Raw genomic sequence first — 55,274 nt, 5'->3', positions numbered from 1 at the left:
GCCGGCGACGTACAGCACCTGGCCGGAGACGAATCCGGCCGCGTCGGCGGTGAAGAAGGCGATGGCGTTGGCGATGTCCTCGGGCTCGCCGACGCGCTGGACGGGGATCTGGGTGGCGGCGGCGGCCTTGAAGTCGTCGAAGCCCATGCCGACGCGGTCGGCGGTCGCCTTGGTCATCTCGGTGGCGATGAAGCCGGGGGCGACGGCGTTGGCGGTGATGCCGAACTTGCCGAGCTCGATGGCGAGGGTCTTGGTGAAGCCCTGCAGACCGGCCTTGGCGGCGGAGTAGTTGGCCTGGCCGCGGTTGCCGAGCGCGGAGGACGAGGACAGGTTGACGACGCGGCCGAAGCCCGCGTCCACCATGTGCTTCTGGACTGCCTTGGTCATCAGGAACGAGCCACGCAGGTGCACGTTCAGGACGGTGTCCCAGTCCGAGGCGCTCATCTTGAACAGCAGGTTGTCGCGCAGGACGCCCGCGTTGTTGACGAGGATCGTCGGCGCGCCGAGCTCCTCGACGACGCGCGCGATCGCCGCCTCGACCTGGGCCTCGTCCGAGACGTCGGCGCCGACCGCGATGGCCCTGCCGCCCGCCGCGGTGATCTTCTCCACGGTGTCCTTGCAGGCGGCCTCGTCGAGGTCGATCACGGCGACCGCGCGGCCCTCGGCGGCCAGTCGTACGGCGGTGGCCGCGCCGATACCGCGCGCCGCGCCGGTGACCACGGCGACCCGCTGCTCAGTGGTGGACATTCGCTGTTCTCCTCGCCCTAGAGAGAGTGCGCCCTTGGTGAGCGACCGCTTAGTACCTTCAGCAGACGTGACGCTAGAAGCCCTGGCACCCGGTGTCAACGGCACACCCGGTGCGTGTGATCCATTACCTCACCAGGAGGTCCAGCAAGCGGTCCGTCTCGGCGGCCGGATCGGTGGTGAGTCCGGTGTGCACGGGCCCGGGCTGCACGACCGTCGAGCGGGGCGCGATCAGCCAGCGGAAGCGCCGCCCCGGGTCGTCCCCGGCCGCCTGCCCGGCCGCCGCACCGCCGGCGCACACGCCCTCCACCGCACCGAGCGCGGCCCGCACGCCGGCCACGTCAGCGTCGGGGTCGAGCGCGAGCAGCCGGGCCTCGTCGAGGTGGGTGCGGGCGCCGACGTAGGCCTGCGCACGACAGTAGACGACCACGCCGGCGTTGATGCACTCCCCGCGTTCGACGCGCGGTACGACGCGGAGGAGGGCGTACTCGAAGACGTCCCGGCCACCGCCCTGGCCGGCCCTGGTGATGTGGCGGTCGGTCACTTGGTCCCCTCGATGCCGTGGATGCGCTCGTGGATGATCGCGGCCCGCGCGAGCAGCGGGCGGGCGTAGGCACGCCTCAGGTCGTCGGGCGTGTCGAAGCCGGGCTCGTCCGTCAGCCAGGCGTCGGGGATCCCCGCGGTGACCTCGGCGAGGAGTTCTTCGGTGATGAGGGGCGCCAACTGCGCCGCGGCGGTCGCGACATCCGGCCGGAAGGGCGCGAGCGCGTGGTCGGAGGCGTCGTAGGGGCGGGCGGCGGAGGTCTCGGCGCCGGGCCAGTTGTGGTGCCAGATCATGGTGGCGCCGTGGTCGATGAGCCACGGTTCGCCCCGCCACACCAGCAGGTTGGGGTTGCGCCAGGAACGGTCCACGTTGTTGACCAGCGCGTCGAACCAGACGATCCGTCCGGCCTCCTCGGGGCCGACGGGGAAGGCGAGCGGGTCGAAGCCGAGGGCGCCGGAGAGGAAGTCCATGCCGAGGTTGGCGCCGCCGCTGGACCTGAGCAGCTCCTGCACCTGCTGGTCGGGCTCCCCGAGCCCGAGCACGGGGTCGAGGCCTACGATGACCAGGCGGGGCATCCTGAAGCCGAGCCGGCGGGCGAGTTCACCGCAGACGACCTCGGCGACGAGGGTCTTGCGGCCCTGCCCCGCACCGGTGAACTTGATGACGTAGGTCCCGAGATCGTCGGCCTCGACGAGTCCCGGCAGCGAACCCCCCTCACGCAGGGGCGTGATGTAGCGGGTCGCGATGACTTCCTTGAGCATCGCCCCAGGTTACTGGGCTGTCGGGCGTGGGCCGTGAGGCGCCGGGGCCGGGCGACAGCACACCGACAGCTCTGATTTACCCCCAGCACACGTCGAACAGGTTTAGATCTCGACACAGTCTGAACAGCCCGGGCCCTCGGCCCGTACCTGTGCACAGATCATGAACCTCCCCCCGAAGGGAACGTCTGCAAATGACCAGCGCCTCGTTCAAGCCCGCGTCCGGACCTGCCCGTCGAGCCGTCGTGGCCGCGGCCGGAGCCGCGGGACTCACCGCCGCGCTGACCGCGTGCGGAGGCTCTGACGACAGTTCCTCCAGCTCGACCGACACGTCCTCGTCCGCGGGTTCCGCCGGTTCGACCGGTAGCACCGACGCGGGCAGCAGCCCGAGCGGTGCGGCGTCGAGCGGCTCGAACGGCGGTGCCGCGCTCACGACGACCGCCGAGATCCCGGAGGGCGGCGGCAAGGTCTTCGAGGCCCAGAAGGTGGTCGTCGTCCAGCCCAAGGCGGGCGAGTTCAAGGCCTTCTCGGCCGTCTGCACCCACCAGGGCTGCGCGGTGAAGAGCATCGCCGACGGCGTGATCAACTGCCCCTGCCACAACAGCAACTTCTCCGTCACCGACGGCAGTGTGAAGAGCGGCCCGGCGAAGCAGCCGCTGCCCGCCGTCAAGATCACCGTGAGCGGGGACCAGATCACCCTCGCCTGACGCCTGCACGCTGCCGCTCGAAGCAGGCCAGCACCTCGTCCGTGGTCGCGACCGTGGCGACCAACGCGAGGGTGTGGCGGATCATGGCGGGGGTGTACTCGGCGGGCACCCCCGCGACGGCGTCCGTGGGCACGACCGCGGTGTATCCGCGGTTCACCGCGTCGAAGACGGCGTTGGGGATCGCCACGTTGGCGGAGACGCCGGTGACGACCAGTGTGCGGCAGCCCAGGTTGCGCAGCAGCGCGTCGACGTCGGTGCCCGCGAGGGGCGACAGTCCGTGCAGCCGTCGTACGACGATGTCCTCGTCGGCGACTTCGATCGGGGCCGCCACGCGTACCGCCGATGTCCCGGAGAGCTGCTGGACCGGCAGCCGTGCCGCGGCGCGGAAGAGCCGCGCGTTGCGGCTGGCGCCGCGGCCGTCGGGACGGCGTTCCGCGATGGCGTGGATCACCTGGATCCCGCTGTCGTGCGCCCCTGCCACCAGCCGGGCGACATTGGCGAGGGCCCCCGAGTCACGTGCCTCGCGGGCGAGTTCGGGCAGGGCGCTGTCGGGCCCGACGACGCCCTGTTGGCACTCGACGGTGAGCAGGGCCGTGGTCGCCGGGTCGAGGAGTTCACCGAGCTGTTCGTACGAGGGCATGGTTCCCCCTGGTCGCCTTCGGTGTGAGGCGGGTGAGCGTAGTCACCATTGCTTGTTGGGGGAAGACGACCCATCCTTTTCTGACGTGATGTCAGAGGATCTCCTCTGGCACGACGTGGGAGAAGGAAGAGGGGGCCGCATGACCGCTACTCAGCGCCGGGGCCGGAAGATCATGATGACGCCGGGCGAGCTGGACGATTTCCTGACCGCCCAGCGCACCTGCCGGGTGGCCACCGTCTCGGCGGACGGCGCACCGCACGTGAGCACCCTGTGGTTCGCGTGGGACGGTGTCTCGATATGGCTGTACTCGGTGGTACGCAGCAAGCGCTGGACCGACCTGCGCCGCGACCCCAGAGTCGCGATCGTGGTGGACACGGGCGAGGAGTACGACGAGCTGCAGGGCGTCGAGCTGTCGGGAACCGTGGACTTCGTCGGTGAACACCCGCGCATCGGGGAGTTGTGCGCCGAACTCGACGTTCCGGAGACGCTGTTCGCCCGCAAGAACTTCCGCTTGGAGGAAATGCCGCACGACGGCCGGCACGCGTGGATCCGGCTGACACCGGAGAAGGTCGTCTCGTGGGACTTCCGCAAGCTGGGCGGGGCGTAGCAGTCCCTGAGGCGTGTTGCGAAAGTCCCGCCCGCCCTGCGACGCCCGGCACGGGCGGACGACGGGACTTTTCGAGACGGGCTCTAGCCCACGCGCTCTGCCGCAGCCCGCAGGGACTGGACCGCCGCGCGGATCGAGGGGCGGCGGTCGGCGTCGGCGCGCCAGATGACGTAGACATGGCGGCGCACGCGCTGCCGGAGCGGGACGGTGACCACACCGGGGGGCGTCGGATGGCGGCCGAGCAGTGGGGCGATACACACGCCGAGTCCCGCCGCCACCAGCTGCAACTGGGTGTGCGTCTCGCCGGCGCGGTGGCCGATGATCGGCTCGATGCCCCGGGAGCGCAGGGTGAACATCAGCCACTCGTGGCAGAACTCGCCCTCGCCCCAGGTGATCCACTCGTCGTCGGCGAACTCCCCGAGGTCCACCTCGTCGCGGTCGGCGAGCGGATGCCCGGCCGGCATCGCCACCTCGGCGGGGTCGTCCAGGAGGGACGCCTTGACCAGACCGTCGGGCAGTGCCATCGGCTTGTTGTACCAGTCGAGGACGACGGCCAGGTCGAGGTCCCCGCGGATGACGGCGGCGATGCCGGCCTCCGGCTCCAGCTCGCAGGAACGCACCCGCAGCGCCGGATGCTCGGCGCGCAACGCGGCCAGCGCGGTCGGGAACAGCCCGCGCGCGGCGGTCGGGAACGCCGAGAGCCTGAGCTCTCCGACGACCTGGCCGCGTTGTGCCTCCAGGTCGGACTGGGCGAGCTGCACCTGCGACAGGATGCGTCCCGCGTGCTCGGCGAGCAGCCGGCCCGCGTCCGTCAGACGCACACCCCGCCCGTTCTTGGCGAGCAGTTGCTGCCCGACCTCCCGCTCCAGCTTGGCCAACTGCTGCGAGACGGCCGAGGTCGTGACGTGCAGTCCCGCAGCTGCGCCGCTGACGGAGCCGTGCCGGGCGAGGGCGTCGAGGGTGCGCAGACGCTCGAGATTCAGCATGTGCCCGATGCTACGAGATACATAAACGTTGCTACGAGGTACAGCGGGCGATTTCTCGATTGTGCTACGAGATTGTCTCCAGCATCGTTGGCGGCATGACCACCGCCACGACTCCTCGCAGCCAGGCCCGTACAGACCCCGCCCGCCCCCGTCGCGCCCTCGACTGGCGTCTGCGCTTCGGCGTGCTGTCGCTGATCTGGGGCTTCAGCTTCCTCCTGATCAAGGTGGGCACCGAGGGGTACGCGCCCTTCCAGGTCACCCTCGGCCGTCTGGTGTTCGGCACGGCGGTGGTGGCGGCCGCGTTGGTGGTGAAGCGGCAGCGGCTGCCGCGCGGCGCGCGGACCTGGGCTCATCTGACGGTCGCCGCCTTCCTGCTCAACGCGCTGCCGTTCTCCCTGTTCGCCTATGCGGAGCTGACGATCCCGTCCACGCTGGCGGGCATCTGCAACGCGACCTCACCGCTGTGGGGCATGGCCCTGTCCCTGGTCGCCCTCTCCGAGGACCGGCCCACACGCCTCAGGGTCGCCGGGCTGGGCCTCGGGTTCCTCGGCGTGCTGACGGTGCTCGGCGCGTGGCAGGGTTTCGACGGCCTGGATGTCGCGGGCACCGCGATGGCCCTGCTGGCCTCGCTCAGCTATCCGATCGGCTGGATCTACGTCCGCCGCACGCTCGCCGGGTCCTCCGAGTCGCACCTGTCTCTGACGGGCGCGCAGCTGATGCTGGCCACGCTCCAACTGGCGGTGGTCACCCCGCTGTTCACCACCCTGCCCACGAGTTTCCCCGTCGTCCCCTTGCTGGCGGTCGCCGCGCTGGGCGCGCTCGGCACCGGGCTCGCCGTCCTCCTCCAGTACGGCCTGGTCGCCGAGGTCGGTCCGACCACGGCCCAGATGGTCACGTACTTCATCCCGGTCATCGCCACGGCCGCGGGCGTCGCGATCCTAGGCGAGTCGCTGAGCTGGTCGACACCGGTCGGAGCGGTGATCGTGCTGGCGGGGGCGGCGCTGACGCAGGGGCGGGCGCGTCGCTGACACAGGTGCGCGCCCGAGCTGATCGCCTGGGGCACCCTTGGGCCTGTCGTTCGGATCAGGACGCAGGGAATCGAGGCCGGCTGGTCAGCACCGGTGAACGGGGTCATGAGGTCCCCCCGCGCGAGCGAGGCCGAGCGTGGGGGGAGCGTGCGGCTGCGAGGCCGAGGAGGGCGTCGATGCGGAGCATCGGCAACCGACGGCGACGCGGGTGGGGGTACCTCCCGCTCGAGCGAATCGGCAGGGGGGAGGGCGTGCCAGACCCCGTGCCTGTGGCGGCATCCAGGCGACAGGCCCTAGGGCGCGTATCGAGTCGTGATCCTGTGGGGGCATCTCGCGTCGAGGCCTGTATCCGGTAGACCTCCTTGCGTGACGCGAGTGCAACTGACGGACAAGGAATGGGAGTTCATCGGGCCGTACCTGCCGATCGGCGAGTACGGCCCGTACCCCGTGCGCCTGCGGCAGCAGTTCGAGGGCGTGATCTGGCGGTTCAAGACGGGCGGGCAGTGGCGGGAGATGCCGCAGGATTCGGCGCCTGGTCGACCGTCCACAACCGCTTCCGGCAATGGTGTGACGTCGGCGTCTTCGAGGCCCTGCTGGAGGGCCTGATCGCGGAAGCTGCGAAGCGGGGTGAGGTGGACCTGTCTTTGGTCAGTGTCGACTCCACCATCGCGCGCGCTCACCACGACGCGGCCTGACTGGGCCGATCGCGCCAGCTCGGAAGGGGGCGTCGAACCCGACCGCAGCAGTTCGCCCTTCCAAAGACTCCGCCCCTGGCGTCGCTGACGCCGGGGCGGAACCTCCATAGCCGTTGTTGCGCAGCCGTGTCGCAAGAAGCTGCAAGGTGGGTACGTTCCGGCTCAGCCTCCGAACACCTCCGGCGGCACTCCCAGTTCCTTGGGTCCGACAAGCCCGAACGAGGGACCTCGGGTGAGCCAGAGCAGCATGGGCAGAGCACGGTCGGGGTGTCGGCGGCTCATCTCGCGGGCGATGTCGGCGACGGGTACCCGTGGCTTGGCCACCTCCTGGTAGTCCTCCAGCCAGGCGCGGGTGTCGTCGATCACCTCTTCCCCGCCAACCGGGCCATGGCCCGGGACCACGATCCGGTGTTCTCCCAGTGCCTGGACCTGATCCAGGGCGGTAAGCCATGAAGCGGGATTGTTGGTGTCCGCCATGTAGCAGTGCGAGTGGTGGTTGAGCAGGTCCCCGGCGACCACGGCTTGCGCGTCGGGCACGTGAAAGGCGGTCGCGTGCACCGTCTCGGCCACCGGGAGGTCCACGAAGACCACTGCATGCCCCTCCAGCGAATATCTGTCCCCGGTCAGCGGCTCGGGCACCGGCATCTCGTCCGGGATCTGGTCGCCGTAGGCTTCCTGCCAGTGCAGGCGTTTGGCCGGCCACTCCAGGATCCCGTCGATGACGCCCTGCCGGGCCAGGATCGGGGCGTTGGGGAAGGCGGAGGCGATCTCCCCCATGCCGCCGTAGTGGTCCGGGTGCGCGTGCGTGATGAAGGCCGCCTTGAGCTGCTTACCGCTGTCACGAACGCGGTCGGCGAGTTCGCGTGCCTCGTCGATGACGAACTGCACGTCGATCAGGATCGCGTCGTGCTCGCCGCTGATGAGGACGCAGTTCGGCGACAGAGCCGCTTCGGAACCCGCGAACACATCGAAACGAAGCCCGTTTCGCTGCTCCGAGAAGATAGTGGTGAGCATGGGTCATTCCTCTCTGACCGGCCCTTTTCGTTCCACTCAGTGCGTGGCATCCTCTGAGCCGTGCGGTTACGCTAAGGAAACCTGGGAATCCGTGACATGACTGGGAACGCGCCGTTTCCGGCACCACAGCGCAGCGACGACGCCGGTGCGGACGCCGAGCGGCGTTTCACCACGCTCGGCCTGGACCATGACCAGTGGGACTACTGGAGCGAGGTGACCCGTACGGCATTCGTCGCCATGCGCGCGGCCGCGCTGCCCGGCGCGGTCCCCGTCTCCGCGAAGCACGGCTTCGCCGCTTCCGCTGTCGCCCGGGTGACTGGCGGGCTGCTGGTCAGCACCATGCGGGCGGATCCGCATGAGGCCGCTCGTACGCCTGACCTGGTCAGGAGAGCGGCAGGAGAGGACTTCTTCCTCACGCTGCTCACCGAGGGGTCGGCCAGGCTCCGGCAAGGCGACCGCGCCGCTGAGGTGGGTCCCGGCGACTTCGCCCTCGTGGACAGCGCCCACCCCTACGTGTTCCGCTTCGACCGCCCGTTCCGCTCGGTGGTCCTGCAGATACCCCGCGCGATGCTCACCTCCCGCTGCGCCGTCGCCGAGCACGTCACCGCCGTACCGTTCCGGACCGCGCGCGGCATGGGTGCCTTCGTCAGTCCCCTCCTGTGCGCCCTGGCCGAACAAGGTCATGACCTTGGCGAGGCGACCGCCGCATCGTTCATGAGGAACCTTCTCGATCTCCTGGCCACCGCGTGCGACGCGCTCGGCTCGGACATCTCCGGGAAAGCGAGTGCGGCCGCTCATCGACGTGATCTTCGGCGAGCCAAGGCCTACCTCGCCGACCGGCTCCACGACCCCGGCCTGACGCTGCTCGCCGCCAGCCACCACCTGGGCTTTTCACTGCGTTATCTGCACGAGCTGTTCCGCGAGGCCGACACCACACCTCGCGCATGGCTCTACACCCAGAGGCTCGACCGCGCCCGCACGATGCTGTCGGGGGCCGGATCCGACGCTCAGAACGTCAGCAGCATCGCGCTGCGCGTCGGGTTCAAGGACGCTTCCCACTTCTCCCGGGCGTTCAAGTCCCGCTTCGGGACCAGCCCCGCCACCTACCGCAGGACGGCCGTAAGGGCACCGTCGGGGAACGTTTGATCCGGATCGCTGCCGCGGCGTGCGCCCAGGACGGCCACAGAGAGTGCACGTGCGTCCTGCAGGACGATCTGCCACCCAGGCCCCACCGTGAGGGCGAATCCCGCAGATTGATCACGACTCGATACGCGCCCTAGACGTAACGGCGTACCGGCGCCGGTCCCACCGCCGCGGCGATCGCGTCGGCCAGGGGTTCGATCTCGTCGGCGGTCAGGGTCGAGACGGTGATCCGGATGCCGGGTGGTGCGCTCATTCGGAAGCGGGCACCGGGGGCGACGGCCCAGCCCGCGTGCAGCAGGCGGGCGACGGCTCCGGTCTCGTCCCGGACGGGCACCCACACGTTCATGCCGCTGCGCCCGTACGCGGCGATCCCCCGCCGGGCGAGCGCGTCGATCAGCGCGTCACGGCGCTGCCCGTACGACCGGGCGACGGCCTGGGTGTCCACCGCGCCGTCAGCCCACAGCCGCAGCACCGCGCGCTGCGTGATCCAGCTCAGCCAGCCCGGCCCGAGCCTTTGGCGTCCGCCGACCCGGTCGAGCGTGACGGCGTCTCCGGTGAGGACGGCGAGCCGCAGGTCGGGGCCGTACGCCTTGGCGACCGAACGTACGAAGGCCCAGTGGTGTGTGACCCCCGCGAGGGGATGCAGGGGCAGGTCGACGATGCCGTGGCCGTGGTCGTCCTCGACCAGCAGGGTCGCGGGGTACTGCGCGAGGACGGAACGCAGGGCACGCGCGCGTGCGGCGCTCAGCGCGGCACCCGTGGGGTTCTGCGCCCGGTCGGTGACGACGAGGGCGCGCGCTCCGCCGGCGAGGGCACGGCGGACGTCCTCGGGCAGCGGTCCGTCGTCGTCGAGGCCGACGGGGACCGTGCGCAGCCCGAGCGCCGGGACGAGGTCCACCACGCTGCCCCACCCGGGGTCCTCGACGGCGACGGTGTCCCCGGGCCTGAGGTGGGCGGCGAGGACCCGCTCTATGGCGTCCAGCGCCCCGGAGGTGACGGCCACCGGCCCCTCGGGCACCCCGTCGGCGTCGAGGCGGGCCCGGGCGGCGCGGGCCAGCTCGGGCTCCACGGGTGCGTCGCCGTAGAGGACCGGTTGCCGGTCGCTCTGTGCGGCGGCCTCGGCGAACGCCGGGGCCAGCGGCGGCAGCAGCGTCGCATCCGGGTTGCCGCTGGCCAGGTCACGTACGCCTTCCGGCACGTCCAGCCGGATGAACTCACGGCTCGTCGTGGCCGGCGCGGACCGTACGCGGCTGCCGCGCCGCCCTGCCGTCTCGATGACCCCGCGCTCGCGCAGCATGCGATACGCGGCCGCGACGGTGTTGGGGTTCACCCCGAGCCTGTCGGCCAACTCCCGCATGGGCGGCAGGAGTTGCCCGGGCTTTAGCTCACCCGCGCCCACCGCGCTCTCGATGCTCGCCGAAATCTCTACTGCGCGCCGGCCCTTGATCGGATAGTCTCCTAGCACAAAGCTAATTATGCACTAGTGCAATGGAGAGCGCCATGCAGGGGACCCCTCAGACGACGACGCCCGCCTACACGCCGTCCCAGCGCACCGTCCCCACGCGCGCCCCCGAGCGTGCGTCGTACGACAAGGAGTTGGTGCACGCGATCCTCGACGAGGGCTACGTCTGTCACCTCGGCTTCGTCCGCGACGGCGTGCCGGTCGTGCTGCCGACGCTGTACGGCCGGGTCGGCGAGCGGCTCTACGTGCACGGCTCGACGGGTTCGCGCCCGCTGCGGATGACCGGCCGGAGCGACCCCGGCCTTCCGGTGTGCCTCACCGTCACTCACGTCGACGCGCTGATCCTGGCCCGCTCGGCCTTCCACCACTCGATCAACTACCGCTCGGTCGTGGTGCACGGCATCGCCCACGACGTGACGGACCCCGAGGAGAAGCGGGCCGCGCTGGACGCCTTGGTCGATCACGTCGTGCCGGGGCGTGCCGCGGACTCCCGGCCCGCCAACAAGAAGGAGCTGGCCGCGACCGCGGTGATCCGCCTCGACCTGAACGAGGTCTCCGCCAAGCTGCGCACGGGCGGGGTGAACGACGAGCCCGAGGACCTCGCCCTCCCCCACTGGGCCGGTGTGGTCCCGCTGAACAAGGGCTACGGCGCCCCGGTGGCGGACCCCGACCTGGCACCGGGCACGGAGGTGCCCGACTACCTGGCGGCTCCGTGACGCCGTATGGAGCAGTTTCTTCCAGGAAGCCATGCCCCTGGCTATGAAGCCGTCTCCCGGGCGGACGCCTCCCGGCCCGGGACGCCCTTGGCCACCGGGTCCGGGGACGCCTTCGCGGGGGTCGTCGTCTGGGCGATGAAGGCACCGGCCAGGACCAGCGCACCGCCCACGACCTGGGGTGCCGAGAGGTGTTCACCGAGGAGGGTCCAGGCCAGGACGGTCGCGACCAACGCCTCCAGGCAGGCGACGACCCCCGCGACCTGCGGGGAGAGTCGGCGTACGGCGACCACGCCGGTGACGTAGGCCACGACCGTCGCGACGAGCACGACCCAGGCGAGGAGCAGCCAGGCGGGGACCGGCGTGCCGTCCATGTCGGCGGAGTGCGCGAGCACGGACCCGTCCATGGTCCAGGGGCGGACGGTGGCGGTCAGCAGTACGGCGGCGACGAGCAGTCCGTAGGCGACGACCCCGAGCGGGTCGGGGGCGTCGTCGCCCGAGTCGCCGCCCTGGTCGGACAGGACGAAGTAGCCGACCTGGCAGCAGGCTGCGCCGAGCGCGAGGAGCAGTCCGAGGGCGTCGAAGCGCAGCCCCGCCCAGACCTCCACGACACACGCGAGTCCACCGACGGCGAGGACCACACCGAGTGCCGCGGCCCGCGTCACCGGCCTGCGCTGCACGAACCGTACCCAGAGGAGGACGAGGGCGGGCCCGAGGTACTCGACGAGCAACGCGACGCCGACGGGAATGCGGGAGATCGCGGCGAAGTAGCAGGCCTGGACGCCGGCCGCGGCGATACCGAACGCGAGGAGCAGCGCGGGCCTGCGGCGCACGAGTCCGCGGTGCCGCACGGCGACCGGCAGCATCATCAGGGCGGCGCCCGCCACCCGCAGCCACACCACGTGCAGCGGGTCGAGCCCCGCGTCGATCAGCGGTTTGGCCGCGACGCCGGATCCGCCGAAGGCGATCGCCGACGCGACCGCGAGACCGAGCCCGACGCCCTTGCCGTGGCCGGCCTGACTGCTCCCAGACGTATGCACGGTACGCATGATGACAGGCGACGACATGAGCGTCACCCCCGATGACACCTGTCTCACCAGATGGGCGGCCCCCGGCGGGACGACACGCCTCAGCGTCCGCCGCGGCCGACACCTCAGCGCCCCGGCTCGCCGTCCCCCGCGTACTCCTGGGGCCCGCGCTCGATGCGGGCCGACAGCCGGCCCGCGTCGACGCCGGCCCGCGCCAACACCTCGACGGCCCGCGCCTGTGGATCCCTGACGATCGCCGCGAGCAGGTCGAGTCCATGGGCGGGGACGTCGCCACGGCGGGCGGCGCGGGTGCGGGCGTCCGCCATCGCGGCGGCGGCCAGCGGCGAGAGGCCCGCGACGTCGGTCACGACGGGTACGCCGCCGGAGTCCTCGACGCTGACCTGCCAGCGCAGGCCGTAGCCGATGCTGCGTTGGACGAGGTAACCGAGGAGCCGGGCGATCTGCGTACCGTCGCCGTCGATGACGGCGCGTACCTCGGGGTCGTACTCCAGGAGCGAGTGGAGCAGATGGGCGGTGTCGATCTGCCGGTCCCCGTCCCGGACGGCACGTCGGCGAGCCGCGTCCAGCACGGCCGCCAGCTCGGCACCGAGCCCGCCACCGGGGGCCGCGTCGTGGGGGCTCAGGTCACCGGGGCCCAGGTCACCGGGGCCCTGGGCGCGGTGGCGGTGCGCGGGGAGGCCGTGGGCACCGGCCGACTGCCGGGGAATACGGGGTTGCACATCCCCACCTCATCAGTCCCGGCAGGTGCGGGGCATCCCCGGCGGGGAGCATTTCCGCATCCCACGCGGAGTGGACAACGCCCGGCACGCTCTCCTCCCTACGGAGGAGAGCAGCCTTTTCTGACGGTTCATCAGTATTGAATGTTGCGGGCTCTGCGGCTACGTTCCGCGACACCGTAGCCCGTCACGAAGAGGTGGTCGCATGGCCGAAGTCAGCGCGGAGGCACGCATCGGGGCACCGGCCGAGAAGGTCTGGACGCAGCTCACGAACTGGCCGGCGTACGGAGAGTGGAACGCGACGCACACGAGCTTCCCCAAGGGCGGCCCCGAGACCCTCGAACTGGGCGCGACCTTCCAGGAGAACATGAAGCTGATGGGCTTCCCGGCCGAGGTCGACTGGACCGTCGAGGAGTTGGAGCCGTCGAGGGTGCTCGCCATCCGGGGCAAGGGCCCGATGGCGGTGACCGTCGCCACGCGCTACACACTGACGCCCGAGGGCGACGCCACGACGGTGCGCATCGACGGCGAGTTCACGGGCGCGGCCGTGTCGCTCATGGCGGGCAAGCTGAAGGACTCGGCGACGGCGGCGCTCAACGAGTCGCTGCGCAAGCTGGACGGACTGGTGGCCTGACGGCCTGTCGGCCGGGCATGCGAAGGCGCCCCACGGAGGGTCTCCGCGGGGCGCCTGCCACGACCATCGGGTGGTCAGCCCTCGTCGGCGAGGATCAGATACAGCTTCTTGCGGGCTTCGTTGATCACGGCCAGCGCCTTGTCGCGCTGCTCCTTGCTGCCGGTCTTCCAGACCTGGCCGAAGGCCTCCATCAGTCCGAACCCGGCCTGCCGGATCTCCCCGAGGGCCTCCCAGTCGACCCCGCGCCCGGCTTCCTCCCAGGGCGCCTCGGGCCCCTCGTCGGCCGCCGCGCGGCCCGCCTCGGTGAGGGAGAACAGCTTCTTGCCGCCCTCGCTCGCGCTGGCGATCAGCCCCTCGTCCTCCAGCAGTTGGAGGGTGGGGTACACCGAGCCGGGGCTGGGCTTCCACGCCCCGCCACTGCGCTCGGCGATCTCCTGGATCATCTCGTAACCGTGCATCGGCCGATCCCTCAACAGGGCCAGGATCGACGCCCGCACGTCTCCGCGCCGCGCCCTCCCCCTGGGCCCGCCACGCCCCCGTCCGCCCCACGGGCCACCGGGCCCGAACCCGGGCCCTCCGGAACCGAAGGGCCCACCGCCGCCCGGCCCGAAGGGCCCGAAAGCGGCACGCCGACCCTCGAAGCCACCCCGACCGCGCCCGGAGGGGCCGTCCTGTCGATGTCCACGCTCGAATCCGTGGCTGCGCATCACCATCACTCCATTCCATCGTTGATCTGTCGCGATGCTTCAACGATATATCGGAACAGTTGGCAAGGCAAGGCCCTGGCATGCTCGCGCGGATGTCCCCTCTCACTCGATCGTTTCCTCAGCCAAGCGAGTCGTTCGGGCTTCTGTCTGAGCGAACCTAGTCGCGCAGCTGAGTGCGTTGGGGTGCTGGATGGCTGTACCGGCTGGGGTGGATCAGGCAGGACCGTGCGTCGAGTTGCCGTACGTCGACGCGGTACACGAGCGTCGTCGGCGTCCGATGCAGGACTGCGTGACGAGCCGGTTCGAGGATGTCGATCCGGTACGTACGTTCCGCTGGTCGCGCGGTGAGCGTCACTCCCCGGGCTGGTACTGGTCGGCGACGACCGGGCGGCATATCGGCTTCGGACTTCGACCCCAAGGTGGTGGGGATCTGCTCGCAGCCGTTCTGGCTGCACTGGCATGACGGTGAGCGGGAGCGTCGGCACGCCCCGGACTACTTCGTGCGCCGCATTGACGGCTCAGCGTTGGTCGTCGATGTGCGTGCGGACGAGCGGATCGAGCCGAAGGACGCCGAAGCGTTTGAGATGACGCGCTTGGTCTGCGCCCAGTCCGGGTGGAGGTTCGAGCGGTTGGGGACACCGAATGCGGTGCTCCTCGCGAATGTCCGGTGTCAGCCCACCCACATCGCTGAGGACGTCGCCTCCGCGATCAACCACGCCATCAGAACGTCGGGATAGGCGCCCGTCCCGTCTCAAGTGATCCGGTCCGAAGCCGCCACTGTGACCTGGGGCGACCAGAACGGTTGAGACACCTGGGTGGGCGAAAATCTCAGTTGATCTGGACCCTGGCGTATGAATACTGGCTGTCGTCTCGGTTGATCTGGTCGGCTTCCGGCGTTTCGAATTGGACTAGTGGGAGGGCCTGCGAGAATGACTATGCACGATGACCAGGTGGAGCTGACCACCGACATCGTTGCGACCTTGATCCAAGAACAGTTCCCTCAGTGGAGCGGCAAGCCGATCCGACCCCTGTCGTCGACCGGGACGGTCCACGCCATCTTCCGCATCGGGAACGACCTCTCCGCGCGTTTCCCACTGCGTCTGGTCGATGCCGCCGAGGCGCTGGCTGTTCTGGAGCAGGAAGCCCAGGCGAGCGCGGAGCTGGCACAGGTGTCCCGGTTCCCCGCCCCGGAACCCGTCGCCTTGGGAAAGCCCGGAGCGGGTTACCCCATGCCGTGGTCGGTGCAGACATGGCTGCCGGGAACGGTCGCCTTTGATGCCGACCCGAGTGGGTCGGACGCTTTTGCCGAGGACCTTGCGGCCTTCATCGCAGGCCTGCGGGACGCCGAGACGCGGGGGCGGCTTTTCAGCGGCGATAATCGGGGCGGCGTTCTCACCGACCACGACGATTGGATGACGAAGTGCTTCGCGGAGAGTGAGGGGCTGCTCGACGTGCCCCGGCTGCGCCAGATGTGGAGCCACTTTCGGGAGTTGCCACGCACGGGTGCCGACGTGATGAGCCATGGTGACTTGATTCCCGGCAATGTACTGGTCGCGGGAGACCGGCTCAGCGGCGTACTCGACACCGGCGGCTTCGGCCCGGCCGACCCCGCGCTGGATCTGGTCAGTGCCTGGCACCTGTTGCAGCCAGGCCCGCGGGAAGTGCTCCGACGGACACTGGCCTGTGACGATCTGGAGTGGGAGCGCGGCAAGGCATGGGCGTTCGAACAGTCGATGGGTGTTGTCTGGTACTACGCCGAGAGCAATCCGACGATGAGCAGCATGGGGCGTCGGACACTCGACCGCATGCTGGAGTCGATGGAGTGATGTCGCCCCGATCGTACGCACCTGGCGGGCGGGAAGTTCCTGCGGCACAGCGCGTGGGCTCTGCTACGGCTGCCGTATGGCTCGTCGAGACGCTGGTGGAGGCAGATCCGCGTACCACCCGTCCCGTTCCTGACGGCATGGCAATCGTCAGGGACACTCTGCTCCGTCGTCCCAGCGGGGCAGGAGTCGAGGCTTCGGATCTGTCCTGACCATGCCGTTTCCTACACTGACCGGATGAACAACTACACGTGCACCCATTGCGGCACCGTCGGTCTGATGGAGGGTTTCATCGAAGACGCCGGCGAGCACTCGCGCGGGTACGCGCGCTGGATCGAGGGCGCGTTGGAGCGGGGGATTCTCGGGGGTGCCAAGCGGATGGGCCGGCCCCGGCGGCAAATAGAGGCGTTCCGCTGCCCCAAGTGCGGACACCTCGAGCTGTTCGCCACCGGTGAGGTGTAGGGGCCGTCGCCGACGCCCTGGCCATCCGTCAGGAGTTGCTGCCGCTCATCCTCGACCTCGTCGATGGAGGACGTCACCGACCAGTTCTTCCTCGGTGCCGACCTGATCGTCGCTCCGGTCCGGCGCAGAGGAGCGACGGACAGGCAGGTCGTCCGGCCCACCGGAACCTGGCGGGCCGGACGACCTTGCGGGGTGGGCCGCACTACACCGGCTGCGGAGCGAAGGGCAGCAGCTCGTCCGCACCGCTCTGGACGACCCCGTAGCTGCTCTCGGGCACCTCGTTCCAGACTCCGGGGAGGTCGCCGAGGGGTTCGGAGACGATGAGGCGGGTCTCGTCGGACACCTCGCGCAGGTAGGCCAGTTCGGGGTGGAGGGCGCGCAGGGACTCCACCTCGGTGCTGTAGTAGAGGGAGCGCGAGGCGCCCTGGGTGGAGTAGCGGAAGGCCCACATGCTTTCCCCGTCGGTCACGGCGATCGTCATCTGGAGCGGGAACTCCACACCGTGCCGGCGGCCGGTCGCCTCAACGAAGCCGGCCATCCGCGCGACGGCGCCCGGCGGATCCTGCTCCAGACCGAAGGTGAGCGCCAGATAGAACATCGTCTCGGAGTCCGTCGAGCCCTCGATGCCGGGAAAGAGTTCCGGGTCGACGGCCAGGGCGAGGTCGCGCCGGATCCGGTGGAACTCGGCGATCGACCCGTTGTGCATCCACATCCAGCGGCCGTGGCGGAACGGATGGCAGTTGGTCTGCTGCACGGCGGTACCGGTGGAGGCCCTGATGTGCGCGAAGAAGTGCGGGGAGCGGACATGGTCGGCGAGCTCCCGCAGGTTGCGGTTGTTCCACGCCGGCCCGATGTCCCGGTAGACCGCGGGGGTGTCGACATCGGGCGCGTACCAGCCGACGCCGAACCCGTCACCGTTGGTCGTCTCCACGCCCAAACGGGAGTGCAGACTCTGGTCGATCAGCGAGTGCTGCGGCTTGTACAGGATGGTGTCGAGCAGGACAGGGGTTCCCGAGTACGCCAGCCACCGGCACATGGCTACCGCCTTTCCGGGTCGGAGGCCTCGTCCTGCCGCACCACGCACAGCGCCCAGATGATGAACCCCGAGAACGCGATCATCACGATCGACCAGACCGGGTAGTACGGCAGGGACAGGAAGTTGGCGATGATGACGAACCCGGCGATGGCCACTCCGGCCACGCGCGCCCACATCGACGCCTGGAAGAGCCCGAAACTGACGACCACGGCGAGCGCGCCCAGGATCAGGTGGACCCAGCCCCAGCCGGTGAGGTCGAACTCGAAGACGTACTGACGTGTCGTGACGAAGACGTCGTCCTCGGCGATGGCCATGATGCCCCGGCAGACGTCGAGCAGGCCGACGATCATGAGCATGACTGCTGCGAAAACGGTCATCCCCTGCGCCCAGTCCTGTCTGGCGGTGTGCGGGGGCGCGGTGTGTGTCGTGGTCATCCTGCTGCCTCGATTCAGTGACGGGTGAGGACCAGTTCCTTGGCCCGCTGGAACTCCTCGTCCGAGATGTCGCCGCGAGCGCGGATCTCGGAGAGCCTCGCGAGCTCGTCGACACTGGACCCGCCGCCCTTGGCCACCTCACGGACGTAGGAGTCGAAGGCCTCCTGCTGTGCCCGGGCCTGCGCCCTCTCGCGACGTCCCATGTTCTTGCCCCGGGCGACCACGTAGACGAAGACACCCAGGAAGGGCAGGACGATGGCAAACACCAGCCATCCGGTCTTGGCCCAGCCGCTCAGGTCGTCGTCACGGATGATGTCGACGACGACCCGGAAGAGGAGGATGAACCACATGATCCACAGGAAGAACCACAGCATGGACCAGAAGACGCTCAGCAGCGGAAAGTCATAGGCAAGGTACATCCCACTCATCTCTCTCCTCCGTCGCGGGCCGTGGCCCGGCAGCCGTTCCGTGCCACTCTCAGCGTGCGCACGGCAAGCAGGGGCCGTCCTCACCCGGGGCGGGTGAGTCAGGGCACCGCTCGTCCCGGTTCATGGGCGCCGTCGCCCTGGGTGGGGTTCGCGGCGGCGAGCACCGCCATGACGGCCAGGGCGATCAGGACCAGGCCCACGACGAGCACCACCGCACCGACCGTGGGACGGTTCCAGATCACGAGCGCCAGGGCGCCGGCCCCGATGGCGACGCCGGTGGTCCAGGAGCGGTGGGTGGCCAGCCAGCGTCCTGTCGACCCGGTGCGCAGGCCGGCGCCGCTCAGTGCCTCCCCGGCCGCCGTGGCCCCCCGCTGGGACAGCCCCCGCACACCGCGAGCGACCCGCCCCGGGCCGTACAGGTAGGCGGCCAGGGCCGTGATCACGGAGACGACGAGCAGCGTGCGCGTACTGTCACGCAGGAAGCGGACGAAGGTGTCGTAGATCGACGCGGCCGCGTCCCCGGGCAGCGTCGAGGGGGGCACCGCGTCCAGGTAGACCCGTCGTACGACGGCCAGCCCGACCAGCAGCACCACCATCATCACGCCGAGGCCCACCGCCGTGATCAACAGCATCACTCGATGCCCCGGAGCGGTCCATACGGCGAGGGCGGCGAGGGCGACGGTCAGCACGGGAAGCCAGGTGCCCATGATGTCCAGCAGCCGCAGCGCGTCCTGTGCCTCGCTCAGCTTGTCCGTCTCGAACAGCGTGACCTTCTTGTCGGGGTCGGGGATGGCCGAGGCCTTGTCGAAGCCCGCGTCGACGAGGCGCTGTTTCACCTCGTCGACCACGGTGCCGAGGTCGAGCTGGATGGTGTCGCCCGTGGCGCGGACGGCGCCCTCCTGCGATCCGGTCAGCATGCTCACCACGGCCGCGTGGGCCTGCCGGTTGGCGGTCACCCAGGCCTGCTGGAAGAAGTCACTGGTGATCACACGGGTGATGTTGCGCTGTACGACGGTCTGGACCGCGGAGCGCAGCGGAGCGGCGAGGGCGTCGGCGCCGTCCACCACGCGTGGCGGCGCCCCGGCGTCCTGGAGCACCTTCTTGAGCGAGTCCGTCACCGCGTTGACGTCCACGTTCGCCACCACGCGGGCGGTGAGCTTGTCGATCACGACCTTCTGCACGTCGGGGTCGGAGGCCAGCGGCTCGACCGTCTGTACGTACCGGTCGGTGTCGGCGACCTCGTCGTCGACCCAGGCCGCGACGACGGCCAGCGGCGCGAGCAGGAGGGTCACCACCAGCAGAAGCGCGGCGCCCACCTTGCGCAGTCGCCGGTGGCGTACTCCGGCGGCGCGGCGCAACCGCTCGTACTCGGCGCGTTCCGCCGGGGTCAGCTCATGACCGCTCTCCGGGGTCCCGCCGGGGTGGGGCGAGCCTGGGGTTTTGCCCGGGACCATGGCCTCTCCTTGCTCGTGCGTGCCGTCCGGTCTCGGCGTGGCGCGTCGCCGGCGGTGGGTGTTCCGTCCGGTGCGGCTCGCCGACGCCAGCGTCCCGCGGGCCGTCGGCCACCGGGTCACCCGAGGGGGGTGATCCCCGTGCGCCGCGGCGGGCGGTGAACTGGTGCCCGGAGCCGCGCGCAGACGCGTGGCGGAACGGACGTAGAGACACGAGATGAACGATCCAGCGGCTTCCCGGAACGAGCCCGACCGACCGGAGCGGACGACGCCTCCGGAGCGGGTGGGGGCGCGGGCGTCGGCCGTGTCGATCGCAAGGGCCGTGGGCGTCGCGGCTCTTGTCCTCACCGCGTACTACCTGCTCCCCATGGACAGAGCCGACAGCGGCGGTGACACGGCGCTGCTCTCGTGCGGCCTGCTGGCGGTCGTCCTGGTCTTCCTGTGGGAACTGCGGGCCACCGTGCGCTCGGCCCATCCCCGCCTGCGGGCCGTCGAGGCCCTGACCGCCACGCTGGCGCTGTACCTCGTGCTCTTCGCCGGCACGTACTACCTCGTGGAGCGCTCCTCCCCCGGCTCCTTCAGTGAGCCGCTGACCAGGACGGACGCCCTGTACTTCACGCTCACCACGTTCAGTACCGTCGGCTACGGCGACATCACCGCGCGGTCCCAGACGGGGCGGGTGCTGACGATGCTCCAGATGACCGGGGGGTTGCTGATCGTGGGGGTCGCCGCACGCGTACTCGCCGGCGCGGTCCGAGCGGGCCTGCGGAGGCAGGGCCGGGACACGCCGCCGGACTGAGGCCCCCTCAGTCAGGTCACTCCAGTCGCCCCAGTCACTCCGGCCCAGTCACTCCGGCAGCTGACGCATCTCCAGCACCCGCAATCCCAGTGACTGGCAGCGGGCCAGCAGCCCGTACAGGTGCGCCTCGTCGATGATGGAGCCGTACAGGACCGTCTGACCGGACATCACCACGTGGTCCAGCTCCGGGAAGGCTCTGGTCAGCGTCTCCGACAGGTGTCCGTCGACGCGGATCTCATAGCGCATGGAGTGCTCTCCGCCGGGTGTCCTGGGAGGGGTGGGTCGCGGCCTTTCCCTGCGATCCTCCGCTCCGGTACACCGCCCGGCCTCACCCTGTGGAGGTGATACGGCCGTCCGGCGGACCACCTGCGTCAGCGCATGGGGACAGGCTGGGGGCAGTGCAGGGTCAGATCCATCAGGGGGTCGGCGCCCCGGGCGTCCCGGCGTCGCTCCCAGCCAGCGTGATGACGGCCTGAATGGCGGTGACCTCGGTGTCGAAGTCCTCGACGAGTCGGCTGATGGAGACGTTCATGACGGACGTGTCCAGGACCATCGGGAACGGGGCCGTGCCCAGGACGATCAGAGGCCGCCAATCTCTCGTCAGAGCAATCGCAACTCGCGCGCGCGACGCACGGCGTCGTTGCGCCGGTTCACCGCGAGCTTCCGGTAGACGCTTTTGAGGTGGGTCTTGACCGTGTTCACCGACACGTACAGGTCGGCGGCGATCTCCTCCGTCGACATCATCCGGGACAGCCGGACCAGCACATCGCGCTCGCGTCCGCTGAGCGCCTCCACGACCGGCGGCGGCTGGCCGTCGGGCGGCCGCGGATCACGAGCGGGCGAGGCGGGGGTGAGCGGAGCCGGGGTCAGCGACGCGGGCGGCAGCGGCGCGGGGGTGAGCCAGCCCGCTGCCAGCCCTCGCAGGGGCGCGGTGCCCAGCAGGGGTCGGATCCAAGGTCCGGCCTCGATGAAGGGGCGGCGCAGCTGTTCGCGCCGTGCCTCGTGGAGAGCCCGGGCGACGAGCCTGCGCGAGGTGGCCTGGTCCCCGCCCGCGTCCGCGGCCTGCGCCCGCACCAGCAGGGCCCGTACAGTCACCGCGGGGCCGGTGCGGCCCTCCGGGTGCGCTCGGTCGAGCAGGTCGATCGCCGCGCTGGGCCGGCCCGCGGCGAGCTGCGCCCGTGCGGCGCCCACCACGCAGGCCGGCTGGTCGTCGGGGAGCGCCCGCAACAGCCGGGCGGCCGTCTCCGGCCGGCCCGCGGCGAGGTGGGCGGCGGAGGCGACCAGCGCCGTGTGGCCCCGGGCCCAGGGTGAGACCACGTCGGCGGTGAGGGTCGGCTCCGCCGCGTCGAGCGCGGCGCGCGTGTTGCCGCGGGCCAGCAGCAGGCGTGCGGTGGCGATGGCCCGGCCCGCCGCCAGAACCGGGTCCCGCGTCACGGGGTCCGATTTCGCGACCGTGTCGAGGAGGGCCTGCGCCCGGGCCAGTTCGTCGCGGTCGACGGCCACCGCGGCCAGGACCAGTCGCCCGATGCCGGAGCCGGACGACTGCGGCAGGCTGAACCGTCCCGTCTCGGTCATCGCCGCCCGTGCCTTGCGCTCCGCCCTGCCGAGCCAGCCGTTCAGGTAGTCGATCAGGGCCAGGCAGCCCAGGGAGTCCTCGCGCGGGAGCGCCGTCGACGCTCCGCCTGCCCCCTCGGCCACCGCGGACAACGCGGCCCGGGCCTCCCGGAAGTGTCCGGCCCACAGTCTCGCCGACCCCAGATGCGTCAACAGCAGGGCCGTGAGTTCGGGATGCTTGTCCAGCAGGTGGGCGGGGACCGCACCCTGGAGTTCCTCGGCCGCCTCGGCAGCCCGCTCCGCCCGTCCCGGCGCACCGGCCAGCCGGGCCGCCAGGGCTTGCAGCAGGGCGCAGCTCAGCCGGGCCGCCGCGAGGCCGGGCGCGTCCCCCGCCGGGCCGCGCTTCCCGCCCAGGCTCTGCTCCGCGTGGCGCAGGTGGGTCAGGCCGCGGTCGAGGTCGCACCGGGCCAGTTCGCGGGCCGCGCGGACGAGGTCCGTGGCGGGGCTCGTCGCCTCGGGCGCCATGTGCGAGAACAACTCCGCCAGGTCGTCGGAACGCAGGCCGGTGAAGAGCTGGCCGATGGCGAGGTCGTCGACGAGGACCCCGGCGGTGAAGTCCCAGTCGCCCGCGGCGGCACCGTGCCCGAGGGCCTCCGCGAGGGATCCGGAGCGCCGCAGCCACTCCGCGGACGTGCGGTGCAGTAAGGGCTCCAGGCCAGGATGACGTACTCGCAGGTGGGCGCGGAGGATCTCCCCGAACAGTGGGTGGAGGCGGTACCAGGTGTGCCCGAGGTGCTCGACGAACGCGTTCTCGCGGTGCAGACCGGCCAGAATGGGCTCGGCGTCGGTGCGCTCGGTCAGGGCGTTGGCCAGTTCGGGGCAGAAGCGCTCGAGGACGCTGACCCGGAGCAGCAGGTCCTGCGTCTCGGGGGTCTGGCGCTTGAGCACCTCGGCGAGCAGGAAGTCGGCCACCGCGGTGCGGTCGGCCTCGAACTCCTTCAGGTACGTCTCCGGGTCCGGGCTCTCCTGCGCGGCCAGGGCGCACAGCCTGAGGCCCGCGGCCCATCCCCGGGTGCGTTCCACGAGCGCCCGCGCGGCGGGCACCGTGAGGCGCAGCCCGTGCAGCCCCAGCAGAGTGACGGCCTCGTCGGGGGTGAAGGCCAGCTCCGCGTCCCTGACCTCCGTCATGTCGCCGGCCGCCCGGTACCGGTGCAGCGGCAGCAGCGGTTCGGTGCGGGTGACGAGAACCAGGCGCATGCCGGGTCCCGCGTGGTGCAGGACGAACTCCAGTTGTTCCGCGATCTCCGGGGCACTCACCCGGTCGTACTCGTCGAGCACCACGAGCACGGGCTGGTCCCGGTCCCTCAGCGCGGCGGCGAGCCGCGTCAGCAGCGCGCGGTCCACGCGGCCCGCGTCCGCGGGACAGCCGACCTCGCCGGGCAGCGGTACGCCGGATGCGCGCAGGGCCTGGAGGAGATACGCCCAGAACACGCCGGGCGCCTGGTCGGTCGTCTCGACGGTGAGCCACGTGACGGGCCGGTCCCGGCCGGCCGCCCAGTCGGCGACCAGCAGCGTCTTGCCGGCGCCCGCAGCTCCGTTGACCATGGTCAGCGGCGTCAGGAGAGCCTGGTCGAGGTGCTCGACCAGCCGCTCGCGCCGCAGGAACGTGGTGGGCCGGGCCGGTACGGCGAACCGCGTGGTCAGGAACGGATCGCCCAGGGGATCAGCGCGCGGGCCGCTCCGCACCCCCGCATCGTTCACCTCGGACACGGCCATCGAGCTCACCACCACCGCTCATCAGGTCATGGGCAGCGCTCTCAGCTCAGCATCCCAGTGTTCGGCCGGAGCCGCGCGCCGTGCCGGGCGTCGTGCCGACACGGGCGCACCACCCGCCGGGGGTGAACCCGGCCCGCCGCCCGACCCGGAGAAAAAGCGGTCCAGGACTCATGAATTGGCCTTGGCCTGCGGCTTCCCGCAGCCCCTAGCGTCAGCGCCATGCGGATTCGAATCGTCGACGCCTTCACCGACCGCCCCTTCGCCGGAAATCCGGCCGGGGTCCTGCTTCTCGACTCCTTCCCCGACGACGACTGGCTGCAGAAGGTGGCCCTGGAGGTCAATCACGCGGAGACCGCCTTCGCCCACCGGCTCCCGGAGGGCGGCGAGGCCGACTGGGCGCTGCGCTGGTTCACGCCCGCCACGGAGGTCGCGCTGTGCGGCCACGCCACGCTCGCCACGGCCCACGTCCTGCACAGCACGGGCGCCCACGAGGGCCCGGTGCGGTTCGCCACCCGCAGCGGCGTCCTCATCGCCACGCCCGCGCAGGACGGCTCGATCACCCTGGACTTCCCGACGGCCCCGCTCACCCCCGTCGACGTTCCGGACGGGGTGGCCGAAGCCCTGGGCGCCGAACCGCGCGCGGCCTTCGACACCGGCCCGAACGTCGGTGACCTGCTCCTGGAACTCGCCGACGAGAAGACGGTCCACGGCCTGAGCCCCGACCACAAGGCGCTCGCCGCCTACTCCTCGCGCGGCATCATCGCCACCGCCCGCGCCGAGGACCCCGCCCGGGGCTACGACTACGTCTCCCGGTGCTTCTTCCCGAACGTGGGGATCGACGAGGACCCGGTCACCGGCAGCGCCCACACCGCCCTAGCCCCGCACTGGTCCGAGCGCCTCGGCCGCCCCGTCCTCACCGGACTCCAGGCCTCGCCCCGCTCCGGCCGCGTCCGCACGGAACTGCGCGGCGACCGCACCCTGCTGAGCGGACGCGCGGTCACGGTCATCGAGGGCGAGCTGCTGGCGTAACCGCGGGAAGGCGTGTGCGTGCGGAGGGGCGTACGACAGGCCCGTACGCCCCTCTGTCAGCAGCTCACGCCGTCGGCAGCCAGCCCACTTTGCCCGCGAGCAGGGCGTACCCCACGAACGCCCCGATGTCGAGCAGCGAGTGCGCCACGACGAGGGGGCCGACGCGTCCCCAGCGCCGGTACAGATAGACGAAGACGACGCCCATCACCATGTTGCCGATGAAGCCGCCGATGCCCTGGTAGAGGTGGTACGAACCACGCAGTACGGAGCTGGCCACCAGTGCGGCGCCGGGCGTCCAGCCCAACTGGCCGAGCCTGCGGAGCAGATAGCCGACGACGATCACTTCCTCGACGATCGCGTTCTGCAGCGCCGAGAGGATCAGCACCGGGTACTTCCACCACACGTCGGGCAGGGCCTCCGGCACCACGGTGAGGTTGAAGCCGAGGCCGCGGGCGGCGAGGTAGAAGGCGATCCCGGTGCTGCCGATCACGGCCGCGATCCCGGCACCGCGGCCGAGGTCGAACCGGGGGCGGGTGCGGTCGAAGCCGAGGGTGCGCAGGCCGGCCCCCTCGCGAAGGAGGAAGTGGGCCACGAGGGCCACGGGCACCAGCGCCGAGGCGATCCCGAAGAGCTGCCAGGCCAGGTCGAGCCAGGGCCGGCCCGGCGCGGCAGAGGCGTTGAGGGTGGCCGCCTGATCCTTGAGGCCACCCGGTTTGGTGACCGACCCGACAAAGCTGATCAGCGCCGACACCCCGCTGGCGCCGAGCGACAGGCCCAGCACGAGCAGCGTCTCGTCACGGAACACGCGCCGCGAGGGCCGCTCCTGCGGATATGACTCGTCCGCCGCACCAGCCTCCGCCTGCACTCCAGCCTCCAGTCACCCGCCACACCGTGACGTCACAGCATGCCCGACCAGTATGGTCCGCGACTCAGCACCCCCACGCACGCGGCCGGCAGCCGGGCCTCCACACACCTCCCACCCCACACGCACAGCCCCGGCCACCCACGTGCACGTGTCTCCGCCGCCGCGGCGATCCCCCGCAACGGCGCAGCCCGGCAGTGCCGGACACCCCCCGGCCTCGCCCCCGTCTCACACGCCGCTCAGCCCAGAGGCACCGGCTCCGGCAACCCCACCGGCCATGTGTGCACCGGCTCCCCGGTCTCCGTCAGCTCGCGGTATCGGCGAGTCGTGGCGGCCAGGGCCACCTCCCGGCTCAGCCCCATCTCCAGCCCCCGGTGGAACGTCGCGGCCTGCCACTCCGCGCCGTTGAACCGCCGACGGCACCTCTCCTCAATGACCCCGAGATACAGGTCCCGGTCCACGGCCTCGACGCCCCAGGCCTCCAGGCCGGCCTCCGCGAGCGGCAACAGCTCGTCGCGTACCAGGCTCACGGCGTCGACCTGCACCGTGCCCCCGAGCCGCCCGCGCCGCGGCCACTCCAGCCGCGCGTCGATGCCGTACCGGCACGCCGCGTCGAAGTTCGCGGCGGCCGTTTCGAACGGCATCCGGGTCCACACCGGCCGGGACTCCTCGGCGAGGGCGCGGACGAGGCCGTAGTAGAACGCGGCGTTGGCGATGACGTCGGTGACGGTGGGCCCGGCGGGCAGCACCCGGTTCTCCACGCGCAGGTGCGGGACACCGTCCGCGATGCCGTAGACCGGGCGGTTCCAGCGGTACACCGTGCCGTTGTGCAGGACGAGCTCGGCGAGCTTGGGCACACCGCCGGCGTCCAGCACCTCGAGCGGGTCCTCCTCGTCGCAGATCGGCAGCAGGGCCGGGTAGTAGCGCAGGTTCTCCTCGAAGAGCTCGTACGCCGAGGACACCCACCGCTCGCCGAACCAGGTGCGCGGCCGCACGCCCTGCGCCTGGAGTTCGGGCGGGCGGGTGTCGGTGGACTGCTGGAACAGCGGCGGCCGGGACTCACGCCACAGCTCGTGGCCGAACAGGAAGGGCGCGTTGGCGCCCACGGCGACCTGAGCGGCGGCGACGGCCTGTGCGGCGTTCCACACATCGGCGAAGCGGCCGGGGGTGACCTGGAGGTGCAGTTGCACGGAGGTGCAGGCGGCCTCCGGCGCGATGGACCCGGCGGTGCAGGTCAGCCGCTCCACGCCGTCGATGTCGAGGCGGAAGTCCTCGCCGCGGGCCGCCACGATCTGCTCGTTGAGCAGCGCGTAGCGGTCGACGTCGGAGAGGTTGGCGGAGACCAGGTCGTCCCTGTCGAGGGTCGGCAGAATGCCGATCATCACGATTCCGGCGTCGACCTCGCCCGCTTTCCGATCGGCATATGCCAGTGACGTGCGGAGTTCCTCGGCGAGCCGATCGAATACCCTGCCACCCAATCGGTGTGGAGCTATGTTGACTTCCAGGTTGAACATGGCGAGTTCTGTTTGGAAATCGCGACTGGCGATGCGTTCCAGTACTTGCGCATTCAGCATTCTGGGCATGCCGTCGGCTCCGGCGAGATTCAATTCGATCTCGAGCCCCATGAGGTTCTTCGGCCGGTCGAACCGCTCCTCCGCCAGGAGTCGCTCCAGCCCCGTCAGGCATCGCCGGAGCTTGTCGCGGTAGCGCTGGCGATCGGACAGGTCGAACCCACCTGCCACGACCTTCTCCCCCATCGAAGCGTCCCTCCTCGGATGGGCAGGCCGATGGATCCGCCCGCCGGTGGTAGCCCCCGGTGGCCCGGGTCAGGTGGCTTATGCCCAACCGAAGCGATCGATAACGTCCCGGCCGGACGTGACGCCCGCTACTCTGGTGGAACGTGACCGGCGGCACATTCACCGGGCATGGTGCAGTGTGCAGATCCGGGTACCCCCGGGGCCTTGTGAAAAACGCCGACGCCAATTGGCCGACCGCTGCGGGCGCATATCCCGAGGTCACCGCCGCGCGGCGGGCCCTGAATCGGGATGATTCTCTCGAATCGCCGACTGAATGGACTCTTGCGGAGCCCTTCGGAAACGGCTAGATGAAACACAGCCCGAACATGTCTCATATAAACTCCGCGAACAAGGCAGAGAAGGTTGGCGCCCGGTCGATGGAAGCTGCCGTCATGGCGACGTACGGCAGGCCGCATCCGTACCTCTCGTTCCTCTCGTCCACAGACCCCGCCCCGGCCTCTCTGACCCCCGAGAGCTGACAGTGCCGTCCGCCCCCGCCTTGCCCCGCCCTCGCGCCACTGTGCCTGTCGAATGAGAGGCGACCCATCATGCCGCTGCATGTCACCCCGGCTCCCGCGCCCGCGCTCCGCTCCGTCCTCACCGCCCTCGGTTCCCCGACCGCGGTCCTCGAGGCCCGAACTCCCTCCCTGCGCACCGCACAGGGGCCCGTAACCCCCGAGCTCCCGCTGCCCGTGCACGTACTGGACCGGATCACCCCCGAGGGCGTCTCCTCCACCCGGCTGACCGGCTGGCGGTTCCTCATCCGCTGCGGCGACCGTGCGGTGGCCGCGGCCGAGACCATGCTGACCCCCGACGGTTGGGCCTTCTCGCACTTCTTCGAGGGCCCGTACGTCGCCTCCCACGAGCGCGCGCTGCAGCAGGCCGAGTCGCTGCAACAGCCGTACCAGCCGCGCCTGCTGTCCCTGCCGAGTCTGTACATGCTCACGCTCTGGCTGCACGGGGACTGCGACGCGGACGCCGCCGAGCACCACCCGGCCGCCACGGACCTCCTGGTCCCGCTGGCGCCGGCGCCGCCCGGCATCGCGGCCCACCGACCGCACCGGGTCGCCGAGCTGCTCCCGGTACTGACCCACCGGGTGACCCCGCCGACCCCGCTCCTCGGTTCGCCGGCCTGACACTCGCCTTCGCACCCCGCCGCCTGAACGCAAGGCGGCGGTGTGCGTCCGCATGTCCATACACCGTGGCGCTCGTACGAGCGTTTCACCGCTCCGGCGAGCCCGAAAAGCTCCCTCCCCCAGCGGACTAGCCCCATCCGGCCATCACGAACCATCCGAAGTGACCGCCCAGTTGGGATGAACCATCCACGTGAGCAACGCGTCATCAACCTGTGAAGAAGCCGTGCTGCGAAATACCTGCGGATCGACGCCCAGGGGGCAACACTGGGTTCCGACCACATACCGCAACGGGGGGCGGGCATGACCACGACAGAGCGAAAGATCCCACCCATGTGCCAGCACCAGCCACCGTGTCCTTCAGCCGACTCCGCCGACCGGGAATCCGCCCGTCTCGTGGCGCACCACCCGGAGCAGGGCTGGAGCCTGCTGTGCAACGGCGTTCTCCTGTTCGAGGACACCGGTGAGCTCCTGCCGGACGGCCAGATCATCGCCCCGCACCGCCCGCTGGGTGCGGAAAAGGTGATGACGGCAGCCTGAGCACCACCAGGCGGGGCACCGAACCTCGCCCGGGAGACACGAGGGGCCGGCCGCAGACCAGCGCTGCGAACCGGCCCCGACGCATGTCCGCGGACGGTCACGCACCGTAGTTCCGCGACTCGCCCCTCGCGATTGACTTCCCAGGGCCACCCGTTTTCCGGAAGACTCCTGGAAGTTTCGAGAAGGCGTCCGGAACAACGGAGGTGGGGGTATTGGCAGCGCGTGAGGCCGACGCCGAGGCGGCGTCAGAAGGGCGGGGCAAGGTCACGATCACGGAGATCGCCCGGCAGGCCGGGGTTTCCGTGCCCACCGTGTCCCGGGTGGTCAACGGACGGTCCGACGTCTCGCCGCAGACCCGGGCCCGGGTCGAGGACCTGCTGCGCCGGCACGGCTACCGCAAGCGCCCCCAGGCCACCCCCTCGCGCGCCGCCCTGCTCGACCTGGTTTTCAACGACCTCGACAGCCCCTGGGCGGTGGAGATCATCCGCGGGGTCGAGGAGGTCGCCCACGCGGCCGGGGTCGGCACGGTGGTGTCGGCGATCCACGGGCGCTCCGGCGACGCCCGTGAGTGGATGCGCAACCTGCGGGCCCGCGCCTCCGACGGCGTCATCCTGGTCACCTCGGCCCTGGACCCCGTACTGCACGAGCAGTTGCGCATCCTCGGCGTGCCGCTGGTGGTCGTCGACCCCACGGGCTCGCCCGACCTGGACGCCCCGACCGTCGGCGCCGCCAACTGGTCGGGGGGCCTGACCGCCACCGAGCATCTGCTGTCGCTCGGCCACCGCCGGATCGGTCTGATCGCCGGACCGCCCAGGCTGCTGTGCTCACGGGCCCGCTTCGACGGCTACCGCGCCGCCCTGGAGGCCGCCGGCATCCCCGTCGACGCATCGCTCGTCGTCCCCGGCGACTTCCACCCCGAGTCCGGCTTCACCGGCTGCAACACCCTCCTCGACCTGCCCGAGCCGCCGACGGCGGTGTTCGCGGCCAGCGACCAGATGGCGCTCGGCGCGATCGAGGCGCTGCGCCGCCGGGGGCTCAGGGTGCCCGAGGACATGAGCGTGGTGGGCTTCGACGACCTTCCGGAGGTCCGCTGGTCGGCACCGCCCCTGACCACCGTCCGGCAGCCCCTCGCCGACATGGGCAAGGTCGCCGTCCGTACGGTGCTACGGCTGGCCCGGGACGAGCAACCGGACTCGCCCCGGGTCGAGTTGGGCACGGACCTGGTGATCCGCTCCAGCACTGCCGCACCACGCCACTGAGCTAGCTCAGCGCCTCCCTTATCGCGTGGTACGCCGGCTTCGGCCGGAGCTGCTCGTCCCACGGCAGGGCCGCACCCTCCCCCTCGAAGACCGCCGGGATCCACGAGTACTTGTCGGTGTAGTCCCATACCGTGATCCCGACGCACCGGCGCACCGCGAGGCACGCCTTCGTCATGTCCCGGTACCAGTCGGCCTGCTGGGCCAGCTTCTCCTGGGGCGCGGGCAGCAGCATCCGTACGTCGACCTCGGTCAGCGCGGTGTCGAGGCGGAGGCGGGCGAAGCGGCGGAGGTTGTCCTCCAGGGTGGTCGGATAGCCGTACTGGAGGGCGAGATGGGCCTGGAGACCGATGCCGTGCAGCGGGACGCCCTGCGCCTTCAGCTTCTTGGCCAGCGCGTAGTAGGCGTCGCTCTTCGGGCCGACCGCCTCGATGTTGTAGTCGTTCAGGTAGAGCTTGGCGTGCGGGTCGGCCTGGTGGGCCCAGCGCAGGGCGTCGGCGATGTAGCCGGGGCCGAGGGTCTTGTAGAAGATCGTCTCGCGGTAGGTGCCGTCCTCGTTGAACGCCTCGTTGACGACGTCCCAGGCGTAGACCTTGCCGCGGTAGTGCCGTGCCTCGGTCTGGATGTGCTTCTTCAGTACGGCCCTCAGTTCGTCGGCCGTCCAGGTGCGCGAGGTGAGCCAGTCGGGCAGCTGGCTGTGCCAGACCAGGGTGTGGCCCCGGACCCGCTGATGGTTCTTGCGGGCGAGCTTCACGATCTCGTCGCCCTTGGAGAAGTCGAAGACGCCCTGCTGCGGCTCGGTGGCGTACCACTTCATGCCGTTGCCCGGCGTGATCATGTCGAACTGATCGCCGAGGATCTCGGTGTAGGGCTTGTCGGTGAGCTCGGGGTTGTCGGTCGCGCTGCCGAAGTAGCGCCCGTGACGCTGGGCGAGTTCGGCGAGGGTGCGTTCCCTGCCGTGCTGCTCGCCGGCCTGGGCGGCCGGTCCGGTGACGACGCCCGCGGCGACCAGGACGGTGGCGAGGGCGCCGGCGAGTCTGAGCCGGGTGCGGGAGGGGGTGGTCGTGGGCATGGAGCGACTCCTCACGATCGGGGGAGGTGGGTGAGCCGTACGTCCGTCGGCGCGCGTCATCCCTTCGTGGCGCCGGCGGTGAGGCCGCCGACGAGCTGGCGCTCGGCGACCGAGTAGAAGGCGAGGGCGGGGACCATGGCGAGGACCAGGTAGGCGAAGACACGGGCGGTGTCCGACGAGTACTGGCCCTGGAACTGCTGGACGCCGACCGGGATGGTCCACCACTCCGGTTCGCTGAACACCAGCAGCGGCAGGAGGAAGTTGTTCCAGCTGCCGACCACCGCGAGCACCGACACCGTGCCGAGCGCGGGCCGGGCCATGGGCAGCAGGATCCGCCAGAAGAAGCCGAACGGGCCGCAGCCGTCCAGTGTGGCCGCCTCCTCCAGTTCGGCCGGGATCTCCCTGAAGAAGCCACGCAGGATGACGATCGTCATCGGCAGCCCGAAGGCGGCCTGCGGCAGGATCACGCCCAGCGGGTTGTCCAGCAGGTTCATCGAGCGCAGCAACAGGAACAGCGGCAGGACCGCCACCGCGAAGGGGAACATCAGCCCCATGGTGAACAGTGTGAACAACGCCTCCCGCCCCCGGAAGGCGAACCGGGCGAAGGAGAAGGCCGCGAGCGCCGACACCGCGACGACGAGCACGGTCGTGCCCACCGCGATCAGCGTGCTGTTGCCGAGCATCCGCCAGAAGTCGCCCGATCCGAGGATGCCGGTGTAGTTCGAGGACACCCACGGGTCGGGCAGCCCGATCGGGTTGCGGGAGAGCTGGGCGGTGGACTTGAAGCCGGAGAACACCGCGTACAGCAGGGGTACGGCCATCACCGCGCCGACGGTGACGAGCACGACGTGCAGCGGCAGGCCCCTGCCCCGACGTTTCTGACGTACCGTCACTGTCCGCCTCCCCGCATGGTCGTGGTGGCCCCTTCGAGGTCGCGGCGGAGCACGAACCGCTGGTAGGCGAGGGCGAAGACGAGGCTGATGCCGAAGATGACGACGCTGATCGCGCTGGCGTAGCCGACCTGGTAGCGCTTGAAGCCGTACTGGAACATCGTGATGGCCATGGTCTCGGAGTGATGGTCGGGGCCACCCGCGGTGATCACCCACACCAGGTCGAAGAGCTGGATCGACCCGATCACGGACAGGAAGACGCTGATCCTGAGCGTGGGCGCGAGCAGCGGCAGCGTGACGTGGCGGAACCGCTGCCAGGGTCCGGCGCCGTCGACGATCGCGGCCTCGGTCAACTCGGCCGGGATGGACTGGAGTCCAGCCAGGTAGAGCATCATGTGGAAGCCGAAGTACTTCCAGGTCATGACGAGGAAGAGGGTGGCCATGACGGTGGAGGGGTCGGAGAACCACTTCCCGCCGAGCCCGTCCAGACCGATGCCGCCCAGGACGTGGTCGGCGAAACCGTCGTCCGGCGCGAAGATCATCGAGAACAGGACGCCGGTGATCACCTCGGACAGGATGTACGGAGCGAAGAACAGCATCCGGTAGAACGCCCGCCCGCGCAGCCGCTGGTTGAGCAGGACGGCCATGGCGAGCGCGAACGGCAGTTGCAGGGCGAGCGTGAGGGCCACCAGGACGAGGCAGCGCCACAGGTCGCCGAGGAAGACCGGATCGTCGAAGAGCCGCGTGAAGTTGTCCGTGCCGATGGAGTCGGAGGGCATGCCGAAGCCGCCCCACCGGAAGAAGGCGGCGTAGAGCGCGAAGAGCATCGGCAGCAGGACGAGCAGGCCGAACAGCGCGAGCGCGGGCACCTGGAAGGAGACCGCGGTGAGCCAGTGCAGCACGCGCCGCCGTCTGCGCCCCGGCCCCGGCCGGCCGGCCGGGGCCGCCGGCGCGACGTCGGGGCCGGAGCGCTTGTCCGGAAGGAAGGTTGAGGTCATCGCGGCCTACTGCTCTTCCTTCGCGACCTTGGTGATCGACTCGGTGACCTGCTCGGGCGACTTGGAGCCGGCGATCAGCGCGGCGACGCTGTCGTTGATTTCCTGGCCGACGGCGGGCGGGTAGGCCTGGTCGAGGTAGAGCTGGAAGCCGGTGGTGCTCTTCAACTGCTTCTGCACGGCCTTCAGGTTGGGGTTGGTCAGCGCGTCCTCGGCGGCCGTGACCACCGGCAGCACGCTGGTCTTCTTCACCAGTTCGCGGTCGGTGCCGGCCGACGCGAAGAACTTCAGGAAGTCGACGGCCGCCTGTGGAGCGCCCTCGCGCAGGGCGAGTCCGCCGCCTCCGCCGAACACCTCGGTGAGCGCGCCCTTGCCGCCCTCGACCGTGGGGAACGGGAAGAAGCCGAGGTCGGCGCCGAGGCCCTTGCCCTCACTGTCCTGCGTCGAGGGCGCCCACTGCCCCATCAGCTCCATCGCGGCCTTGCGGTTGGCGACGGCGGCGGCCTGCCCGGTGGGTGTGGAGTACGCGGCGCCCAGGAACCCCTTCTGGAACGGCTGGAGCGCGACGAGCTCCTTGAGGTGTTCACCGGCCTCCACGAAGCCGGCCCCGGTGAAGTCCTTGCTGTCGGCGGCCTTCTGCAGGGCGTCGAGTCCGGCGGTGCGCATCGCCAGGTAGGCCCAGTAGTACATGCCGGGCCACTTGTCCTTGCCGGCCAGGGCTATGGGCGCGACCCCGGCGGCCTTCAGCGCGCGTACGGCGTCGAGGAAGCCGGTCCAGGTGGTCGGGGGCGTGGTGATCCCGGCCTTCTTGAAGAGCGCCTTGTTGTACCAGAAGCCGACCATGCCGATGTCGTCCGGGATGCCGTAGACCTTGTCGTCGATCAGGTACGGCTCCTTGGCGACCGGCAGCAGGGTGCCCGTCCAGTCCTTGGTGCGGTCGGTGAGGTCCTCGACGAGGCCCGCTTCGGCCTGCTGTTTCAGGACGCCGCCGCCCCAGGTGTGGAAGATGTCGGGCAGCTTGCCGGAAGCGGTCAGCGCCGTCATCTTCGACTTGTACGCCTCGTTCTCCAGCGCGACGATCTTTATCTTCACGTTGGGGTTCTGCGACTCGAACTGCCGGGCCAGAGAGGCCCAGACGCTCTTGGCCGGCTCGCTGGTCATGATGTGCCACCACTCCAGGGTGGTCTTGCCCGACGATCCTCCGTCCGAGTCGCCGCCACAGCCGCTCAGTGCTGTGATGCCCAGACCAGCCGCGGCGGACGCCGCCAGGAAACCGCGGCGGGACAGTGCCGGATCGCCCATCATGCACTCCTCAGGTTGCGAAAGTTTCGGAGTTGATCCTGAAAGCTTCGTTGCTGCCGCACCCTAAGGACAGCGTCCGACGGGTGGCAACCCCTCGTACGCGGTGAATCCTTCGACGGCCCTCCGCGAACCCCCCGGGGCTGCGGACAGTCGGGGTCAGGCTGAGGTGTAGTCGAACCAGTCGAAGGTCGCGCTGCCCTCGGTGACGTACATGCCGATGACCCGGCCGGTGAAGCCCAAGGCCACCTGCGTGGACAGGTAACGGCCGTCGAGCTCCGCCAACTTCACGGCCCCGTCCGGCCCTTCGACCGTGCAGCAGATCGTGTCGGGGCCGCCGGCCCGAATGCCGGGAACCTCCTGGTCACCTGCCGTGGCCGTGGGCGGCACTACGTCCGACGTGCGGATGTCGACCGCCAGGGTGAGCGGTCCTGGCGGCACGGGCCGGCGCACGAGGCTCTCCCGCACCGGGCCGATCCGTGCGACGACCTCCACCGCTCCCCCGCCCACCTCGATGTCGTAGTGGTGCGCCTCGTCCATGCGCACGGACAGGCCCGCCCGCCCCGAACCCGGGTCCACCCGGACCGCCGCCCGGCAGTCGGGGTGCTGCTGCCGACGCCCGACGAAGGTGGCGCCGGGCCGGTCGAGGCTGCCGCCCGTCGCGGTCAGCGTCAGCCACCCGGGCCGCTCGCTCAACGACCAGGAGCCCTCCGGCCGACGGCGCGGGGAGAGCCACCGCGGTGCGAGCTCCGGGGCGTCGAAGTCGTCGCGCACCGGCTCGGGTTCAACTGGGTACCAGGCCCCGCGTGGCGCCGGGTGCCGCTCGGTCACGGGTGCGATGCGAGGCCAGCCGTCCACCCACTCCACCGGGGTGAGGAAGGTCTCCCGCCCGAGGACGTGGAACGCCGGGAAGTAGCCGCGCGGACGGGTGGCCAGCAGCATCATCCACCAGCTGCCGTCGGGCGCCTGGACCAGGTCGGCGTGGCCGGTGCACTGGATGGGCGAGTCCGTACTGCGGTGGGAGAGGACGGGGTTGTGCGGGGCCGGTTCGAAGGGCCCGCGCGGCGAGCGCGCCCGGGCGATGGAGACGCTGTGGCCGTGGGCGGTGCCGCCCTCGGCGAGCATGAGGTACCACCAGTCGCCGATCCGGTACAGGTGCGGCGCCTCCGGATGCTCCAGCCCCGTCCCGGACCACACGGGGAACGGCCCTTCGAGCACCTTCCCGGTCGCGGGGTCGATACGGGCCACCCGCACCCCGGACACGGCACACCAGCAGGAGCCGTCCTCGTCCCAGGCCAGGTCGGGGTCGATCCCGGGCAGGTCGATCCACACCGGGTCGGACCAGGGCCCCTCGGGCCGCTCGCTGGTGACGAGGAAATTGCCCCCGCCACCGACGTTGGTGGTGATGACGTGGAAACGGCCGTCGTGGTGGCGGATGGTGGGGGCGTAGATGCCGTCGGACGCGGGCAGGTCGTCCGGCAGCTCCAACTGCCCGGGCCGGTCGAGGACGTTGCCGATCTGCCGCCAGTGCACCAGGTCACGGCTGTGGAAGAGGGGGACGCCGGGAAAATACTCGAAGCTGGAGCACACCAGGTAGTAGTCCTCGCCCACCTGACACACGCTCGGGTCGGGATGGAATCCACCGATGACGGGATTCTCGTACGTCCGCATATGCCTCTGCCCCTCCGTCGGACCGGTCGAAACATTCGGTCTCACTGACGAACATTACGGAGCGGACTGTAGGAGGCGCCCCGGGGAAGAACAAGGGCGCCGCGACGGCCTCCGCGGCGCTCTCGTCCTCAGCCGGGCCCCGTCATCCGCCGTCGGTGACTTCCCTGAGCGCGGTGTTGAGTTCCAGGACGTGCACGCGGGGCTCGCCGATGAAGCCCAGGGTGCGGCTCTCGGTGCGCTCCTTGACCAGCTTCTGCACCTGCGCGACGGACAGACCGTTGCGCTCCGCGACGCGGTGGACCTGGAGTTCGGCGTAGGCCGGGGAGATGTCCGGGTCACGGCCCGAGCCGGAAGAGGTGACGGCGTCGGCGGGGACCTGGGAGGGAGCGACCTTGTGGTCGGCCGTGGAGTTGTCCTTGACCACCTTGGCCTTGGCCTCCTTGGCCCACTTGACGAGCTCCGGGTTGCCGGCGGAGCGGTTGGTGGCGCCCGGACGGAGTGAGACCCGGTGCAATGAGGCCCACCGCCGATCGCCCACCCCCATGCCGTGCGGCCTGTGACGCTGAGTGGCCGCCCCGGCCGCCGACCGCACAGTCCTTCATACGGCTCAGTCGGAGCCCCGCCAATCCCCGCACCACCGTCTTGATGCGGGGCGGACGCCACAGCGGCCAGTCTTAACGGAAGCTTGACGCGCAGGCCTCCCATGATCCGTAGGCCCTGGGGTCACTCTCTGCTTACGCTGGTGCCGCCGTCCGCGTGATGGCCAGAACCGCACGCTGAGCCGCACATCAGGAGCACGCCGATGGCCACGACCGAACACCCCGCGCCCAGTCGCCTGCGCGCCTGGATGCTGGAGGGCCTGTCCGACATGGGCAAGGGCCAGGGCCATCAGGGACCGCACGCCCAGCCGGAACCCGCGCACCAGGGCCAGCGCTGGTACAGGGTCATGTGCCTGACCGGTGTCGACTACTTCTCCACCCTCGGCTATCAGCCCGGCATCGCCGCCCTCGCCGCCGGCCTGCTGTCACCGGTGGCGACCATCGTGCTGGTGATCGTCACCCTGGCGGGCGCCCTGCCCGTCTACCGCCGGGTGGCCGAGGAGAGCCCCCACGGCGAGGGCTCGATCGCGATGCTGGAGCGGTTGCTGTCCTTCTGGCAGGGCAAGCTGTTCGTCCTGACCCTGCTCGGCTTCGCCGCCACCGACTTCCTGATCACCATCACCCTGTCGGCGGCCGACGCCTCGACCCACCTCGTCGAGAACCCTCATCTGACCAGCGCCCTGCACGACAAGCAGCTGCTGATCACGCTCACCCTCGTAGCCCTCCTCGGCGCGGTCTTCCTCAAGGGTTTCCTGGAGGCCATCGGCGTCGCGGTGGTCCTGGTGGGCCTCTACCTCGCCCTCAACGTCGTCGTCGTGATCGTCGGGCTGTGGCACGTCGCCACCGAGGGCCATCTGATCACCGACTGGTCCAGTGCCCTGACCGCCGAGCACGGCAACGTCTTCGTCATGATCGGCATGGCACTCATCGTCTTCCCGAAGCTCGCGCTGGGCCTCTCCGGCTTCGAGACCGGCGTCGCCGTCATGCCACACGTCAAGGGCGACCCCGGCGACACCGAGGAGCAGCCCAAGGGCCGGATCCGGGACACCAAGAAGCTGCTCACCACGGCCGCTCTCATCATGAGCGCCGTCCTGATCACGACCAGCTTCATCACGACCCTGCTCATTCCGGAGAAGGAGTTCGAGTCCGGCGGCCAGGCCAACGGCCGCGCGCTCGCCTTCCTCGCGCACGAGTACCTGGGCAACGCTTTCGGCACGGTCTACGACGTCTCGACGATCACCATCCTCTGGTTCGCCGGCGCTTCCGCGATGGCCGGCCTGCTGAACCTGATGCCCCGCTACCTGCCGCGCTACGGCATGGCCCCGCACTGGGCACGCGCGGTCCGCCCGATGGTCATCGTCTTCATCCTGGTCGCCTTCCTGGTCACCTGGATCTTCGACGCCGACGTCGACGCACAGGGCGGCGCCTACGCCACCGGCGTCCTGGTCCTGATCAGCTCCGCCGCGATCGCCGTGACCATCGCCGCCCGCAAGGCCGGTCAACGGCACTGGACCGTCGCCTTCGCGGTCATCTCGGCGGTGTTCCTGTACACGACCGTCGTGAACGTCATCGAGCGCCCCGACGGCGTGAAGATCGGCGCCTGCTTCATCGCGGGCATCATCCTGGTCTCGCTGCTGTCCCGGCTGGCCCGCGCCTTCGAGCTGCGCGTGACGAGCGTGACGCTCGACCCCATGGCGGAACGCTTCATACGGGACATGGCCAGCCGCAAGATCCGCTTCATCGCCAACGAGCCTGACAGCCGGGACAGGGCCGAGTACCGCGACAAGATCGACCAGATCCGGGAGGACAACGACATCCCCGGCCAGGAGGACTTCGTCTTCGCCGAGGTGACGGTCACCGACCCCTCCGAGTTCGAGGCGAGGCTCACCGTACGCGGCGAGGTCCTGCACAACCGCTACCGCGTTCTGACCCTGGAGTCCTCCTCCGTCCCCAACGCGCTGGCCGCGCTGCTCCTGCACGTCCGCGACACCACCGGCTGCACCCCGCACATCTACTTCGAGTGGACCGAGGGCAACCCCTTCGCCAACTTCCTGCGCTTCTTTCTCTTCGGCCAGGGCGAGGTCGCCCCGGTCACCCGGGAGGTGCTGCGCGAGGCGGAACCGGACCGCGCCCGCAGGCCGCGCGTGCACACGGGCTGAGTACAGCGCGCGTACGCAGGACTCCGCGCGCCGCGGCGGCCGCGGTGTGGCGCAGCTCGGCGTCGTTGGGCAGCAGCACGACCTCGCGCGCGTGGGCACGCCGTACGGCCTCGACGAGCTCCCCGCTCGCGGGCGCCTCCCCGGGACGCGCGAGCACGGTGGTCGCGCCCGCCTCGGTGTACAGCCCGGCCAGGCCCTCGCCGGGCACGACGGCGACGACGGCCCGCTGGGCTCGCTCCCGGGGCGGCCGCTCGCCTCCGCGCATGTGCACGTCTCCCTGGCCGCGCCGCCGCCTCAGAGCTCGCGTGCGCGACGCGGAGTGCGCGCCGCGATCCGCCCGCCCTGGTCGATGTGGCCGACCAGCTCGACGCGCAGGGTGGCGTCGGCGATCACCGCCTGGTGCAGTCGAGGGTCACGTCACCCCAGCGCGACTCGATCTCCAGTCGCCGCGGCGCCACCCAGCCGTCGCCGCGCCGCGTCGATCCGCCCTGCTGGGCGATGCGCACGACGTCCTGGAACTCGGCCCCGCCCACCGTCGTGGGCAGCCCCTTCAACGCGGCCAACTCCCCCGTCGTGCGGGCGGAGAGGGCGACCATGACGCGCTCGTCCAACTCCTCGGGGCTCAGCCGGCCGGCCGCCGCGGCCACGCTCAGCGCGTCCACCACCCGGTTCCGGTTCCCGTCCGCGCGGCCCGCCGACCCCACGTCCGCGATTCCCGGCCACCGGCCCTATCGTGACCGGCATGCAGTCCTACACAATCGGCCAGGCGGCGCGGCTGCTCGGCGTGAGCCCCGACACCGCGCGCCGCTGGGCGGACGCCGGCCGGGTGGCGACCCACCGCGACGAGACCGGGCGACGCCTCATCGACGGCAAGGATCTCGCCGCCTTCTCCGTCGAACTCGCCAAGGCCGGCAGCACCGAGGAGGGCACCTCGTACACCTCGGCCCGCAACGCCTTCCCCGGGATCGTCACCGCGATCAAGCTCGGCGACGTCGCCGCCCAGGTGGAGATCCAGGCAGGCCCGCACCGCCTGGTCTCCCTGCTGACCCGTGAGGCCGTGGAGGACCTTGGTCTGGAGGTGGGCATGGAGGCCACCGCCCGCGTGAAGTCGACGAACGTACACATCGACCGCACCTGAACGGGCCCAGGAGCACCACCGGCGCCTTGACAGGCAAGGCGCCGCAGACTCATACATACCCGGCATAACGTATCCAGGGCCCTACGTTGATGCCCATGACCATGAGCATCCGCAACCAGCTGCCCGGCACCGTCACCGCTATCGCCCCCGGCGAGGTGATGGCCACCGTCGGCGTACGTCTCACCGGCGGCCAGCCCCTCACCGCGGCGATCACCCTGGAAGCCGTGACGGAACTCGGCCTCGCCCCTGGCTCCGCCGTCCACGCCCTGGTGAAGTCGACGGAGGTCGCCCTCGCGACCGGCCCGGTCGAAGGCCTGTCCATCCGTAACCGGTTTCCCGGCACGGTCACCGACATCGCCACCGGCGGCGCGATGGCCTCGGTGAAGCTGTCCATCGACGGGGGTGCGCTGACCGCCGTCATCACGGGGGACGCCGCCACGGACCTCGCCCTCGCCCCCGGCTCCTCCGTGGTCGCCCTGATCAAGTCGACCGAGGTCTCCCTCGCCACGGCCTGAAACGCCGAGGGCTCCCCGCCGGTCCCGGAAGCCCGGAACCGGAACGGGGAGCCCTCGGACCCTCGCTCAGTCCTCGTACGCGTCCAGCGGCGGGCACGAGCAGACCAGGTTCCTGTCGCCGAACGCCTGGTCGATGCGGCGCACCGGCGGCCAGTACTTGTCGGCCACCGAGACCCCGGCCGGGAACACGGCGTCCTCACGGCTGTACGCGTGCGCCCACTCCCCGCCGAGCGCGGCGGCGGTGTGCGGGGCGCCCCGCAGCGGGTTGTCGTCCGCGGGCCACTCGCCCGAACCGACCTTCTCGATCTCCGCGCGAATCGCGATCATCGCCTCGCAGAATCGGTCCAGCTCGGTCAGGTCCTCGGACTCGGTCGGCTCGATCATCAGCGTGCCGGCCACGGGGAAGGACATCGTCGGCGCGTGGAACCCGTAGTCGATGAGCCGCTTGGCGACGTCGTCGACGCTCACGCCGGTGGCCTTGGTCAGCGGCCGCAGGTCGATGATGCACTCGTGCGCCACGAGCCCGCCGGGCCCGGTGTACAGCACGGGGTAGTGCGGTTCGAGCCGCTTGGCGATGTAGTTGGCGGAGAGCACGGCCACCTGCGTGGCCCGCTTCAGCCCCTCGTCGCCCATGAGCCGCACGTACGCCCACGAGATCGGCAGAATCCCCGCGGACCCCCAGGGCGCCGCCGAGATCGGCCCCACGCCCGTCTCCGGCCCGGCGGCGGGCTGCAGCGGGTGGTTCGGCAGATACGGCGCCAGGTGCGACCGAACGGCCACCGGCCCCACGCCCGGGCCCCCGCCGCCGTGCGGGATGCAGAACGTCTTGTGCAGGTTCAGGTGCGAGACGTCACCGCCGAAGTGCCCCGGCTTGGCCAGCCCGACCAGCGCGTTGAGGTTGGCCCCGTCGACGTACACCTGACCGCCGGCCTCGTGCACCTGCGCGCAGATGTCGGCGACGTGCTCCTCGAACACCCCGTGCGTCGAGGGGTACGTGATCATCAGCACCGCCAGCTCGTCACGGTGCTGCTCGATCTTCGCCCGCAGGTCCTCGACGTCGATCTCACCGTCCTCCGCGGTCTTCACGACGACGACCTTCATGCCCGCCATCACGGCACTCGCGGCGTTGGTGCCGTGCGCGGACGACGGAATGAGGCACACCGTCCGCTGCTCGTCACCGCCCGCCCGGTGGTATCCGCGTACGGCGAGCAGCCCGGCGAGTTCCCCCTGCGACCCGGCGTTGGGCTGGAGGGAGACGTTGTCGTACCCGGTGACCTCGGCGAGACGTTCCTCCAGCTCCCGGATGAGCGTGAGGTAGCCCTGCGCCTGCTCGGCGGGCGCGAAGGGGTGCAGCTGGCCGAACTCGGGCCAGGTGACCGGCTCCATCTCCGTCGTCGCGTTGAGCTTCATCGTGCAGGAGCCCAGCGGGATCATGCCGCGGTCGAGCGCGTAGTCCCGGTCGGCCAGCCTGCGCAGGTAGCGCAGCATGGCGGTCTCGGAGCGGTACTGGTGGAAGACCGGGTGGGTCAGGAACTCGTCGGTGCGCAGCAGCGCCTGCGGCAGCGAGTCCTCGGTGGCCGCGTCCAGGGCCTCGATGTCGCCGTCGACCCCGAAGGCAGCCCAGACAGCACCGACCTGGGCCCGCGCGGTGGTCTCGTCACAGGCGATCGATACGTGGTCGGCGTCGACGAGGCGCAGGTTCACCCCCTGCTCCCGGGCAGCGGCGACGACCTCGGCGGCCTTCGAGGGCACCCGCACGGTCAGGGTGTCGAAGTAGGCGCCGTGCACGACCTCCGCCCCGCCCGCCGAGAGGCCGGCGGCGAGGACGGTGGCGTACCGGTGGGTCCGTCGCGCGATCGCCTTGAGCCCCTCGGGGCCGTGGTACACGGCGTACATCCCGGCCATGACGGCGAGCAGCACCTGCGCGGTGCAGATGTTGCTGGTCGCCTTCTCCCGGCGGATGTGCTGCTCACGCGTCTGCAGCGCGAGGCGGTAGGCCTTGTTCCCGTCGGCGTCCACGGAGACGCCCACCAGCCGCCCGGGCAGGCTGCGCGCGAACTTCTCGTGCACTGCCATGTATCCGGCGTGCGGCCCGCCGAACCCCATCGGCACACCGAACCGCTGGGTCGTCCCGACCGCGATGTCGGCTCCCAGCTCCCCGGGCGACCTGAGCAGCGTCAGCGCGAGCAGATCGGCGGCGACGGTGACGAGCGCGCCCAGCGCGTGCGCCTGCTCGATGACCGGCTTGATGTCGCGTACGGCGCCGGAGGCACCCGGGTACTGGATCAGCACGCCGTTGATCTCCCGCCCGGCGATCTCGGCCGGAATCCCCTCGCTGAGGTCGGCGACCACGACCTCCACACCCGTCGGCTCGGCGCGCGTCTCGATCACGGCGATCGTCTGCGGCAGTGCGTCCGCGTCGACCAGGAAGAGGCCCTTCTTGTTCTTGCCCATGCGCCGGGAGAGCGCCATGGCCTCGGCGGCGGCTGTGCCCTCGTCGAGCAGTGAGGCGCCGGAGGTCGGCAGCCCCGTCAGGTCGGCGACCATGGTCTGGAAGTTCAGCAGGGCTTCGAGGCGCCCCTGCGAGATCTCGGGCTGGTAGGGCGTGTAGGCGGTGTACCAGGCAGGATTCTCCATCACGTTCCGCAGGATGACGGGCGGAGTGAAGGTGCCGTGGTAGCCGAGCCCGATCATGGAGTCGAGCACCTGGTTGCGATCCGCCAGGGACCGCAGCTCGGCCAGCACCTCGGCCTCGGTGCGTGCGCCCGGCAGGTCCAGCGCGTCGGCGTTCTTGATCACATCCGGGACCGCGGCGGCGGTGAGCTCGTCCAGGGAGCCATAGCCGACCTGCGCGAGCATCTTGGCCCGGGCCTCATGGTCGGGGCCGATGTGGCGCTGTTCGAAGGGGATCCCCTTCTCGAGCTCGGAGAGCGGAATGCGGTGGACGGTCATTGCGGAGGCCTCCTGGTCTGACACGACCTTCGAGGGGCACCACTGCACGGGTACCCGGACGGCCTCCCCCTCTGTCATCTCAACCTGAGAGCTTCACCGGATCGCCCGAAGGCCTCCGGCTTTCACCGTCGGTGAGAGCGGAAACCGTCGACGACATCCGCCCTGCTTTCCAGAGTGACCTCGTCCGTGCGGTACGTGGGCCTGAGAGATTCCGGGGAGGATTTGCTCCTTCGGCGCCTCCGATGATGTCTGGAGGACTCTCCCGCACGGGGTCAGCAGCCGTTGTCAGCCTACCAGCGAGGTCTCCGCACTGGCCTTCGAGTGGCCACCTTCCAAAATGTGCTCTTTTGTGGTGCTTACGGATGAGTTGCGAGCAAGTGGAGGGCCCGTGCAGACCGACATCGATCCGCGCAACCTGATCGGCCGCAAGGCGTTCGACCGCAACGGCACCAAGATCGGAACGATCGACGAGGTCTACCTCGACGACGCGACCGGCGTGCCCGAGTGGGCGGCCATACGGACCGGCCTCTTCTCCCGGGACGCCTTCGTCCCCCTCGAGCCCAGCGAACTCATCGAGGGCACCCTGCACGTCCCCTTCGACCGCGCCCTCATCAAGGACGCCCCCGACTTCGGCGTGGGCCGCCACCTCTCCCCCGAACAAGAACTCCAGCTCTACCACCACTACGGACTCGACCTGGCCCCACCTCCCCCCCTCCCGGACCACAATTTCGGCAAGGTCGCAGGCCCAGACGAGCCCTGACCCTCAGCACCGGCCCCTCGGGCGAACGGTCGACGCAGTCCACGCTGCGGGCAGTCGTACAGCCCAGGTGGCGTAGCTGCGGGCAGTCATATAGCTCAGGTGCCGTAGCTGCGGGCAGCCGCACTCCCAGGCGCCACAGCTGCGGGCAGTCGTACAGCTCAGGTGCAGCTGCGGTCAGCCGCACAGCCCAGGCGCGTAGATGCGGGCAGTCGTGCCGCTGGGGCGGCACGGGTGGGCGCAGCGGCACCCCGTCAGCGCCCGGCCGTGCGACCCACCCCCGGCCGGCCCGACGAACCCGCACCTGCCTCACCCACGTCCACAGAACCCCCGCCCACCCCACCACCAGGCCCAGACCCCCCAAATCTTCGCCGCGTAACCAACGGCACCGGCTCGACCCCCTCCAACTCGGGATCGTCAACCCGAAACGTCCGCACCCGCCCCGGCTCGGACCCAGGCGTCTCGAACCGCACGGTCACCCGCCCCACCCCGCTCCCCTGCACCCACCCGAGCCCGTACACGGCATGCCGTACATCGTGCCCCGGATGCCACCGCCGCTCAGCGGGCTCAGACTCCCCCACCACAACCTCCCCGCGCGCCTCTTCCTCCGGCTCCTCGACACCCTCCCCCGCCGCCTGGGCGAACAGATCCTCCTGCGTGTAGTCCGCGAGCCCACTGACTCCCACCCCCAACAACCGCACCCCACCGGTCGTGTCCACGGAGTCCAGCAGCCGACCCGCCGCCTCCCGCACCACCGCCGGATCATCCGTGGGCCCCCGCAACGTCTCCGACCGCGTCAACGTCGAGAAGTCGTACCGCCGCACCTTCAGCACGATCGTCCGCCCCGACAACCCCGCCGCCCGCAACCTCCGCACACACCGATCCGCCAGCCGCCGCACCTCCATCCCCACCCGCACCCGATCGTGGATGTCCACGTCATACGTGTCCTCCACAGACACCGACTTCGCCTCCCGCTCCGCCACCACGGGCCGCTCGTCGTGTGCCAGCGCCATCGCGTACAGAGCGTGCCCGTGCGCCTTCCCGAGCAGCCGCACGAGCTCGTCCTCCCCGGCCTCGGCGATCTCGTCGACCGTGGTGATCCCGGCCCGCCGCAAGTGATCACCCGTCGCCGGCCCCACCCCCGGCAGGGTCCGCACCGACAGCGGCCCGAGCAACGCCCGCTCGCTCCCCGGCTCGATCAGCACCAGCCCATCCGGCTTGGCCTGCTCGGACGCGATCTTTGCGAGCATCTTGGAGGCCGCCAGCCCCACCGACCCCGTGAGCCCCGTGAAGTCACGTATGTCGGTGCGCAGCCTCGCCCCCACCAGCCGCGCGGACTCCTCGTCCCAGGCCGCTCCCCCGGCCTCCAGATCCACGAACGCCTCGTCCAGGCTCAGCGGCTCCACGAGCGGCGACAACGCTCGCAGCAGCTCCATCACCTGCTCGCTGATCGACCGGTAGAACTGGAACCGCGGCACGAGATACGCGGCGTTCGGAGCGAGCCGGCGCGCCTGGGCCATGGGCATCGCCGAGTGCACCCCGAAAAGCCGTGCCTCGTACGAGGCGGTCGCCACCACCCCGCGCGGCCCGAGCCCACCCACGATCACGGCCTTCCCGCGCAGACTCGGCTTGGCCGCCTGCTCCGCCGAGGCGTAGAAGGCATCCATGTCGAGGTGCAGGATCGTGGGCGCGGTTCTCACATCTCCGATGCTGCCCTACGCCACTGACAATGCCCTCCCGGCGCCGCCCCTCAGCCGCCTGCCTGCGCTCTCAGACCGCCCGGTTACGCCGCCGTGCCAGCTCGTCCGCCGGATTGTGCCCGACGAGGGTCTCCCCCGTGTCGATCCGCTCCCCGTGCAGCTGCGACAGCGCGCTCTCGACGTCCCGCCACACCACACCCACGGCGATACCGAAGATGCCCTGTCCGCCCTGGAGGAGCGCGTGCACCTCGTCGGGTGACGTGCACTCGTAGACCGTGGCGCCGTCACTCATCAACGTCATCCGCTCCAGATCGCGGAACCCGCGCTCGCGCAGGTGCTGCACGGCGGTACGGATGTTCTGCAGCGACACCCCGGTGTCGAGGAACCGCTTGACGATCTTCAGGACGACGACGTCCCGGAAGCTGTACAGCCGCTGCGTCCCGGAGCCGTAGGCGGGCCGTACGCTCGGCTCGACGAGCCCCGTGCGTGCCCAGTAGTCGAGTTGCCGATACGTGATGCCGGCGGCCGCGCAGGCCGTCGGTCCGCGGTAGCCGATCTCCTCGGTCTCCATGGACGCCGCCCCTCCGCCGCTCGGCACGGCCGCCGGTCGCTGCGGTGCGTGGTCGGCCGCGCTGCCGGGGTGGGGGTACCCCCTGCTCGAGCGGAGCCGAGAGCTTGGGGGAGGGTACGGACCGCTTCCCCCGGAACCGAGTCCGGGGGCACCCCCAGTCGTACCGTCGCCGCTGCTTCTCACGCCGACCTCCGTCCTTGACCTGCCTTCTCGACGGTAGGCAGTCACCAGGGGTGCGTCAACGATCGCCACACTCGGCACGCCGAGTGATAATCACCCAAGGAGTGGTTTCCCGTGCCCCACCGCGGGGAAAGGCTAGCCGAATGCGCTGACGGGGAGCCGCAGGACGCACTCCGGCGCCACTGGCAAATACCGGTATTTCGGTACACGTCCCGCAGGGCGGCCCGTGAGGCACGCATCACCGAGGCGAGGCCCCGCGGACACGGGGCCGTTCCGGCCGCACCGGAGCCCGCTACTGGCTGCTGGTGCCGAAGTCCTCGGGCGAGATCTGGTCGAGGAACTCGCGGAACTTCTCCACCTCGTCCTCCTGCTCGTCCGGAATCGCGATGCCCGCATCGTCGAGCACCGTGTCACTGCCGTAGATCGGCGTCCCGGTGCGCAGTGCGAGCGCTATGGCATCCGACGGGCGGGCGCTCACCTCGACCCCGCTGGCAAAGACCAGCTCCGCGTAGAAGACGCCTTCACGAAGGTCCGTGATGCGCACTTCGGTGAGCTCCTGGCCGACGGCCTCCAGCACGTCCTTGAACAGGTCGTGGGTCAGCGGTCGCGCGGGGGCCATGCCCTGCTGGGCGAAGGCGATGGCCGTCGCCTCCCCCGGCCCGATCCAGATGGGGAGGTAGCGGTCGCCTCCCACTTCACGCAGGAGCACGATCGGTTGGTTGGAGGGCATTTCGACCCGGACACCTACGACATCGAGCTCGTTCACACAGCAACCCTAGGCCGTGCCCGGGACGTTTGGGTAGTCGGGCCGGGAACCGGCGGCCGATCAGGCCACCCCTGACCCTCCCACACGGGCCGGCGAACGGCCCGCTCAGGGCAGCCGCACCCCGAGGGCCGTCTGCACCAGCGCGGCGTGCAGCTTCACCGTGAGCCCCGCCAGCTCCTTCGTACGTGCCTCGGCATGGGCCCTGGTCTGCGGATTGCGGTGCCGCTTCAGCGGAGCCACCACCTGGTCCACCAGTCCCGCCTCACGGTCGGCGGCGGCCTTCATCATCCGCAGATGCCGCGGTTCGATCCCGAACCGCCCCAGCTCGAGCACGAGCGAGGCCACGGTGACCGTTTCGGCGTCGTACACCCCGCCCTCCAGCGGTGTGACGAGTCCGTACGACTCCCACTCGGCGAGTTCCCGCTCGTCGATCCCGGCGGCAGCGAGCAGCTCGGCCTTCCCGATCCGGGCTGCGGTGGGCCCCTCCGGCACCTCGGCCCCGGTCTCACCGTCCCGCTGACGGCCGAGCGCGGGCAGCTGTACGACTTCTCCCCGCTCCATGGCGTCCAGATACTCACGGATGACCTTGAGCGGCAGATAGTGGTCCCGCTGCATCCTCAGGACGTGACCGAGGCGCTCGACGTCCTCGGCGCTGAACTTGCGATACCCCGAGGGGGTCCGCTGCGGCTCGATGAGCCCCTCCGACTCCAGAAAACGGATCTTGGAGATGGTGACTTCGGGAAACTCGTCGCGCAGCAGGTTCAGCACCGTGCCGATGCTCATCAGTCCACTGCCCGCGGCGGCGGCGCCGTGCCCGGCGCCGCCCCTCGGTGTATGAAGCATGGACCTTCCCTGGGGTCCCCCCGGATGAAGTCCGGAGGAGGGTCAGTAGCCCCGCTGGCTCGCGTGGAAGACCAGCCGGTACTTGCCGATCTGCACCTCGTCGCCGTTCGACAGAGCGACCTGGTCGATCCGCTCGCGGTTGACGTACGTACCGTTCAGACTGCCCACGTCGGCCACCGTGAACGAGCCGTCCGGGCTGCGCCGGAACTCCACGTGGCGGCGCGAGACCGTCACGTCGTCCAGGAAGATGTCACTCTGGGGATGACGCCCGGCCGTGGTCAGGTCGCCGTCCAGGAGGAAGCGGCTGCCCGAGTTCGGACCGCGACGCACGACCAGCAGCGCGGAACCCAGCGGCAGCGCGTCCACGGCCGCCTGCGCCTCCGGAGACAGCGCCGGAAGCTGCGTCTGGCCGGTGGCCTCGGAGTCGTAGGCCTCAAGGCCGGAAATGGAGATGGTGGAGGTCGTCTCCGACGCCCGCTCGGGGGTGACACCCGGTCGCAGCGGAGCACCGCAGTTGGAGCAGAAGCGGCTGTTCTCCGCGTTGCGGTTACCGCACCTCGTACATACCAGGGCCGACATAGGGGAAAACCCTCCACCCGTACTTGAGGTTGACGGTTGCCCGAAACCTATGCCTGCGGACTGGGCAGGGTCAACAGACGGCGCGCCCTGACCTCCGGAAATGTCACCACCCGGACCACCGACCTGGTCCCGGAACAGCGGCCGCTGGCCTTCCGCGTCGGGTTGCGCGCGATGACGAGCGGTCGCGTTGTCGCTGCCCTCTCGCGCGCTCTTGCCGAACAACTTCGCAAACAACTTCACGGGCGATTCCCCTTGACCGAAACAGACCCGCCCGTGGGGCAGGACGAACCCTGACTGAATACACCGGCCGACCCGGACATCCTCACAACGTCCGTATCCACCAGACAGTTTCCACCACGCACCACCCATTCGGTGCGCCGACCCCCCGCAACCTCATGCCCCCGTCGGACGGCCCCCATGCACCCCCGGTTCACTGGGAGGACGACCGAGCGTAGTCAGGCTGCTTCGCCGCTCGCAAGGCGTCCACAACGATCTTGGTCGACTGCTCGACGGCGACGGTGGCCTGCTCCTTCTCGAGAGTCTGCACAACACCTCCAGGGATGTTGAGTGCCGGTTCGAGATCCTGCGGCTTGCCGATGACCTTGAAACGATACGGCGCGGTGATCTTGTTCCCGTCGACGCTCACGCTCTTGCCGGAATCCGTCAGATAGGTGTTGGCGACGACGCGAACGCCGTTCACCTGGATCGCCTCCGCGCCGGCCGCGCGCAGCTCCTGGATCGCGTCGAGCAACATGTCCGCCTCGACCGTCCCCTTCGTGTCGTCGATGGTCATCGTGATGCCGGGGCCCTGCGCCGCCACCGTGCCCGCCAGAATGCCGAGTTGACGCTCCTTCTCGACCGTCTGCTTGCGAGCCTCCTCGGCTTGGTCGGAGCTGTTCTCCAGCTCCTGACGCTGCTTCTCGAGCCCTTCCTTCTCGTCCTCAAGACGCTGCGTACGGTCATCCAGTTCATCGAGGATGCGAACGAGATCTTCCTGACGCGCGCCGCGCAGGGCGCTGTCGCCGTCACTGTTGGACGCCACCTGGACGGCCAGACCGAAACCGAGGCCGAACAGGAGCACGGCGACGATGAGTTGGGCCCGGGTGAGCCGCGGCGGCCACAGCCCCTGCGCCAGCCGCTGCCGCCCGGTCAACGTGGGCTTCGCCGTCTCCTCGGACGTCTCCTGCCCCGCTGCGGCCGCGGGAACCTCTTCGGGCAGCTCCCTGCGCAGCCTGTTCTCCGCCGTCTCGGCCGTCTCGGCCGCCTCGGCAGTCTCCGCCGTCTCGCCGTGCTCGCTCATCGGCCTCACGCCCGGAAGACGTGCCGACGGATCGCGGCGGCGTTGGAGAAGATGCGGATGCCGAGGACGACCACGACACCGGTGGACAGCTGGGCGCCCACGCCCAACTTGTCGCCCAGGAACACGATCAACGCGGCCACCACGACATTCGACAGGAACGACACCACGAAGACCTTGTCGTCGAAGATGCCGTCCAGCATGGCCCGCAGACCTCCGAAGACGGCGTCGAGCGCCGCGACGACGGCGATCGGCAGATAAGGCTCGACGACCGCCGGAACCTCAGGCCGGACCAACAGGCCGGCCACGACTCCCACGACGAGGCCCAGTACGGCGATCACGATGTGCCCTTCTCAATTCTCGGCTGTGCTGTACGTACGATCACACTGGGAGCGGCCGGCAGCCGGAGGTCGTCCTCCGAGGAGATCCCGGTCCGGATGCCGTAGCTCTCCTGCAGGGCGTGCAGATAGAGCCCGTCGGCGCTGTTCTGGAACCTGCTGCTCAGCCGCTCTCCGTCCCCCACCGCGAGCACCGTGTACGGCGGCACCAACGGTTTGTTGTCGACCAGTATCGCGTCACCCGCGGCCCTGATCGCCGACAGCGCCGTCAGCCTCTGCCCGTTGATGGAGACGGCCTCCGCGCCCGACTCCCACAGCCCGTTGACCACGCGCTGCATGTCCCGGTCGCGCACACGTCCCGTGTCGGAGAAACCGGACGTCTCGCGCGGGTCGCCGTCGCCGCCCGTGGTCGCTTCCTTGGCGTCGTTCACGACCAGTTTCACGCCGGGGCCGTGCACCTCGAGGGCGCCCGACAGGACGCCCACCAGCTCCGCCTGGTCGCCGCCTCCGCTCTGCTTCAGCGCCTCCCGCTGCCGCGCGCTCACGTCGTTGCGCAGCTTGTCGACGCTGCCCTCAAGCCTGTCGGCCGCCTCGGTCTCCTGGTCGATGCGGTCGACCAGCTCTTCGCGCTCCTTGGCGACGACCGGGGCCGCGACCCGTGCCTGTGCCGCTCCGACGGTCACGACCAGGGCGGCGAGGACCAGGCCGGCGGCCAGGCCGAGCTTCGCCCTCAGGGTCTTGGGCAGGCCGCCCTCACCCGCGGCCTTCTTCCGCGCGGCGGCCTGGGCATAGCCGTCGTCGAGGCTGTGGTCCATGACGTTGGTGAGCAGCGACATGGACGCGTCCGGCCGCGAGGGGCGCGTGGGTGTGCTCCGAATGGGGGGCTGCTGCGGCATGCCGCACATCGTCGCACGTCGCGACCACTACCTCCGAATGGCCCCACCGGCGTGCCGGACAGGCCCCCTGGAGGACACTTGTCCGGCACGCACGCGTGCAGTGTGTTTCAGCGCCCCGCGCTGTCCACGACCGCCGACCACTCGTCGAGCAGCGCTTGGGCCGACGCGTCGTCGGGCCCCTCCGCCCACAGATGGGTGACCGCCTCGGCCGGGTCGGGCAGCACCATCACCCAGCGCCCGTCGGTCTCCACCACCCGGACGCCGTCCGTGGTGTCCACGAAGCGATCTCCGGCCGCCTCGACGACTCGCCGCATCACAAGCCCCTTGACAGCCCACGGGGTCGCCAGATCCCGCTTCAGGACGTGCGCACGCGGGATCCTCGCGTCGATCTGGCTGAGTGTGAGCTGCGTCCGCGCCACCAGCCCGATCAACCGCACGAATGCCGCCGTACCGTCGAAGACGCTGCTGAACTCAGGGACGATGAACCCGCCCCTGCCGTCGCCGCCGAAGATGGTCGACTCGTCCCGCCCGACGCGCGTCAGGTCGTCGGGGGACGTGGTGGTCCACTCGACCTGCGTTCCGTGGTACGCCGCCACCTGCTCGGCGATCCTCGTGGTGGTCACGGGCAGCGCCACCCGCCCACTGCGCCGCTCCGCGGCCACCAGGTCGAGCATCACCAGCAGGGCCCGGTCGTCCTCGACGATCCGCCCCTTCTCGTCGACGAGCGACAGCCGCTCACCCACAGGGTCGAACCGCACCCCGAAGGCCGCCCGCGAGGACGCCACGATCTCTCCGAGCCGCACCAACCCCGAGCGCCGCATGTCGGCGCTCTCAGTCGGCCGGGACTCGTCGAGACCGGGGTTGACGGTCAGCGAGTCCACACCGAGCTTGCCGAGCAGACTGGGCAGAACCAGGCCCGCACTGCCGTTCGAGGCATCCACGACGACCTTGAGCCCGGACTCGGCGATGCCGGTCGTGTCGACGTTCCGCAGCAGAGACCCGGTGTACGAGTCGAACACACTGGCCGGGAAGTGCAGGTCCCCGATCTCCCCCGGGAACGCACGCCGGTACTCCTGCCGCGCGAACACCCGGTCCAGTTTCCGCTGGCTGGCCTGCGACAGATCGGCGCCCTGCCCGTCGAAGAACATGATGTCGACGGAGTCCGGCACCCCGGGCGAGGTCCGGATCATGATCCCACCGGCACTGCCCCGCGCGGTCTGCTGCCGCGCCACGGGCAGCGGTACGTTCTCCAGGTCCCGTACGTCGATGGCGCTGGCCTGCAACGCGGAGATGACCGCCCGCTTCAGCGCCCGGGCGCCACGGGAGTGGTCACGGGCCGTGGTGACCGTGGAGCCCTTCTTGAGCGTCGTCGCGTAGGCACCGGCGAGCCGCACCGCGAGTTCCGGCGTGATCTCGACGTTCAGGATGCCTGTCACGCCGCGGGCTCCGAAGAGATTGGCCTGTCCCCGCGACTCCCAGATCACCGACGTGTTGACGAAGGCGCCGGCCTCGATGGTCTTGAACGGGTAGACCCGGACATTGCCCTGCACGATCGATTCTTCACCGATCAGGCATTCGTCACCGATGACGGCGCCGTCCTCGATCCGGGCAGCCCGCATGATGTCGGTGTTCTTTCCGACCACACAGCCTCGCAGATTGCTGTGCTGCCCGATGTACACGTTGTCGTGCACCACGGCCTTGTGCAGAAACGCCCCGCTCTTCACGACGACGTTGGAGCCGACAACGGTGTGCTCACGGATCTCCGCGCCGGCTTCGACCTTCGCATAGTCGCCGATGTAGAGGGGCCCGCGGAGCACGGCGTCGGGGTGCACCTCGGCGCCTTCGGCCACCCATACACCGGGCGAGATCTCGAAGCCGTCGATCTCCACGTCGACCTTGCCCTCGAGCACGTCGGCCTGTGCCTTCACATAGCTCTCGTGCGTGCCGACGTCCTCCCAGTACCCCTCGGCGATGAAGCCGTAGACCGGCTTGCCTTCCTTCATCAGCTGCGGGAAGACATCGCCCGACCAGTCGACGGGCACATCGGGCTCGACATAGTCGAACACCTCGGGCTCCATGACGTAGATACCCGTGTTGACGGTGTCCGAGAAGACCTGCCCCCAGGTCGGCTTCTCCAGGAAACGCTCGACCTTGCCTTCCTCGTCGACGATCGTGATGCCGAATTCCAGCGGATTGGGCACACGCGTCAGACAGACGGTGACCAGCGCGCCCTTTTCCTTGTGGAAATTGATCAGCTCGGTGAGGTCGAAGTCGGTCAGGGCATCGCCGGAGATGACCAGGAAGGCATCATCCTTCAACGCCTCCTCGGCGTTCTTGACACTTCCGGCGGTACCGAGTGGCTTCTCCTCATTGGCATACGTGAGCTCCATTCCGAGCTCTTCGCCGTCACCGAAGTAGTTCTTGACCAGTGATGCCAGGAACTGAACAGTTACGACGGTCTCATTGAGCCCATGCCTTTTGAGCAGCCGCAGAACGTGCTCCATGATCGGCCGGTTGGCCACCGGCAGGAGCGGCTTGGGCATGCTCGAGGTCATAGGACGAAGGCGCGTGCCTTCGCCTCCGGCCATCACGACGGCCTTCATGTCGGAAGCGTCCTCCTAAGAAGAGACGACGGTCTAGCCGACTTCACCCGTCCAGATTGTCCCGCACTTTTCCGTTGCGGGCCATCGAGCCACTGCTGACCGCGTATCGGTGGGGTCAGTCGGCCATGGCGTCCGCACGGACCAGGCGGCGGACTTGTACCACGTAGAGGACTCCTGCCCACCAGTACAGCGTTGTACCCCATCCGGCGAACGCCCATCCGAAAATAGCAGCGAGTGACGCGATCCATCCACTTCCGTCACTCAGGAGCAGGAGCGGGAAGGCGTACATCAGGTTGAAGGTGGCGGCCTTCCCCAGGAAGTTCACCTGCGGCGGCGGATAGCCGTGCCGTCTGAGGATGCCCACCATGACCAGCAGAACCAGTTCCCGCGCCAGAAGTACAGCGGTCAACCAGATAGGGAGAATCTCCCGCCAGGTGAGTCCCACCAAAGTCGAGAGAATGTACAGCCGGTCGGCCGCCGGGTCGAGGAGCCGGCCGAGGCTGCTGATCTGGTTCCAGCGCCGCGCGAGCTTGCCGTCCAGGTAGTCGCTGACTCCGCTCAACATGAGCACGAGCAGCGCCCAACCGTCGCTCTTCGGCCCCCCGAACTCGGGCCTGAGGATCAGCCACAGGAAGAGCGGCACGCCAAGGAGCCGCGCCATGCTGAGGATGTTCGGGATGGTGAGGACCCGGTCTGTCTGGACGCGGGTCTCCTGGACCTCCACCCGGGGGCCTCCTGTGGGAAACGTGCCAACGATGCCCCCTGACCTTACCTCAACGCAAAAAAGCTCCGGCTCTTGGGCTGTGTGCCCAAGAGCCGGAGCTCTAAAGGGAGTTCGGCGGCGTCCTACTCTCCCACAGGGTCCCCCCTGCAGTACCATCGGCGCTGTAAGGCTTAGCTTCCGGGTTCGGAATGTAACCGGGCGTTT

Annotated in this window: 53 protein-coding genes, 1 rRNA gene, 4 pseudogenes and 1 riboswitch (1 of these 59 running past the window's edge); of the genes and pseudogenes, 20 read left to right on the top strand and 38 right to left on the bottom strand. The window is 70.1% G+C overall.

What is annotated here, in order from left to right; translation table 11 throughout:
- From fabG to AC067M_RS42705, 3 genes are all read right to left on the bottom strand, one after another.
- A protein-coding gene (gene fabG, locus AC067M_RS42715; protein ID WP_478702389.1) for a 3-oxoacyl-ACP reductase FabG crosses the window boundary here: on the bottom strand, positions 1 to 747 show its 5' portion. The gene continues 15 nt to the left of window position 1, outside the view; the window shows 747 of its 762 coding nt (coding positions 1-747); its start codon is at positions 745 to 747; the stop codon falls past the left edge of the window.
- Between the two features lie 124 nt (positions 748 to 871).
- Entirely contained in the window at positions 872 to 1,288 is a 417-nt protein-coding gene (locus AC067M_RS42710) for a DUF3037 domain-containing protein (protein WP_478702388.1), read from the bottom strand.
- A complete protein-coding gene (locus tag AC067M_RS42705; protein WP_478702387.1) occupies positions 1,285 to 2,049 on the bottom strand; it encodes a HipA family kinase in 765 nt (254 codons plus the stop codon). Before AC067M_RS42705 ends, AC067M_RS42710 begins: the two co-directional genes overlap by 4 nt.
- 191 nt (positions 2,050 to 2,240) lie before the next feature.
- On the opposite strand from AC067M_RS42705, the gene AC067M_RS42700 reads away from it, so the two are divergent.
- Complete coding sequence (locus AC067M_RS42700) at positions 2,241 to 2,753, top strand: Rieske (2Fe-2S) protein (protein ID WP_478702386.1); 513 nt, start codon at positions 2,241 to 2,243, stop codon at positions 2,751 to 2,753.
- Here AC067M_RS42700 and AC067M_RS42695 read toward each other — a convergent pair.
- Positions 2,740 to 3,393: a cysteine hydrolase family protein gene (locus AC067M_RS42695; RefSeq protein ID WP_478702385.1), complete on the bottom strand. Its 654-nt coding sequence runs from the start codon at positions 3,391 to 3,393 to the stop codon at positions 2,740 to 2,742. The genes AC067M_RS42700 and AC067M_RS42695 overlap by 14 nt on opposite strands.
- A 139-nt stretch (positions 3,394 to 3,532) precedes the next feature.
- Between AC067M_RS42695 and AC067M_RS42690 the strand changes: the two genes are divergently transcribed.
- Positions 3,533 to 4,000 carry a pyridoxamine 5'-phosphate oxidase family protein gene (locus AC067M_RS42690; protein ID WP_133931782.1) on the top strand — a complete coding sequence of 156 codons (468 nt, stop codon included), beginning with the start codon at positions 3,533 to 3,535 and terminating at the stop codon, positions 3,998 to 4,000.
- A gap of 83 nt (positions 4,001 to 4,083) precedes the next feature.
- Here AC067M_RS42690 and AC067M_RS42685 read toward each other — a convergent pair whose 3' ends face one another.
- Complete coding sequence (locus AC067M_RS42685) at positions 4,084 to 4,986, bottom strand: LysR family transcriptional regulator (protein WP_478702384.1); 903 nt, start codon at positions 4,984 to 4,986, stop codon at positions 4,084 to 4,086.
- 95 nt (positions 4,987 to 5,081) lie between these two features.
- Here AC067M_RS42685 and AC067M_RS42680 point away from each other — a divergent pair, with 95 nt between their 5' ends.
- Positions 5,082 to 6,014, top strand: coding sequence for a DMT family transporter (locus AC067M_RS42680; RefSeq protein WP_478702383.1), 933 nt, complete (start codon positions 5,082 to 5,084; stop codon positions 6,012 to 6,014).
- Positions 6,015 to 6,380: 366 nt separating this feature from the next.
- Positions 6,381 to 6,706, top strand: a pseudogene (locus AC067M_RS42675) (transposase); the annotation flags it as partial.
- A 165-nt stretch (positions 6,707 to 6,871) separates the two neighbouring features.
- Here the strand turns inward: AC067M_RS42675 and AC067M_RS42670 are convergent.
- Entirely contained in the window at positions 6,872 to 7,723 is an 852-nt protein-coding gene (locus AC067M_RS42670) for an MBL fold metallo-hydrolase (protein ID WP_478702382.1), read from the bottom strand.
- Positions 7,724 to 7,819: 96 nt separating this feature from the next.
- Here AC067M_RS42670 and AC067M_RS42665 point away from each other — a divergent pair, with 96 nt between their 5' ends.
- A complete protein-coding gene (locus tag AC067M_RS42665; RefSeq protein ID WP_478702381.1) occupies positions 7,820 to 8,869 on the top strand; it encodes a helix-turn-helix domain-containing protein in 1,050 nt (349 codons plus the stop codon).
- A gap of 130 nt (positions 8,870 to 8,999) precedes the next feature.
- Here the strand turns inward: AC067M_RS42665 and AC067M_RS42660 are convergent, their stop codons facing one another.
- On the bottom strand, positions 9,000 to 10,331 hold the full coding sequence (locus AC067M_RS42660; RefSeq protein WP_478702380.1) for an aminotransferase class I/II-fold pyridoxal phosphate-dependent enzyme: 1,332 nt from the start codon (positions 10,329 to 10,331) through the stop codon (positions 9,000 to 9,002).
- A gap of 35 nt (positions 10,332 to 10,366) precedes the next feature.
- Here AC067M_RS42660 and AC067M_RS42655 point away from each other — a divergent pair, with 35 nt between their 5' ends.
- Complete coding sequence (locus tag AC067M_RS42655) at positions 10,367 to 11,044, top strand: pyridoxamine 5'-phosphate oxidase family protein (RefSeq protein WP_478702379.1); 678 nt, start codon at positions 10,367 to 10,369, stop codon at positions 11,042 to 11,044.
- A gap of 41 nt (positions 11,045 to 11,085) precedes the next feature.
- Here AC067M_RS42655 and AC067M_RS42650 read toward each other — a convergent pair whose 3' ends face one another.
- A complete protein-coding gene (locus AC067M_RS42650) occupies positions 11,086 to 12,090 on the bottom strand; it encodes an EamA family transporter (protein WP_478702378.1) in 1,005 nt (334 codons plus the stop codon).
- A 104-nt stretch (positions 12,091 to 12,194) separates the two neighbouring features.
- Positions 12,195 to 12,809: a hypothetical protein gene (locus tag AC067M_RS42645; RefSeq protein ID WP_478702377.1), complete on the bottom strand. Its 615-nt coding sequence runs from the start codon at positions 12,807 to 12,809 to the stop codon at positions 12,195 to 12,197.
- A gap of 202 nt (positions 12,810 to 13,011) precedes the next feature.
- Between AC067M_RS42645 and AC067M_RS42640 the strand changes: the two genes are divergently transcribed.
- Entirely contained in the window at positions 13,012 to 13,440 is a 429-nt protein-coding gene (locus AC067M_RS42640; RefSeq protein ID WP_478702376.1) for a type II toxin-antitoxin system Rv0910 family toxin, read from the top strand.
- 74 nt (positions 13,441 to 13,514) lie between these two features.
- Here the strand turns inward: AC067M_RS42640 and AC067M_RS42635 are convergent, their stop codons facing one another.
- Positions 13,515 to 14,147 (bottom strand): PadR family transcriptional regulator, encoded by a 633-nt coding sequence (locus tag AC067M_RS42635; RefSeq protein WP_478702375.1) that lies wholly within the window; start codon positions 14,145 to 14,147, stop codon positions 13,515 to 13,517.
- 344 nt (positions 14,148 to 14,491) lie between these two features.
- Here AC067M_RS42635 and AC067M_RS42630 point away from each other — a divergent pair, with 344 nt between their 5' ends.
- The 4 genes and pseudogenes from AC067M_RS42630 to AC067M_RS42615 form a co-directional block, all read left to right on the top strand.
- Positions 14,492 to 14,884: a TnsA-like heteromeric transposase endonuclease subunit gene (locus tag AC067M_RS42630; RefSeq protein ID WP_478702374.1), complete on the top strand. Its 393-nt coding sequence runs from the start codon at positions 14,492 to 14,494 to the stop codon at positions 14,882 to 14,884.
- 192 nt (positions 14,885 to 15,076) lie between these two features.
- Positions 15,077 to 15,973: an aminoglycoside phosphotransferase family protein gene (locus AC067M_RS42625; protein WP_478702373.1), complete on the top strand. Its 897-nt coding sequence runs from the start codon at positions 15,077 to 15,079 to the stop codon at positions 15,971 to 15,973.
- Between the two features lie 234 nt (positions 15,974 to 16,207).
- On the top strand, positions 16,208 to 16,432 hold the full coding sequence (locus tag AC067M_RS42620; RefSeq protein ID WP_133931764.1) for a hypothetical protein: 225 nt from the start codon (positions 16,208 to 16,210) through the stop codon (positions 16,430 to 16,432).
- Positions 16,433 to 16,495: 63 nt separating this feature from the next.
- Positions 16,496 to 16,591 (top strand): annotated as a pseudogene (locus AC067M_RS42615) (hypothetical protein); the annotation flags it as partial.
- 43 nt (positions 16,592 to 16,634) lie between these two features.
- Here the strand turns inward: AC067M_RS42615 and AC067M_RS42610 are convergent.
- The 4 genes from AC067M_RS42610 to AC067M_RS42595 form a co-directional block, all read right to left on the bottom strand.
- On the bottom strand, positions 16,635 to 17,468 hold the full coding sequence (locus AC067M_RS42610; RefSeq protein ID WP_478702372.1) for a class II glutamine amidotransferase: 834 nt from the start codon (positions 17,466 to 17,468) through the stop codon (positions 16,635 to 16,637).
- Positions 17,469 to 17,470: 2 nt separating this feature from the next.
- Positions 17,471 to 17,902 carry a DUF7144 family membrane protein gene (locus AC067M_RS42605; RefSeq protein ID WP_478702371.1) on the bottom strand — a complete coding sequence of 144 codons (432 nt, stop codon included), beginning with the start codon at positions 17,900 to 17,902 and terminating at the stop codon, positions 17,471 to 17,473.
- Between the two features lie 14 nt (positions 17,903 to 17,916).
- Positions 17,917 to 18,330, bottom strand: coding sequence for an SHOCT domain-containing protein (locus AC067M_RS42600; RefSeq protein ID WP_478702370.1), 414 nt, complete (start codon positions 18,328 to 18,330; stop codon positions 17,917 to 17,919).
- A gap of 98 nt (positions 18,331 to 18,428) precedes the next feature.
- The gene (locus AC067M_RS42595) at positions 18,429 to 19,784 is read right to left on the bottom strand and encodes a hypothetical protein (RefSeq protein WP_478702369.1); all 1,356 of its coding nucleotides are present in this window, start codon (positions 19,782 to 19,784) and stop codon (positions 18,429 to 18,431) included.
- A 214-nt stretch (positions 19,785 to 19,998) separates the two neighbouring features.
- On the opposite strand from AC067M_RS42595, the gene AC067M_RS42590 reads away from it, so the two are divergent.
- Positions 19,999 to 20,580 (top strand): potassium channel family protein, encoded by a 582-nt coding sequence (locus AC067M_RS42590; RefSeq protein WP_478702368.1) that lies wholly within the window; start codon positions 19,999 to 20,001, stop codon positions 20,578 to 20,580.
- Positions 20,581 to 20,628: 48 nt separating this feature from the next.
- On the opposite strand, the gene AC067M_RS42585 is transcribed toward AC067M_RS42590, so the two are convergent.
- Together AC067M_RS42585 and AC067M_RS42580 are read right to left on the bottom strand one after the other, a co-directional pair.
- The gene (locus AC067M_RS42585) at positions 20,629 to 20,826 is read right to left on the bottom strand and encodes a hypothetical protein (RefSeq protein WP_478702367.1); all 198 of its coding nucleotides are present in this window, start codon (positions 20,824 to 20,826) and stop codon (positions 20,629 to 20,631) included.
- Positions 20,827 to 21,180: 354 nt separating this feature from the next.
- On the bottom strand, positions 21,181 to 23,910 hold the full coding sequence (locus AC067M_RS42580; protein WP_478702366.1) for a helix-turn-helix transcriptional regulator: 2,730 nt from the start codon (positions 23,908 to 23,910) through the stop codon (positions 21,181 to 21,183).
- A 219-nt stretch (positions 23,911 to 24,129) separates the two neighbouring features.
- On the opposite strand from AC067M_RS42580, the gene AC067M_RS42575 reads away from it, so the two are divergent.
- Positions 24,130 to 24,939, top strand: coding sequence for a PhzF family phenazine biosynthesis protein (locus tag AC067M_RS42575; protein WP_478702365.1), 810 nt, complete (start codon positions 24,130 to 24,132; stop codon positions 24,937 to 24,939).
- 64 nt (positions 24,940 to 25,003) lie between these two features.
- On the opposite strand, the gene AC067M_RS42570 is transcribed toward AC067M_RS42575, so the two are convergent.
- Both AC067M_RS42570 and AC067M_RS42565 read right to left on the bottom strand, forming a co-directional pair.
- The gene (locus AC067M_RS42570; protein WP_478702364.1) at positions 25,004 to 25,804 is read right to left on the bottom strand and encodes a CPBP family intramembrane glutamic endopeptidase; all 801 of its coding nucleotides are present in this window, start codon (positions 25,802 to 25,804) and stop codon (positions 25,004 to 25,006) included.
- A gap of 236 nt (positions 25,805 to 26,040) precedes the next feature.
- Positions 26,041 to 27,558: a glutamate-cysteine ligase family protein gene (locus AC067M_RS42565; RefSeq protein ID WP_478702363.1), complete on the bottom strand. Its 1,518-nt coding sequence runs from the start codon at positions 27,556 to 27,558 to the stop codon at positions 26,041 to 26,043.
- A gap of 587 nt (positions 27,559 to 28,145) precedes the next feature.
- Between AC067M_RS42565 and AC067M_RS42560 the strand changes: the two genes are divergently transcribed.
- The 3 genes from AC067M_RS42560 (at position 28,146) to AC067M_RS42550 (ending at position 30,529) form a co-directional block, all read left to right on the top strand.
- Positions 28,146 to 28,733 (top strand): hypothetical protein, encoded by a 588-nt coding sequence (locus AC067M_RS42560; protein ID WP_478702362.1) that lies wholly within the window; start codon positions 28,146 to 28,148, stop codon positions 28,731 to 28,733.
- 330 nt (positions 28,734 to 29,063) lie between these two features.
- Positions 29,064 to 29,270, top strand: coding sequence for a DUF5999 family protein (locus AC067M_RS42555; protein WP_478702405.1), 207 nt, complete (start codon positions 29,064 to 29,066; stop codon positions 29,268 to 29,270).
- A 212-nt stretch (positions 29,271 to 29,482) separates the two neighbouring features.
- On the top strand, positions 29,483 to 30,529 hold the full coding sequence (locus AC067M_RS42550) for a LacI family DNA-binding transcriptional regulator (RefSeq protein ID WP_478702361.1): 1,047 nt from the start codon (positions 29,483 to 29,485) through the stop codon (positions 30,527 to 30,529).
- Between the two features lies 1 nt (position 30,530).
- Here the strand turns inward: AC067M_RS42550 and AC067M_RS42545 are convergent, their stop codons facing one another.
- The 6 genes and pseudogenes from AC067M_RS42545 to AC067M_RS42520 all read right to left on the bottom strand — a co-directional run.
- The gene (locus tag AC067M_RS42545; protein ID WP_478702360.1) at positions 30,531 to 31,598 is read right to left on the bottom strand and encodes an endo-1,4-beta-xylanase; all 1,068 of its coding nucleotides are present in this window, start codon (positions 31,596 to 31,598) and stop codon (positions 30,531 to 30,533) included.
- Positions 31,599 to 31,654: 56 nt separating this feature from the next.
- On the bottom strand, positions 31,655 to 32,419 hold the full coding sequence (locus tag AC067M_RS42540) for a carbohydrate ABC transporter permease (RefSeq protein ID WP_478702404.1): 765 nt from the start codon (positions 32,417 to 32,419) through the stop codon (positions 31,655 to 31,657).
- Positions 32,420 to 32,487: 68 nt separating this feature from the next.
- Positions 32,488 to 33,486 (bottom strand): carbohydrate ABC transporter permease, encoded by a 999-nt coding sequence (locus AC067M_RS42535; RefSeq protein WP_478702359.1) that lies wholly within the window; start codon positions 33,484 to 33,486, stop codon positions 32,488 to 32,490.
- 6 nt (positions 33,487 to 33,492) lie between these two features.
- Positions 33,493 to 34,785 carry an extracellular solute-binding protein gene (locus AC067M_RS42530; protein ID WP_478702358.1) on the bottom strand — a complete coding sequence of 431 codons (1,293 nt, stop codon included), beginning with the start codon at positions 34,783 to 34,785 and terminating at the stop codon, positions 33,493 to 33,495.
- A 156-nt stretch (positions 34,786 to 34,941) separates the two neighbouring features.
- Complete coding sequence (locus AC067M_RS42525; protein ID WP_478702357.1) at positions 34,942 to 36,453, bottom strand: glycoside hydrolase family 43 protein; 1,512 nt, start codon at positions 36,451 to 36,453, stop codon at positions 34,942 to 34,944.
- Positions 36,454 to 36,595: 142 nt separating this feature from the next.
- Positions 36,596 to 36,943, bottom strand: a pseudogene (locus AC067M_RS42520) (potassium-transporting ATPase subunit C); the annotation flags it as partial.
- Positions 36,944 to 37,255: 312 nt separating this feature from the next.
- Here AC067M_RS42520 and AC067M_RS42515 point away from each other — a divergent pair.
- A complete protein-coding gene (locus tag AC067M_RS42515; protein WP_478702356.1) occupies positions 37,256 to 39,211 on the top strand; it encodes an APC family permease in 1,956 nt (651 codons plus the stop codon).
- A gap of 28 nt (positions 39,212 to 39,239) precedes the next feature.
- On the opposite strand, the pseudogene AC067M_RS42510 reads toward AC067M_RS42515, so the two are convergent.
- Together AC067M_RS42510 and AC067M_RS42505 are read right to left on the bottom strand one after the other, a co-directional pair.
- Positions 39,240 to 39,470: pseudogene (locus AC067M_RS42510) on the bottom strand (DAK2 domain-containing protein); the annotation flags it as partial.
- Positions 39,471 to 39,600: 130 nt separating this feature from the next.
- Positions 39,601 to 39,915, bottom strand: coding sequence for a DUF1707 SHOCT-like domain-containing protein (locus AC067M_RS42505; RefSeq protein ID WP_478702355.1), 315 nt, complete (start codon positions 39,913 to 39,915; stop codon positions 39,601 to 39,603).
- A gap of 38 nt (positions 39,916 to 39,953) precedes the next feature.
- Here AC067M_RS42505 and AC067M_RS42500 point away from each other — a divergent pair, with 38 nt between their 5' ends.
- Positions 39,954 to 40,349 carry a TOBE domain-containing protein gene (locus AC067M_RS42500; RefSeq protein WP_393628618.1) on the top strand — a complete coding sequence of 132 codons (396 nt, stop codon included), beginning with the start codon at positions 39,954 to 39,956 and terminating at the stop codon, positions 40,347 to 40,349.
- 95 nt (positions 40,350 to 40,444) lie between these two features.
- Complete coding sequence (locus AC067M_RS42495; RefSeq protein ID WP_478702354.1) at positions 40,445 to 40,864, top strand: TOBE domain-containing protein; 420 nt, start codon at positions 40,445 to 40,447, stop codon at positions 40,862 to 40,864.
- A gap of 66 nt (positions 40,865 to 40,930) precedes the next feature.
- Here AC067M_RS42495 and gcvP read toward each other — a convergent pair whose 3' ends face one another.
- A complete protein-coding gene (gcvP, locus tag AC067M_RS42490; protein ID WP_478702353.1) occupies positions 40,931 to 43,816 on the bottom strand; it encodes an aminomethyl-transferring glycine dehydrogenase in 2,886 nt (961 codons plus the stop codon).
- Between the two features lie 179 nt (positions 43,817 to 43,995).
- Positions 43,996 to 44,091, bottom strand: a riboswitch (glycine riboswitch).
- A gap of 113 nt (positions 44,092 to 44,204) precedes the next feature.
- On the opposite strand from gcvP, the gene AC067M_RS42485 reads away from it, so the two are divergent.
- Complete coding sequence (locus tag AC067M_RS42485; RefSeq protein ID WP_478702352.1) at positions 44,205 to 44,576, top strand: PRC-barrel domain-containing protein; 372 nt, start codon at positions 44,205 to 44,207, stop codon at positions 44,574 to 44,576.
- 251 nt (positions 44,577 to 44,827) lie between these two features.
- On the opposite strand, the gene AC067M_RS42480 is transcribed toward AC067M_RS42485, so the two are convergent.
- From AC067M_RS42480 to rrf, 11 genes are all read right to left on the bottom strand, one after another.
- The gene (locus tag AC067M_RS42480; RefSeq protein ID WP_478702351.1) at positions 44,828 to 46,273 is read right to left on the bottom strand and encodes a DNA polymerase IV; all 1,446 of its coding nucleotides are present in this window, start codon (positions 46,271 to 46,273) and stop codon (positions 44,828 to 44,830) included.
- 70 nt (positions 46,274 to 46,343) lie between these two features.
- The gene (locus AC067M_RS42475; RefSeq protein ID WP_133931703.1) at positions 46,344 to 47,027 is read right to left on the bottom strand and encodes a MerR family transcriptional regulator; all 684 of its coding nucleotides are present in this window, start codon (positions 47,025 to 47,027) and stop codon (positions 46,344 to 46,346) included.
- Between the two features lie 289 nt (positions 47,028 to 47,316).
- Positions 47,317 to 47,790, bottom strand: coding sequence for a bifunctional nuclease family protein (locus AC067M_RS42470; protein WP_026253112.1), 474 nt, complete (start codon positions 47,788 to 47,790; stop codon positions 47,317 to 47,319).
- Between the two features lie 105 nt (positions 47,791 to 47,895).
- Positions 47,896 to 48,633 (bottom strand): transcriptional regulator FtsR, encoded by a 738-nt coding sequence (gene ftsR, locus AC067M_RS42465; protein WP_478702350.1) that lies wholly within the window; start codon positions 48,631 to 48,633, stop codon positions 47,896 to 47,898.
- A gap of 42 nt (positions 48,634 to 48,675) precedes the next feature.
- Positions 48,676 to 49,581, bottom strand: coding sequence for an FHA domain-containing protein (locus AC067M_RS42460; protein WP_478702349.1), 906 nt, complete (start codon positions 49,579 to 49,581; stop codon positions 48,676 to 48,678).
- 61 nt (positions 49,582 to 49,642) lie between these two features.
- Positions 49,643 to 50,512: a DUF881 domain-containing protein gene (locus AC067M_RS42455; RefSeq protein WP_478702348.1), complete on the bottom strand. Its 870-nt coding sequence runs from the start codon at positions 50,510 to 50,512 to the stop codon at positions 49,643 to 49,645.
- Between the two features lie 5 nt (positions 50,513 to 50,517).
- Positions 50,518 to 50,850, bottom strand: a complete 333-nt coding sequence (locus AC067M_RS42450; protein ID WP_003988855.1) for a small basic family protein — start codon at positions 50,848 to 50,850, stop codon at positions 50,518 to 50,520.
- Complete coding sequence (locus AC067M_RS42445; RefSeq protein ID WP_478702403.1) at positions 50,847 to 51,683, bottom strand: DUF881 domain-containing protein; 837 nt, start codon at positions 51,681 to 51,683, stop codon at positions 50,847 to 50,849. The genes AC067M_RS42450 and AC067M_RS42445 overlap by 4 nt, the downstream gene beginning before the upstream one ends.
- A 167-nt stretch (positions 51,684 to 51,850) precedes the next feature.
- Positions 51,851 to 54,346, bottom strand: a complete 2,496-nt coding sequence (locus AC067M_RS42440) for a sugar phosphate nucleotidyltransferase (RefSeq protein WP_478702347.1) — start codon at positions 54,344 to 54,346, stop codon at positions 51,851 to 51,853.
- 115 nt (positions 54,347 to 54,461) lie between these two features.
- A complete protein-coding gene (clsA, locus tag AC067M_RS42435) occupies positions 54,462 to 55,070 on the bottom strand; it encodes a cardiolipin synthase ClsA (protein ID WP_478702346.1) in 609 nt (202 codons plus the stop codon).
- Positions 55,071 to 55,179: 109 nt separating this feature from the next.
- A 5S ribosomal RNA gene (rrf, locus tag AC067M_RS42430) occupies positions 55,180 to 55,274 on the bottom strand; the annotation flags it as partial.

The organism is Streptomyces sp. NPDC043427 (assembly GCF_056436655.1).
Note: the sequence above shows the minus strand (reverse complement) of the source record. Positions and strands in the feature narration are given on the sequence as shown.

Bases quoted from the DNA above. Each gene is read 5' to 3' on its own strand.
- AC067M_RS42620 (WP_133931764.1), top strand. From the start codon at position 16,208: ATGAACAACTACACGTGCACCCATTGCGGCACCGTCGGTCTGATGGAG.
- AC067M_RS42610 (WP_478702372.1), bottom strand. From the start codon at position 17,468: ATGTGCCGGTGGCTGGCGTACTCGGGAACCCCTGTCCTGCTCGACACC.
- AC067M_RS42625 (WP_478702373.1), top strand. From the start codon at position 15,077: ATGACTATGCACGATGACCAGGTGGAGCTGACCACCGACATCGTTGCG.
- AC067M_RS42460 (WP_478702349.1), bottom strand. From the start codon at position 49,581: ATGGGTGGTGCGTGGTGGAAACTGTCTGGTGGATACGGACGTTGTGAG.
- gcvP (WP_478702353.1), bottom strand. From the start codon at position 43,816: ATGACCGTCCACCGCATTCCGCTCTCCGAGCTCGAGAAGGGGATCCCC.
- AC067M_RS42445 (WP_478702403.1), bottom strand. From the start codon at position 51,683: ATGTCGCTGCTCACCAACGTCATGGACCACAGCCTCGACGACGGCTAT.
- AC067M_RS42500 (WP_393628618.1), top strand. From the start codon at position 39,954: ATGCAGTCCTACACAATCGGCCAGGCGGCGCGGCTGCTCGGCGTGAGC.
- AC067M_RS42565 (WP_478702363.1), bottom strand. From the start codon at position 27,558: ATGGGGGAGAAGGTCGTGGCAGGTGGGTTCGACCTGTCCGATCGCCAG.
- AC067M_RS42560 (WP_478702362.1), top strand. From the start codon at position 28,146: ATGCCGCTGCATGTCACCCCGGCTCCCGCGCCCGCGCTCCGCTCCGTC.
- AC067M_RS42535 (WP_478702359.1), bottom strand. From the start codon at position 33,486: ATGACCTCAACCTTCCTTCCGGACAAGCGCTCCGGCCCCGACGTCGCG.
- AC067M_RS42635 (WP_478702375.1), bottom strand. From the start codon at position 14,147: ATGCGCAGCCACGGATTCGAGCGTGGACATCGACAGGACGGCCCCTCC.
- AC067M_RS42495 (WP_478702354.1), top strand. From the start codon at position 40,445: ATGACCATGAGCATCCGCAACCAGCTGCCCGGCACCGTCACCGCTATC.
- AC067M_RS42695 (WP_478702385.1), bottom strand. From the start codon at position 3,393: ATGCCCTCGTACGAACAGCTCGGTGAACTCCTCGACCCGGCGACCACG.
- AC067M_RS42440 (WP_478702347.1), bottom strand. From the start codon at position 54,346: ATGAAGGCCGTCGTGATGGCCGGAGGCGAAGGCACGCGCCTTCGTCCT.
- AC067M_RS42690 (WP_133931782.1), top strand. From the start codon at position 3,533: ATGACCGCTACTCAGCGCCGGGGCCGGAAGATCATGATGACGCCGGGC.
- AC067M_RS42545 (WP_478702360.1), bottom strand. From the start codon at position 31,598: ATGCCCACGACCACCCCCTCCCGCACCCGGCTCAGACTCGCCGGCGCC.
- AC067M_RS42655 (WP_478702379.1), top strand. From the start codon at position 10,367: ATGCAGGGGACCCCTCAGACGACGACGCCCGCCTACACGCCGTCCCAG.
- AC067M_RS42685 (WP_478702384.1), bottom strand. From the start codon at position 4,986: ATGCTGAATCTCGAGCGTCTGCGCACCCTCGACGCCCTCGCCCGGCAC.
- AC067M_RS42665 (WP_478702381.1), top strand. From the start codon at position 7,820: ATGACTGGGAACGCGCCGTTTCCGGCACCACAGCGCAGCGACGACGCC.
- AC067M_RS42705 (WP_478702387.1), bottom strand. From the start codon at position 2,049: ATGCTCAAGGAAGTCATCGCGACCCGCTACATCACGCCCCTGCGTGAG.
- AC067M_RS42595 (WP_478702369.1), bottom strand. From the start codon at position 19,784: ATGGTCCCGGGCAAAACCCCAGGCTCGCCCCACCCCGGCGGGACCCCG.
- AC067M_RS42575 (WP_478702365.1), top strand. From the start codon at position 24,130: ATGCGGATTCGAATCGTCGACGCCTTCACCGACCGCCCCTTCGCCGGA.
- AC067M_RS42670 (WP_478702382.1), bottom strand. From the start codon at position 7,723: ATGCTCACCACTATCTTCTCGGAGCAGCGAAACGGGCTTCGTTTCGAT.
- AC067M_RS42525 (WP_478702357.1), bottom strand. From the start codon at position 36,453: ATGCGGACGTACGAGAATCCCGTCATCGGTGGATTCCATCCCGACCCG.
- AC067M_RS42680 (WP_478702383.1), top strand. From the start codon at position 5,082: ATGACCACCGCCACGACTCCTCGCAGCCAGGCCCGTACAGACCCCGCC.
- AC067M_RS42700 (WP_478702386.1), top strand. From the start codon at position 2,241: ATGACCAGCGCCTCGTTCAAGCCCGCGTCCGGACCTGCCCGTCGAGCC.
- AC067M_RS42650 (WP_478702378.1), bottom strand. From the start codon at position 12,090: ATGCGTACCGTGCATACGTCTGGGAGCAGTCAGGCCGGCCACGGCAAG.
- AC067M_RS42600 (WP_478702370.1), bottom strand. From the start codon at position 18,330: ATGAGTGGGATGTACCTTGCCTATGACTTTCCGCTGCTGAGCGTCTTC.
- AC067M_RS42530 (WP_478702358.1), bottom strand. From the start codon at position 34,785: ATGGGCGATCCGGCACTGTCCCGCCGCGGTTTCCTGGCGGCGTCCGCC.
- AC067M_RS42585 (WP_478702367.1), bottom strand. From the start codon at position 20,826: ATGCGCTATGAGATCCGCGTCGACGGACACCTGTCGGAGACGCTGACC.
- ftsR (WP_478702350.1), bottom strand. From the start codon at position 48,633: ATGCTTCATACACCGAGGGGCGGCGCCGGGCACGGCGCCGCCGCCGCG.
- AC067M_RS42555 (WP_478702405.1), top strand. From the start codon at position 29,064: ATGTGCCAGCACCAGCCACCGTGTCCTTCAGCCGACTCCGCCGACCGG.
- AC067M_RS42605 (WP_478702371.1), bottom strand. From the start codon at position 17,902: ATGACCACGACACACACCGCGCCCCCGCACACCGCCAGACAGGACTGG.
- AC067M_RS42580 (WP_478702366.1), bottom strand. From the start codon at position 23,910: ATGGCCGTGTCCGAGGTGAACGATGCGGGGGTGCGGAGCGGCCCGCGC.
- AC067M_RS42515 (WP_478702356.1), top strand. From the start codon at position 37,256: ATGGCCACGACCGAACACCCCGCGCCCAGTCGCCTGCGCGCCTGGATG.
- AC067M_RS42455 (WP_478702348.1), bottom strand. From the start codon at position 50,512: ATGAGCGAGCACGGCGAGACGGCGGAGACTGCCGAGGCGGCCGAGACG.
- AC067M_RS42590 (WP_478702368.1), top strand. From the start codon at position 19,999: ATGAACGATCCAGCGGCTTCCCGGAACGAGCCCGACCGACCGGAGCGG.
- AC067M_RS42540 (WP_478702404.1), bottom strand. From the start codon at position 32,419: ATGGCCGTACCCCTGCTGTACGCGGTGTTCTCCGGCTTCAAGTCCACC.
- AC067M_RS42640 (WP_478702376.1), top strand. From the start codon at position 13,012: ATGGCCGAAGTCAGCGCGGAGGCACGCATCGGGGCACCGGCCGAGAAG.